Source organism: Polaribacter sp., assembly GCF_051251875.1.
Taxonomy (GTDB): Bacteria; Bacteroidota; Bacteroidia; order Flavobacteriales; family Flavobacteriaceae; genus Polaribacter.
This window is the reverse complement of the sequence record NZ_JBPOGL010000007.1, coordinates 1-57,671: the sequence shown is the minus strand read 5'-3', so window position 1 is coordinate 57,671 and position 57,671 is coordinate 1. Positions and strand designations below refer to the sequence as shown.

Sequence of the window (57,671 nt, the reverse complement as noted above, 5' to 3'; positions counted from 1 at the left end):
GTAATCGGGTTTTATAATATCTAAAATAGTGTTTGTGTTATTTATAGGAACCAACAAGCCACCAGCGCCTTCAATTACCAAATGGTTGCTGGTTTCTGGTGTGTTTATTTTTGATAAATGAATAGTAACATTATCAATATCTGCTGCTGCATGCGGACTCATAGGAGTTAATAATGCATACGAGTTTTTATGAAATTTAGATTTCTTATTAGAAATGAATCGTTCAACTTTATGGGTGTCAGAATTGTCTAATTCTCCGGCTTGTATTGGTTTCCAGTAATCTGCTTCTAAAGCTTCCGTTACAATGGCTGCTGCCACTGTTTTACCAACTTCTGTAGAAATTCCGGTGATAAAGTATTTTTTTGTCATAGTATTGTTAAACTAAACTTTTTTCAGCATTGTTTTTTATTGGTCATTTAATGTTTTTTAAATTGCATTATGGGCACCAATTTTTTATTTGTTTTGCTCTAATTTTTCAGGCTATATAGTAATAGGTTTTTCGTTTACAAAAATACTTAACAAACGCAACACTTCATACATTTCTTCACTTGAATTGTAACTATGCAAACAAAAACGCAAACGCTCTTGGTTTTCCTTTACAGTAGGAGATAAAATTGCTTTTACATCGAACCCTTTTTCTAGTAGTTTATGTGATATTTCTTTTACGTTATCATTTCCAGAAATAACACAACAATGAATAGCCGATTTACTGGAGATAAATATCTTTTCTAAGCCTAATTTTTCTATTGTTGATTTAAAAAATTGTATATTTTCTTCTAACTTTTGTTTATGAAGAACTTGAAAATTCATTTCTTCATAGACACTTTTAATAGTTGCCACAGAATGTGGAGACAAACCTGTTGTGTAAATAAAACTACGGGCAAAATTTACTAAAAAATCTTGTAGTTTTTTACTTCCTAAAATAGCAGCGCCGTGGCAACCTATTGCTTTTCCGAAGGTTATAATTCTTGCAAAAACATCATTTTCAAGTTGCAATGCTTGCACAAGACCGCAGCCATTTTTACCAAAAACACCTAGTGCGTGTGCTTCATCAACAATAAAAAAAGCGTTGTTTCTATTAATGATTTGTGACATTGTTGCTAAATCTGGCGAATCCCCATCCATAGAAAAAACCGATTCTGTAACCACATAAACTTCTATATGTTTAGTCTTACAACTGTGATTATTTTTAGTTAGTTTAAGAAGTTTTTCTTCTAAATCTTCCAAATTATTATGTTTAAATTTAAAGGCTTTTGCGTTCGATAATTGAATGCCATCTCTTATGGAAGCATGAATGGCTTCATCATACAAAATAATATCTCCACGTTGCGGAACGCAAGAAAAGAACCCCAAATTAGCATCGTAACCAGAGTTAAAAATGGTGGCAGTTTGCGATTGATGAAACTGGCTAAGCATTGTCTCTACCTTATTATATAACGCATGATTTCCAGACAATAATCTACTTCCTGTAGCACCATTTATTTTAATTTTTTTATCAACCAAAAACTGATGCGTTTTATCAAAAATAACTTCAGATTTTGCAAAACCAAGATAATCATTCGAAGAAAAATCGATAAACGTAGACGGTTGCTTTAGCACTCTAAACTCGTTTTTTGAAATTCGAATATTGAGTTTCTCTAAATTTTTTTTTGAAAGTTGTTTCATCTATACAAAAATACAAAAACAGTTTCCTAAATTTACAGATAATAGTTGTTGTTCTGCTTAGGTACATAAATCTATTGGTTTTCAGTTACTTAAGAATAATACTTCCAATAATTAACTTTGGGAAATAATTATTCTAAAAATCTAGCTTTAAAAAGCATTTTTTGGTATTTTTATAGCTGTACTGTTTTTATCTTACAGTAAAATAATGATTTTCAATATAAAAAAATAAATGACTTTAGATACACTCACTTTTTACACACCAAAAGCTCCCTCAGGAAATGGTGCTATTTTTGTTGATTCTGGTATTTCTGCCGGATTTCCATCACCTGCCGATGACTTTGGTGAAACTAGAATTTCTTTAGATGATGAATTAATTAAAAATAAAGACACCACTTTTTATGCAAAAGTAAGAGGGCAATCTATGATAGGTGCAGGTTTAGATGATAATGATTTATTGGTAATTGATAGAAGTTTAGAACCTGCCAACAACAAAATTGCGGTTTGTTTTTTAGACGGAGAATTTACTGTAAAGAGATTACGTGTTGGAAAAAATGAAATTTGGCTGCAACCAGAAAATCCAAATTATCCTATTATAAAAATTACCAAAGAAAATAATTTTATCATTTGGGGCATTGTTACTAATGTGATTAAAAAGGTATAAAAGGGATGATTTTCTAGCATCAAAATGAATATATTTGCGGTCTAATTTTACGTTATTATGGAGAACACTTTTCAAAACAAAATATTACTTTCAGAAACTACAGATCAAGTACGAGTAGATTTTTACAAAAAAACCTATGCCCATGTTGCTGGTGGAGTTTTACTTTTTGTTTTATTTGAATATTTATTGCTGCAAAGCTCTGCTATTGTTGAGTTTATGTTGTCTATGACACAAGGTTACAAATGGCTAATTATGCTAGGTGGCTTTATGTTTATAACCAATTATGCAGAAAGTATTGCTTTAAAATCTGCAGATAAAAACATGCAATATTTGGCTTATGTAATTTATATTTTGGCAGAGGCTATTATTTTTGTTCCACTTTTATATATGGCAATTGTGTATACAGAAAGTTATGCTTTAATACAGCAAGCTGCTATTGTAACACTCGGACTTTTTGTGGGTATTTCTTCGGTAGTTTTTATCACAAAAAAGGATTTTTCATTTTTAAAATCTGGTTTAACCGTTGGTTTTTTTATTGCAATGGGGTTAATTGTTGCAGGTGCTTTGTTTGGTTTTAATTTAGGTTTGTGGTTTTCTGTAGGAATGTGTTTATTAGCTGGAGGTGCAATTTTATACCAAACATCTAATCTTGTAAATAAGTACGGAACAGAAGATTATATTCCGGCTGCATTGGGTTTATTTGCCTCTTTAATGTTGTTGTTTTGGTATGTATTACAAATATTTATGTCTAGAGATTAATTAGCACACTATAAAATGAAAGAAGAAGAAAATAAAAAGAAGAAAGGAAAAACTTTTGGCATTATAGTAGGTATTATTGCTTTTGCGGTTTCTTATTTAGTAGTGCAATACTTTTTTAAAAATGAAGTGGCTTCGGAATTAAAAAATGCGGTTATTGAATTAAATAAACAAGCACCTATTCAAATAGATGACTTCACAAGATTAGACAGTGCCGCTTCTGTAGGAAAAACTAAATTTATATATTATTATACCCTTGTAAATTCTTTAAAGGCAGAAGTAGATTTAGATACCGTAAATAAATATACAACACCAGCAATTATTAAATCTGTAAAAGAAAATGATGATTTAAAACCCTTTCGTAAAAATAATATTACCTTAGATTATAGTTATTTTGATAAAAATGGTGAGTTTGTAATGAATATTGCTGTAACGCCAGATTTGTACAAAAAGTAATTGTTCTTAATTCAAATTTCTTTTTTCGATAAAAAAACGCTTTAAAAGATTCGCACATTCATTTTCTAAAACTCCCCCTACAATTTTTGTCTTTGGATGTATGGTTGTTTTTAGGTTGATAAAACCTCTTTCGGGTTCAGATGCTCCGTAAACAATTTTACCAATTTGTGCCCAATAACTTGCGCCAGCGCACATTTGGCAAGGTTCTAAGGTTACATATAACACACAATTTTTTAAGTATTTTCCTCCTAAAAAATCGGCTGCAGCCGTAAAAGCTTGCATTTCTGCATGTGCGGTTACATCATTTAAGGTTTCTGTTAAATTGTGCGCTCTTGCAATAATTTGGTCTTTAAAAACAATAACAGCGCCAACAGGAACTTCTCCTTTATCAAAAGCAGTCGTTGCTTCTTGTAGAGCTTTGTTCATAAAATAAGTATCGTCAAAAGGTTGTATCATCTAATCTATTTTTAATCGAGTAAAATTAAGTAATTTATTTACAATAGATTTGTATTTCTTTACAGGTTGTTTTTATGAACACAATATTTGAAATTGTATTTTTGCAAAAAGATGAAAAATTTGTTAGATAGCATATCAAATCCACAAGATTTAAGAAAATTAAATCCAACGCAGTTGCCGCAGTTGGCAAAAGAATTGCGTGCGTTTATTATTGATGTGGTAGCAACAAAAGAAGGTCATTTGGGCGCAAGTTTAGGTGTTGTTGAACTTACCATTGCGCTTCATTATTTGTTTGATACGCCAAATGATTTATTAGTTTGGGATGTTGGACATCAAGCATACGGACATAAAATTTTAACAGGCAGAAAACATATTTTTCATACCAACAGACAATTTAAAGGTATTGCTGGTTTTCCATCAAGAAATGAAAGTGATTTTGATGCATTTGGTGTTGGGCATTCATCAACTTCTATTTCTGCCGCTTTAGGAATGGCAATTGCATCTAACTTAAAAGGAGAAACGGAAAAACATCATATTGCTGTTATTGGCGATGCTTCTATTGCAAGCGGAATGGCTTTTGAAGCGTTGAATCATGCAGGTGTTTCAAAAGCAAATTTACTTATTATTTTAAATGACAATGCTATAGGAATAGATCCTTCTGTAGGAGCATTAAAAGAGTATTTAACCAAAGTTAAAACAGATAGAAAATTAGCGGCACAAAATAATATTATAAAAGCGTTAAATTTTAATTATTCTGGACCAATAGACGGACATAATTTGCCTAAAGTTCTATCAGAATTAGAGCGATTAAAAAAAATAAAAGGACCTAAATTTTTACATATAATTACCACAAAAGGCAAAGGTTTACAGCAAGCTGAAGAAGACCAAGTAACATATCACGCTCCTGGAAAATTTGATAAAATTTCTGGAATTAGAGAAAAAAAACCAGCTAGTTTGTACACAAAATTCCAAGATGTTTTTGGGAAAACAATGGTAGAATTAGCAGCACAAAATAATAAAATTGTAGGAATTACACCCGCAATGTTAACAGGAAGTTCGTTAAAATTTATGATGGAGAAATTTCCTCAAAGAACTTTTGATGTTGGTATAGCAGAACAACATGCGGTAACATTGGCAGCTGGTATGGCAACACAAGGTTTAATTCCTTTTTGTAACATTTATTCTACCTTTTTACAGAGAGCATACGATCAGGTAATTCATGATGTTGCAATACAGAAATTACCAGTAGTTTTTTGTTTAGATAGGGCAGGCTTAGTAGGTGAAGACGGTGCAACGCATCATGGTGTTTTTGATATTGCGTATTTAAGATGTATTCCTAATATTATTATTTTTGCACCAAGCAATGAAATTGAATTGCGAAATATTTTATATACGGCTCAATTAGGCTTAAAAAGCCCCATTGCTATTCGGTATCCAAGAGGAACAGGAACTATTATTGATTGGCATAAACCTTTCGAAGAAATTGAAATTGGAAAAGGAACTTGCCTTAAAACAGGGAATAAAACAGCTATTTTATCAATAGGAACAATTGCTAAAAATGTTACGGAAGCCATTTTTTTATCAACAAAAAGTGATGAAATTGGCCATTATGATATGCGTTTTATAAAACCTTTGGATGAAAAATTGTTACATCAAATTTTTAAGAAGTATACGACCATAATTAGTGTTGAAGATGGAACCATAAAAGGTGGATTTGGTTCTGCAATTTTAGAATTTTCCGCAGAAAACAATTATCAAAATAAAATTAAAGTTTTAGGAATTCCTGATGAATTTGTAACTCATGGAAATGTTACAAGACTCCAACACCAAATTGGTTTAGACTCAAAAAGTTTGGCTTTTTATCTTTCTAATTTATAAAAAAAAAGACTGCCTTTTCAGACAGTCTTTCAACATACATTATAAAATGTTACATTGGAAACTCAGAAACTTGTTTTTTAATGAGAACAATTTTAACATATTTCTGTTTTTCTTCTACATTGTATTTAATAACAGCTTCATTTTCTTCTAATTTAAAAGGAATTTCTTCTGTTATAACTTTATTTTTACTGTTTTCTGAAGTTTTATGTTCAAAATCATCTACTTCTAAGAAACCTTTAAATCCAATAAAACCTTGGTATTTATTAGAACCTTGATTTTTAAGTTTACAATATTTGTCTTTAAAATAAATACCTTCTATTAGTACGTTTTTTGTTTCTGGGTCTATAATGTTATCCATAAGTAGATAAATATTAAAACCAGATTCCCCTCCTTTTATAGGTGAAGCATACTCAGTATAATAAGATTTGTTAAAATTTAAAATAGATTTTTTTTCTAAATTATATTTGGTGCTACAACTCATTATTAGTACTAACAAAAAGACTCCTATTGTGTGTTTTCTATTCATGAAAATAGATTTTATAAATTAATTTTTAACAAATTTCGCGGTTTGTTTCTTTCCGTCGGCATGTAAATTAATAATATAAACTCCAGATTTTAAGTTTTCTACATTTACTTTGCTGCCGTTTGTAAGGCCTTGTTTTACAGTTTTTCCGTTAATATCAGCAATGCTATAATTAACATTTTTTGATACATCTACTAAACTACTTTTTAAATTTAATACAGATTGTGTAGGGTTAGGATATAGAGAAACGGCTAAAGAATTTTTTTCATAATTATTAGCAGCTAAAGTTCCTTCTACTGTTGTTTCAAACATTCCGTTACCATGTGTACCAATTAAAAGTTTTTTGTCTGAAGTTCTGTAAACCATAGAACTAACAATTGAAAGACCAATGCTATTAGCACCTTCCATATCCCAATCTGTACTGGTTGGATCTGTAGAGCTGTATAAGCCTCTAGCTGTACCTACAAAATATACAATTTCTTCACCTACAGTTGCAATTGCCGCAGAACGAATAGAGTGGGCAGATAAATTTCTTTCTACCATAGTCCATGTTGGTGTAGCCGAGGTTAAGTTTGTAGTTATAAAAATGTTATCAATTCCATAATTTGCATACACTGCTAATGCAATATCAGGATTTGTTGGATGAATTGCAATACCACTTACTACAGTACCATCGGTTGTACTAGCTCCTGTTGGTGTAATGTTAATTGCAGTGCTAATGTCAGCTGTTCCTGCTGGGTTTGATTTTTTAAAAATCCCACCGCTTTCACCTCCAATTAATAATAAACTTGTAAAAGGATCGTAAGTACCTCTAGTAGTAGCAAATGTTCTTAGATTTTCTCCTGTACTTAAACTTCCGGCGTTTACCCAAGTTGCAGCAGTTATGGCTGCGGCGGTAGCTGTTGTATATAAAGTGTTTTTTCCTGCATAATATAAATTATCATTATTATCTGGATCTAGGTAATAATAGGTAATAAATTGTGCCGCGGCTCCAGAAGGAGCTCCTGTTGGTGTAATTTCGGTATATCCGGCAGGATAATTAGACCAAATTCTACCTTGTTGTACACCTACAAATAGTTGTAAATTTGCATCTGCATCTCTTCTAGCAATACCTACAGCTACACCATCTCCACTAAAAATATTGTTCATAGTTGTGTTGTCTGGTAAACCTGCATCTGTACCACCCATAGTAGTACCATTATCTTGTGCACCACCAATAACAAAATTACTACCTGTTAATGGGTCTATTGCAACGTGGTAATATTGATAGGTGATGTAATTATTATTTAAACTTTCCCAAGGAATACTAGCTGCATTAATATCTGCTGTTTTATGAATACCACCATCAGTACCACTATAAAGTAAATTATTGTTATTTGGGTCAAATTCTAAAGAATGAATATCTGAGTGATGTGTAACACCACCCACATTATATTGTGCATAACCAGTATTGTTTAAATAACCTCCTATTCTTGTAAAAGTAGGATCTACAGTAATATCTGCAATTTTATAAACGTTTGTACCACCAATAACAAGAAAATTTGGATTGTCTGGTTTTACAGTGATTACTAAATCATACCCTCCTTGAATTGCAAAAGGATCGTTCCCTGAAGTATCTCCTCCTGGTTCATCTGGTAGTTTAGCAGAGTAATTTACCCAAGTACCTAAAAATGGCTCATATTTCCATAAATCTGCTTCTATACCTGTGTTACCATTGGCATACAAAGCATAAATAGTTCCATCACTAGAAGGAGCTTCTGCTAATACAATTCTACCAGTTGCTGCCCAATCTGTTGGCGTACCGTTTTTGGCAATCTGAGTCCAAGAACCATTTCCTGTAGGAGAATACCAAACACCTTCTAAAGTTGAACCACCATCAAAAGCGGCATATACTTTACCTGAAGTTGTTACTATTACGTCTGTCCAATCTACATTCCCACCAGTTAATGATAATTCAATATTCATGTTGGTACCATCATATCTATAAATTCTACCAGAAGTAGCAATGATTAAATCTCCTGTAATTGGGTTCACTTTCATAGCATTTATGTAATCGAAATAGCTATCAAATGAAGTAAAACTAGAATCTGTTGCAGGCAATTTGGTCCAAGTTAATCCGCTATTTGTAGATTTGTATACACCGTGTCCACGGTAAGATGATCCTAATGAGGCAGAATTACCAGAGAATTCACCAGTACCATAATACCAAATGTTTTCAAAACCTGTTCTTGTGTCTTGCGCTATACAGCTAACATTGTGTACTTCTGTTGGGTTAGAAACTTTGGTCCAATCTGCACCACCGTTAGTAGATCTAAACAAACCACTGCTGATACCACCAGAAAGCATTGTGTTGCTAGTTGGGTCTGAAACATCTACCGCAAAGGCTCTTGTTCTACCTCCTAAGTTAGAAGGGCCTCTAGATACATAAGTACTTGTAGTTTCTCTTTGTAAACCTGCTTTTTGTTTTATATTTAAAGCAACTTCATATTCTTTTTTCTTTTCTTCAATAGGAATTATTCCTGTAACAGGATTTTTTTGCATGTTAAACTCATACAATTCTCTTTCAATAGAATACAACTGTCTTTTATTTTTAGTCTTATCTATTGGTTTTATAACCCCTTCAGGAGTAACAATGTAAGATTTCTCTTTGGTTTGGGTACTATCTTGTTTGGTAACAAAATAGACTCCAACTACAGCTACTAGTAATAGTGTTGATAGTATTTTTTTCTTCATAATGTTAAATTTTTAAGGTAATGATCAAATTTAGTTAATATTTTTAAGAATTATATGGTATTTCCAGTTATTTTTTTATGTACTCGAATAGCGTAACTGTCTGACATTCTAGAGATGTAACTGCATATTTGCATTATTCTGATGTACAGTTTGTCTGTTTCTGTTTGATATTCTTCTGGTAATAAATTTAATACCAGCGTATCAAAATTAGATGGATTTCCATCAAACTTATTGTTTAAAGCGTTTACAAAAACATCTAATAAATCTGCAATAATTCTATATCCGGCAACCTCTTTTTCTACAACTTCTGTACTTTTATAAATTTTATCGACACTTATTTTTATGATGTCGTTAATTTGTGCTTCGTACTTACATTTTTCTAATAAAGATTTTTCGAAAGTACCCTTTAAAATAGCTTCTTCATTAGCCAAAAATATAGATACCGCTTCGTTGATTAATACACCAATTGCCAAAGCTCTTAAATAACTAACGCGGTCTGTTTTATGTTTTAACGAATGGTATTTTCTACTATCAATAGTATCTTTTACCAGCTTTATCATGTATTCTAAGGCAAACTCTTCTTCAATTAAACCTAAATTAATTCCGTCTTCAAAATCGATGATAGTATAACAAATATCATCTGCTGCTTCAACTAAATAGGCCAATGGATGTCTGTAAAAAGAAACCGCAGAATCTGATTTTTGTTTCATCCCTAAATCTTGAACAAGATCTAAAAATGCGGTTTTATCAGATTGAAAAAAACCATACTTTTTATCAGCTATATGATGGGTTGGTTTTTTAGGCAGACTTTCTTTTGGGTATTTTAAAAAGGCTCCTAAAGTAGCATAACTTAAACGCAAACCACCCGGAATTGCCACTCTAGATTCTGTTAAAATTTTAAATCCGTTGGCGTTTCCTTCAAAATCTATTAAATCTTGATATTCTTTTTCTGTTAATTTGTCTTTGTATTTTGCACCTTTTCCTGTTTTAAAATATTCACCAATAGCTTTTTCTCCAGAATGACCAAAAGGTGGATTTCCTATATCATGAGAAATAGAAGCTGCAGCAACAATTGCCCCAAAATCGTTAAAAGTGTAGCCTAAATTTACCAAGTTAGGATGACGTTCTAATAACACTTTTCCTACTCTTCTCCCTAAAGTTCTACCCACCACAGAAACTTCTAAACTATGGGTTAATCGTGTGTGTACAAAGTCTGTATGAGATAACGGAATTACCTGTGTTTTGTCTTGTAAACTTCTAAATGCAGTTGAAAATATAATTCTATCAAAATCGACATCAAAACCCAAACGAGTTTCGTCTTGTGCTATTCTCTCGCGTTTTTGTGTATCCCCAAAGCGTTTTAAAGAAAGGAGTTGTTCCCAGTTCATTATATATGAATTATAAAATTTGATGTGTAAAAGTACAAACTATTATTTTGGGTTGATAAAACGAAAGCAAAACAATACAAACCAATTTTTGTTCTCAAAATTTTATAAAGATTTTAATAATTTTTAGTTTATTATGTTGTCAAGTAAGCCTATTTTTATTTTTTAACAAAAAAAATATTTATGAAAGTTAAATTAATCGCAATCAACTTAATACTAATAACTATAATGAGTTGTAGTTCTGTAAAAAAACAACAAGAAGATTCTTTTGATACTGCTATCACCGGAAAATATTGGAAACTAAAAACACTACAGGGTAAAGTAGTTAAAATGGATAAAAATCAAGAACGTGATATTTTTATCTCTTTAAAAAAACATGATAATAGTATCAAAGGTTTTACAGGTTGTAATTCTATTGCTGGCCAATTTACTTTAAAAGAAGGAAACAGCATTACAATTGGTAAGTTGGCGGTAACGCAAAGGTTTTGCCCTAATATAGATGAATCTACTTTTTTAAAGGTTTTAAATTTAGCAGATAATTATACTGTAAAAGATGATGTATTACAACTAAATGTGGGCAGAAGAGCTCCTTTAGCGGTTTTTGAAGCTGTTTATTTTAATTAGTCTTCTTAAAATAAGTTACTTATCATTTTCTAAAATTGAATCTTTTTCTGAATACAACAATTCGGCAACCTGAATTAATTTCATAATTAAATCGTTCACATTTACATTATCGTTTACTATAGAAGATGCCATATTTGTTGTAATCAGGTTTCTCCTTATGAGTTTATTTATAGATTTATTATCTGCTTGTAAGGCAGTTTTTGCAGCTTTTTTTAGTTTTATTAATTGCTTATAATATTCGTCTTTGTCTTCATTTTTTCTAAACAAATAAATCACCCTTAATACTTTTACAACTTTTTTTCTAAATTTATCGTACTCTTTTTTAATGTGCTCATTATCAGAATTTAAATACATTGTTACATTCTTCTCTAACTCTATTGTATCTCTAATAATTTCAACCATTTTTCGGTTGGCTAATTTTAGTTCAGACAATCTTTTATTTTGATCTTTTGTGAGCTTAAGATCTTGTTGGCCTCTTGTAGCAAAACTGATAATTTGTCCATAAATATTTTTTACTTTATTGTAGTACAATTGATTTACATCAACCTGTAGTTTTTCTGTAGAATTCTGTACTACTTTTTTAATTTTTTCATCAGATTTTATAGCACCTCTATGTACATTTAGGGCATGAGCTACAATTTCATAAATTGCATTTTTGTATAAATATTTAGATTCATTTAAAAGAGAAGAAACTAAAGTTCCTGGAAATTTTAATACAGCTTCATTTAAATATTTAGGATCGTCTACTTCTTTATTATTTTGTTCTTTAAATACTTTTAATAAGTAATTCTCAAGCGTTTTAATAAATGGTACCATTAAAATAACACCAATAATATTGAATATGGTATGAAATAATGCCAATTTTAACGTGTAGTCTGTGTTGCCAATATGTACCAAAACCGCTATAGTATTCACCAATTTTGCCAAAGGATAAATTAAAACTAACGCTGTAATACCAGTAACAATATTAAATATTAAATGAGCGCCTGCCAATCTTTTACCAGCAATATTAGAATTTAATGAACCCAAAACAGCGGTAATAGTTGTGCCAACATTTGCGCCAATGGCCAGGGCCAACGCATTTTCATACTCTATTTGACCAGCTGCTAAAGCAGTTAAAACCAATACCAATGAAGCTGCGCTAGATTGCAAAACAACGGTAATTACAATACCAATTACGGTATATATTAGTACTCCTTTAAAACCAGAAACGGCATATTCTGTTAAGTTTATATGAGAACTAAAAACATCAAACCCTTCTTTCATAAAATAGATTCCTAAGAAGAAGAAGCCCAGACCTGCTAAAACATTTCCGGTTCCTTTTAAAGTTTCTTTTTTTTGAAAATTAAAAACGAGTCCAAAAATGATCATTGGCATTGCTAAGGCAGCAATGTTTATTTTTAGTCCAAAACCAGCCACCAACCAAGCGGTTGCTGTGCTACCAATATTGGCGCCAAAAATTAAACCTAAACCACCAGAAAGTGTTATTAAACCTGCACTTATAAAAGAAATTGTGATAACAGAAACTAAAGAACTAGATTGTAGTAAAGCGGTTACTATTGCACCTGCGGTGATACTTTTATATAATTTATCTGTGGTTTTTTTTAATATATTTTGAAGAGGTCCTTTGGTAAACACTTTAAACCCTTCTTCTAACATACCCATACCAAATAATAAAATGGCAACACCCGCAGCGATGGTTTTAAAATTAGGGTTGAAGTATAATATTACTGCAACGATAACTAAAAATGCAGCAAATAAGAGTTTTTTAATCATCTAAAAAAAGTTCGAGTTTCTAAAAAGTTTATGTAAACATAAGATTTATAATTTGAAAAACAAAAAAGAGATTTTCTAGCCCAGATTGAAGCATTTGTTTGAGCCCTTTTTTGCCTTTCGACTGCGCTCAAGATAAACTCCAAACTGGAAATAGCTTCAAAAAAAAAGAGAAGCCTTTCGACTTCTCTTTCTGTTTATTTAATTATGCAACCTTCCATAGTGATTTAATTTCTTCACAAATAAGCTCTATTTCTTTTATAGATTTATAATAATCTTTTGGTGCAGAAATTGTACTACTTCCAAATATATCAATCGATAAGCACAATTCAGGTAAAACCTCGGCGTTGTATTTATGTGATAATTCTAAAAGGTATTTATTCAATATTGTAGCAATAAATCTTGATTGTTTATTGTCAAATATATTGCTACTTGAAAGATGTAGCTTAACAGCTCCAATATATTTAGTTTCATTATGATGAATAATAAAAATAATATCAGGGGAAACCTTTACTTCAACCTTATTAATAAAAGTTGATTTCACATTTTTCTCTTTAATTATTTCTAAATTATGATTTTTAAAAAAACCGGGTATTTTAAAACTTAGAAAGCGTTTCATTGCTTCGATTGAAACTTGCCTATTTGCAATTTGTTGGGGTTTATTTACAATTTTGGTTTTTAATCGCTCTATTCCTTCAATTAAGAAATCTCTTTCACCTTTATTTATTAGAGATTTTTTTATACCCGCTCTAGAGGTTTGATACCATCCAACCCTTAAAACTGATGGATCTTTTTGATCTCTAATTATTCTTCTTTTTTTTGATTCTGTACCTTTAAAAAAATCTACTAAAGGATTTATTGAAATTTGATATTCCATTATTTTCTGTATTATAGAGTCAAACACTATTTGTTTTTATGTTAATAACTCTGTTATCAAGTCTAAAACATGGACATTACCCATATATAACTTGTTAAAAATTTAGAAAAATAACTTGGTGAAGAGAATCGTATTTTGTAATTTTGAAGAACAAAACGGAGATTGAGTATTCTCAAAATCCTTTTCAATTAACTAATTTTTGCTTCCGACGGCTAAAGATTTAGATAAATTACCAAGAAGCGATATGTCTAGTATCGCTTTTTTTATGCTTATTGTTTTTATCTCAAATAAAATATTTTAATTATTTCATATTAAAGAGAAGCCTTTCGACTTCTCTTATCTTTATTTAGCATACTAATTACCCTTCGCAACTAGCACATTCTTTCTTTTGCTTAAATTTCTGTGCAGCATTCATACTGTGTTGGTAATACATCGATTTTACACCTAATTTCCATGCATTAATATATACGGCATTTACCTCTTTAATTGGCATGTCTGGATGCACCATAATGTTTATAGATTGTCCTTGATCTATATGATTTTGCCTGTTTGCAGCTTGATATACAATTACATTTTGATCTATTTCTGAATAGGTTTTAAAAACGTCTTTTTCTGCTTCTGTTAAAATGCTTAAATGTTGTACAGAACCATCGTTATCTCTAATACTTTTCCAAACATCAGATGTGTTTTGTCCTTTTTCTATTAAAAGTTGTTCTAAAATAGGATTCTTAATGGTTGTTTTAATTTTTGCAATATCTTTTACATAAATATTAGACCAAATTGGCTCAATTCCTTGAGATACTTGTCCTAAAATAAATGCTGAAGATGTAGTTGGTGCAATTGCATTTAAAGTGGTGTTACGTCTTCCGTATCCTTTTAACACAGCAGGTTCTCCATACAATTTGGCCATTTCTTTAGATGCTTTGTAAGATTTTTCTTTAATCAATTTAAAGATTTCACTATTTAAAGCATAGGCTTCTGCACTATCAAAAGCATGCATTTTAGATTGTAATAAAGAATGCCAACCTAATGCACCTAAACCTAAAGCTCTATTTTCTTTTGCAAAATTATAGGCTTTTTCCATAAAGCGAAACGTAAACTGATCATCTCTATCTGGTGAGTCTTTAAAAACTTCTAACTTGGTAATAAACTCTTGCATTACTGCATCTAAAAAGTAGGTAAGTGTTTCTACTGCATCTGTATCTTTCCATTTATCGTAGTGTAATAAGTTTACAGATGATAAACAACAAACAAAAGACCAATCTTCATTAGAAGGTAACATGATTTCTGTACACAAATTGCTTGCATAAATTTCATGCTTTTTGTCTTTGTAAACATCTACTGTACCGTTATTTGCATTGTCTCTAAAAAGAATATATGGATATCCTATTTCTCCTCTTCTTTGTAATATTTTTGCCCAGATATTTCTTTTTTCTACATCACCATCTATCATTGCTTGCATCCAATCATTACCAACGGTAACACCATGGGTTAATTCTTGAATAGGATTACCTTCTGTACCAATCTCTAAAAATTCTTTTATATCTTCATGATCTACAGGTAAATATGGAGAAAAACGCCCACGTCTTACAGAACCTTGACTTACAACATCAACCATTTTTTCAAACAATTGCATAATATGAACAGAACCAGATGATGAACCATTATTTTTAACATCTGCTCCTCTTTCACGTAATTTACCAAAGTATCCAGAAGTACCACCTCCTAGTTTAGACATCATACCAACTTCTGATTGCGAGAACAAAATATCTCCCATATCATCTGCAACATGACTACCAAAACAACTAATAGGCAAACCTCTTTTTTTACCAAAATTAGACCAAATTGGCGAAGCTAAAGAGTAATATCCTGCTGCCATATATTTATAAAACTTTTCAGAAAAGCCATCAATTTTTAAAATAGTTTCTGCATTGTCTGCTATTTCACGTATTCTTTCTTCTGGTGTAGTTTTACCTGTTAAATAACCAGACTCTAAAAACTTACGGCTGTTTTTTGTTAGCCATTTAATTTCAGGGTCATTGGTGTTTTTAAGAATTTCTTTTCTGGTAGCGTTTCTTACTTGAATTAATCTTTCGTGTTCGGTAAGTTCAGTGGTTTTTTTGGTGTCGTTTAGGTTCATCATTTAAAATAGGTCGTCGCTTGTTATACTTTTTGTTCTTTTACTGTAATTAATAGATCTCTTTACAAAGAAATCGCCATGTTTGGTTCCAATAATTTCATCATCAAACCAATCTGTTTCTGCCAATAATTTTTGGTCTACATCAAATATTTTTGAGATACCAATACTTTCTAAAGAGTTATTAAACCTGTTTTTAATAAATTCTTTAATGATATTTTTTGGTAAAAAATCTAATTCTCCTTTTTCAAAAATCCAATCAATTAGTTTGCTTTCGGAATGAAAAGCTTCTTTACAAGTTTCTTGAACCAATAAATTATGCTCTTCACTAAACCAATCTGGATTTTCTTCTTTTATAATTTGAATAAGATCAATACCAAAATCTCCATGAATTTGCTCTTCTTTAGAAGTAGCTTCTACCACATTAGAAATACCTTTTAAAACATTTTTATGTTTGTTAAAAGCCATAATAATTAGAAACTGAGAAAACAATGATACGTGCTCTATAAATAGAGAAAATAGAATGATAGATTCAGAAAATTCTTGATTATCTTCACTATTTACATTTTTTAACGCGCCTTCTAAATAATTTACACGTTTCATAATTACAGGATTCTTCTTTAAGTTTTTAAACTCATTATTTAATCCTAAAATTTCTAATAAATGAGAATAAGCATCATGATGACGCACTTCACTCTCAGAAAAAGTGGCTCCTACAGAACCAATTTCTGGTTTTGGCATTTTTTTATAAATGTCTCCCCAAAAAGTTTTTACTGCAACCTCTATTTGAGAAATTGCCAACATGGTATTTTTAATTGCATTTTTTTCTACCTCTGTTAGAGATGTTTTAAAATCTTGTATATCACTGGTGTAATTAAACTCTGTATGAATCCAATAAGAATGTCTAATGGCGTCTACATATTCTCCTAATGCAGGATAATCATACGGTTTTAAATTTATTCTTTTTTCAAAAATATTAGGTTTTCTACTTCTTGCTTGTTCATCTCTATATAAAATGTACGCCTTTGCAACATCATGAAAAGGGCTGTCCATTAATTTATATTCAACAATATCTTGTACCTGTTCTACTGTTGGCGTATAATTAGGTTCATTTAATTTAGTTTCTAATAAAGTACCATGTACAATATTAGAAATAGCAATTGCATCTTTTCTACTACCGTGATTTACAGTAAGCATTGCTTTTTCTATGGCATTTGTAATTTTCTCTAACTCAAAAATGGTGGTATCTGAGTCTCTTTTTATGATGTGCGTAATTTCCACGGTAGAATAAGGTTATTTAATTGTTAATTAATCGGTAGGGGGCAACTCATACAAAGATGCCTTTTTTTGCTTCGAAATGAAAGTCATACTTATTCACAAATCCCTTGAAGTTTTTAACAAATTGATTTTTTTTTTCAATTATCATCAAAATAAATAGAAATATAATGTTTTGATATACAGTATTTAAAAAAAACAAATAGACCTTAGCACTTGATTCTGTTGACATTCCTAAAAAGGAATTTTTATCATAGAAAAATCCCTTTTTAGAATTGATAAAAACACCTAATTTTAGAATGAAATAAAAACAGTTACGTTAAAAAAATTAAAATCAGTTTAAAAATGAGTATATTTGTAACTTATTAACATAATATATTATTACAGTGAAAAACGGTACAGTAAAATTTTTTAACGAATCTAAGGGATTTGGGTTCGTAATTGAAGATGGTTCAAATGATGAATATTTTGTCCATGTTTCAGGATTGATTGACGAAATTAGAGAAGGAGATGCAGTTGAGTTCGACTTAAAAGAAGGTAGAAAAGGTTTAAACGCGGTTGACGTTAAAGTTATCTAATATTTATTTTTTCTTACATTACAAAAGGTTGGCTATTTTTATAGTCAGCCTTTCTTTTTGCCTTATTTTTGTACAAATATTTATTTCTGATGAAAAATAGATTTCCAAAAATTGTACAAATTGCTATTATTTCTGTTTATTTAATTTTTTTAGCGGGTTCTGTTGTAAGAATGACAGGTTCTGGAATGGGTTGCCCAGATTGGCCAAAATGTTTTGGTTATTACATTCCGCCAACTTCAGAAGAACAAATTACTTGGAAACCAAATTCAGAATTTAAAAAAGGGTTTATCATTATTAAAGACGAAGCTTTGTTTGTTGCTGAAAAAAACATTAAAACAGCTTCTGAATTTAATAAAGATAATTGGGCAAATTACACAAAACATAATTACGCAACGTTTAATAAATACCATTCTTGGACAGAATATATTAATAGATTGTCATCTGTTTTAGCAGGTTTTGTTTTCTTATTTTTAATTTATAGTGCAACAAAATTCTGGAAAACAGACAAACGGATTCCGCTTTTAGCTTATACAGCTTTCTTTTTAATGTTGGTAGAGGCTTGGTTAGGAAAAACTGTGGTAGATACCAATTTAAAACCCACCATAATTACCATTCACATGGTTATTGGCTTAATTATAATTGCACTATTATTACAATTAAAATTTATAAATTCTGATAGAAAAAGGATTTATAGATACAATGCTGTCTTTAATAAACTACTAATTGTTTCTGTTATTTTTTCTTTAATTCAAATTGCATTAGGTACACAAGTAAGGCAATTTATAGATGAACAAGTAAAACTTTTTGGTTTCGAAAACAAAGATTATAGTTTAATGAATCCTAGTTTAAAGTTTTATTTTCATAGATCGTTTACCATTGCCATTGTGTTGGTAAATTTAGGAATGTTTTATATGAATCAAGTAAAAAAACTGGGTTACAAACTAGTAAATTGGATTGTGTTTTTAATCTTTTTAGAAACCGTTACTGGTGTTTTAATGTATTATGCAGAGTTTCCTTTAGGTACACAAGCAACACATTTGTTGTCTGGCGCTATTTTATTTGGATTGCAGTTTTATTTATGGCTTCAGAGTAGAAAAACAGTTGCTTTTAATTAATACAACTTTATTTTTTGCTTCTTACACTTTCTATAATTACAGTTAATAAGATTAAGCTTCCGCCAATTATTGTATTAATGTTAGGTATTTCATTTACAAAAATGTAGGCTAAAATAATACCAAAAACAGGCTGAATGCTACTAATAATACTTGCGGTTGCAACAGAAAAGTGTTGTAAAGAATGTACCATCATTGAGTGGCCAATGGCTGTTGTTAATAAGGATATTAACAATAATAAAGGAAATTGACTTTCAAAGTTAGAGATATCACTAAAAAATAAAACAGGCAGTAATAAAGCAGTTACAATTACTAATTGGTAAAACATAATGGTGCTTCCGTTATAGTTTGTTACATGTTTTTTTGTAGTTAAATTTCTTAACGCATAACATAAAGCAGAAAGCACACCTAATAAAATACCTTTGGCTTCATTATTTTCTAGAGAAAAATCTGGTATTAAAATAAAGACACCTATTAAAACAAGAGCCCCAAATAAAACATGGATTTTATTTAGTTTTTGTTTAGAGAAAAATGGTTCTAAAAGTGCAGCCATTACCGGAAAAGTATATAAAGATAACATTCCTAAGGCAACATTAGAAAGTTTTAATGCGTAAAAATAAGTAACCCAATGTGCTGCCAAAAAAAAGCCGTTTACCGCAAAAGAAAAATAATCTTTTTTAAATTTTATTTTTAAATCTATTTTTTTTATTCTGCAAAAAATATAAATAAAAAAGGAAGCAATAATAGCTCTGAAGAAAATTATTACCTCCGCTGGCATGGCAATATATTTTCCTAAAACACCAGAAGTACTTATAAAAAGAGTGGCTAATAATAAAACCGATAGGTTTTTAGTATGTGTGTTTTCCATTAATTGTTTTTTCTAAATTTTCTTATTGTGAAAATTATTGTCATATAAATTAAACCCGGAATTCCAATCCAAATTAATTCGCTTAGAATTACTTTTACACCTCGTTCGCTAAAAAATCTTGAGATTCCAATGGGTGAAACTTTTATAGGTCTCCAAGGAAAAAAATAACGAGCATTATTAAAAGGAGAGAAAAAAGCGACTCCTTTTCCGCCAGAAGTCATTGCGTCTAAAATTGAATGAGAAGCTGTGCATAAAAAGAAAAACAACAATAAAATAAGTCCTTTTGTTGTAAAAAGTTGTTTTCTATAGAAAATAAAAGTTACTATTATACCAAGTAATAATGCAAAAAGTATGGAATGAGAAAAGCCTCTATGACCCCAGAAACTTCCATAAGAAATACCAAATTGAAGGCCTATAACATCTGCATCTGGAAGCACAGCGCAAATGATTGCAATTAAAAACAGCTTAAAAGTTTGATGTTTTTTAGGAAAACTTTTTCCTAGTGCAACGGAAACAAATGCATGCCCAAATATTGAAGCCATTCTATATTTTTTCTAATTGTCTCCTCAAATGCCGTAGAGAAGTTTTAAATTCTGATTAATAGTTTTCTAAAAACAAGACCTAATAGTTAATTATATTCTTTGTAAAATTCCTAAAGCGGTTTTTACGGTATCAATTCTAATAAAAGTAATTAATAAGCGCAATCCGTTTTTAGACTCTTTTTCTTTCATTACGCAACTTTTAGGGTTCTGCTGTACATATTTTAGCATTCTTGTAAAGGCTTCTGTATGGTAAAAATCACTTTGTTGATTGGCTACAAAATAGCCCATCATCCTTTTTTGTTTTAGAATAATTTTTTCTAAACCTAATTCTTTGGCCAACCATTTTATTCTAACAGAATCTAGAAGGTCTTCTACTGTTGTAGGAATTTCACCAAATCTATCTATAATTTCAGTCTCAAAAACTTGCAATTCTTTTTCAGTTTTTAGAGTTCCTAACTTGTTATACAAACTCAATCTTTCTGTAACGGAGTTAATATAATCGTCCGGAAAAAGAATCTCAAAATCAGTGTCTATGGTAACTTCTTTTACAAATTCTTTGGGTTTTGAAGTATCTGTTGGATACAAATCTTTAAATTCATTTTCTTTTAGTTCTTCAATAGCTTCTTGTAATATTTTCTGATAGGTGTCAAACCCAATATCATTGATAAAACCACTTTGTTCTCCACCTAATAAATCTCCAGCTCCACGAATTTCTAAATCCTTCATGGCAATATTAATTCCGCTACCTAAATCAGAAAACAACACCAATGCTTCTATCCGTTTTCTGGCGTCATCTGTCATCATGTGATAGGCCGGAGTTATAAAATAGCAGAACGCTTTTTTATTAGAACGCCCAACTCTACCACGCATTTGATGTAAATCTGACAAACCAAAGTTGTTGGCATTGTTAATAAAAATGGTGTTTGCATTTGGTACATCTAAACCACTCTCTACGATAGTTGTGGAAACCAATACATCAAATTCATTGTCCATAAAGCCGAGCATTAATGTTTCTAGTTTTTTGCCTTCCATTTGTCCATGTCCAATACCAACTCTAGCAGAAGGAACCAATCTTTGTATTAAACCCGCAACTTCTTTAATGTTTTCTATTCTATTGTGAATGAAAAAAACTTGTCCTCCTCTAGAGATCTCATAAGAGATTGCGTCTCTAATTACATCTTCAGAAAAACGAATTACGTTACTTTCTATGGGATGTCTGTTTGGTGGTGGAGTTTTTATGACTGATAAATCTCTTGCCGCCATTAAACTAAACTGCAAAGTTCTAGGGATTGGCGTAGCTGTTAGCGTTAGGGTATCAACATTTTCTTTTAACGTTTTTAATTTGTCTTTTACAGCAACACCAAATTTTTGCTCTTCATCAATAATTAAAAGTCCTAAGTCCTTAAATTGTAAACGTTTGTTTGTAAGTTGATGTGTGCCAATAATAATATCTACAGAACCATCATTTACGCCATCTATTGCGTTATTTTTTTGTTTTGCAGTTCTAAAACGATTTAAATAATCAATTTTGATAGGAAAGTCTTTTAATCTTTCAGAAAACGTTTTATAATGTTGAAAAGCCAATATAGTTGTAGGAACTAAAATAGCCACTTGTTTGCCATTGTCTACAGCTTTAAAAGCGGCCCTTACTGCCACTTCTGTTTTACCAAAACCAACATCACCACAAACCAACCTATCCATGGGTTGTTCTTTTTCCATATCGTTTTTTACATCCTGCGTAGCAGTAAATTGATCTGGCGTATCTTCATACATAAAGCTTCCTTCTAACTCGTGCTGTATATGAGTATCTGGACCATAAGCAAAGCCTTTTTGTAGTTTTCTTTTTGCGTACAATTGAATTAAATTAAACGCAATATGTTTAACTCTAGCTTTGGTTTTTTGTTTAATTTTTTTCCAAGCACCAGAACCTAATTTATAAATTTTGGGTGCTTTTCCATCTTTTCCGTTGAATTTTGAAATCTTATGAAGTGAGTGAATGCTTACATATAAAATGTCTCTTTCTCCGTAAATAAGTTTTATAGCTTCTTGTTTTTTTCCTTGAACATCAATTTTTTGTAAACCACCAAATTTTCCAATTCCATGGTCCATGTGTGTTACATAATCTCCAATTTCAAGTTTGTTTAATTCTTGAAGTGTGATGGCTTGTTTTTTAGCATAACCATTTTTGAGTCGGAATTTATGATACCGTTCAAAAATTTCATGATCTGTATAACAAACTAATTTATTGTCTATATCTACAAAACCTTGGTATAATGGAAAAACCACAGTTTCATAATGTACTTTGCTTGGGTTAAGTTCAGTTGCACCTTGTTCTGCATCATCAAAAATATCATGAAAACGTTTTGCTTGTTGCTCATTTGCACAGAAAATATAATTCGTAAATTTTGCTGTATGATGTTCGTTTAAATCTTCAATTAATAAGTCGAATTTTTTGTTAAATGAAGGTTGAGGTTTTGTGTTGAAATTGATCACCTCATTTTTATATACAGCATTTCTTTTTTCATCAAAGTTAACTACTGTAAAATCTTTTAATTGATTTGTAATAAAAGCGCCATCACAAAACAATTCTACTGGTTTTGCGTGCTTAATTTCTTTAGATAAATCATTAAAGGCCTCTTCAGATTTTGCATAAAATTTATCTAATTTACCAGAAATCAAATCAATATTTTTTGCAAAAACAACTGTTTTTGAAGAAATATATTTTAGAAAACTCTCTCTGTTTTCTTGCAAGGTTTTATTTTCAACATTTGGCATGATAGAAACTTTTTTCAGTTTCTCTTTAGAAAGTTGAGTTTCTACATCAAAAGTTCTAATACTATCAATTTCATCACCAAAAAATTCTATTCTATAAGGCTCATCATTAGAAAAAGAAAAAACATCTATAATACCACCTCTCACAGAGAAATCTCCGGGTTCAGTAATAAAATCTACACGTTTAAATTTGTATTCAAATAAAACTTCGTTTACAAAATCAAGAGATAAACTTTCTCCTACTGCAACTTTTAGGGTGTTTTTTTCAAGTTCTTTTTTGGTAACAACTTTTTCAAATAACGCTGTTGGATAGGTAACAATTACAGCAGGTTTTTTACGAGAATTAATTCTGTTTAAAACTTCTGAACGCAATAAAACATTTGCATTGTCCGTTTCTTCTATCTGATAAGGTCTTCTATAGGAACCAGGATAAAAAAGTACATTTTTATCGCCCAACAGTTGTTCTAAATCATTTAAATAATAGGCAGCTTCTTCCTTATCATTAAAAATTAAAAGATATGGTTTGTCTGCTTTTTTAAAAGTTTCAGAAATAACAAAAGACAATGAAGATCCGACCAAATTCGTAAGTTGAAAATGGTTTTTTTCTTGCTGAAGTGCTAAAAGTATCTGCGAAACATTGGCAGATTTTTGATACTGATTTACAATGTGCTGCTTGCTCAACGAACTGTTTTTTGCAAATGTAAGATGTTCATATCGAATAAACCATTTTCAATTTTGATTTCTTGTATAAAAAGATACCTTTGTAGAAATGTTTTTAAATATAAATTGTTTATAAATTATATTAAAATGAGAAAAAAAATTGCTTTTTTACCTATAGTTTTCCTGTTTTTTATAGCCACTTTGCAGGGACAAAATTTTGAACAAAAGTGGACCGCGGGTATTCATGCTGCAATGGGGATTTATTCAGAAGCTGATAAAGATTTTGTTGGTGGAAAATATGTTTTTCAAACCCCAAGAATAACGCTGTCTAGATATATGTTTTCTAACATAACTTTTAATGCTGGTTTTGCAACAGCTCTTGGAGATAGTCAAAAATATACAAGTATTGATGGTGCAATTAGGTATGATTTTGGAATGTCTATGGACAATATTGTTCCCTATTTTATGCTTGGTGGTAGTATTATTAATGCGCTAAGACCAACGCCAACAATTGACATTGGTGCTGGTATAACATTATGGTTTTCTGAACAATATGGCTTAACTGTTCAGTCTAGATACAAGATCTCTTTGAATACTTATGAAAGTCAAAGATCTCATGCTTATTTTTCGGGTGGGTTGGTGTATAGTTTTAAAGCGAGATCTATGCGACCAAGACTTTGGAATGATAAGCACTAATTTCCGAATTTTAAACCAATAAACATAGTTCTTGGTGTTGCAGGGCCGTAAATAAAATTACTATCCCTTTCTTTTCCTATGTCAAAATGAGATTGATAGGCATCAAAAAGGTTCTTGGCGCCTGCAAATACTTCTAAATTGGTATCTAATTTTTGTAAACTAAAGGTGTAGCTAGTTTTAAAACCAACTTCTGTAAAAGTAGGAGAAGTAAAGTATTCATCTGTAATTAGGTTTTGTGGTGAAGCTACATGAAGAATATCCATTTTACCGGTGTACACAAGGTTTATAGATGTTTTAAATTTTTGATTTGGCGTGTACGTTGCTGTTGCGTACCCATAATTATTAGGAGTTCTTAAAAACTCTTTTTTAGAAGGTAATACATCAGAATTTTTTACAGCTGTATCAAATTTGCTAGATTGAAAAGTAAAACCTGCATCTAGTTGAAAATTACCATCGTAATTTAACCGGGTTTCTAAAGTAATTCCTTTTACCGTTGCGCCATCTCCATTTTGTTTTTCGAACAATTCGCCAAATGCATCGTTTCCTATATTTACCTGTGTAAAAGCATCGTTTAAATGCGTGTAAAAACTTTCAACAGTAAAACCATAAATATAATGTTCTGTAGGTTTGTCATAATTAAAAGAGATGTTATAACTTTTAGAACGTTCTTCTTTTAAATTGTCTGCCAATGAAATTCTAGAGATACCACCACCTGCAAAAGCTATATGTAAATCAGTGTCAAAAGCCTGTGGAGCTCTAAAACCTGTTCCGTAAGTTGCTCTAATTTGGGCATTTTCAAACGGTTTTGCTAAAAATGAAATTCTAGGACTTGCAATAATTCCGTCTACAAAATTGTGCTTGTCTAATCTAACGCCAGTTAAAATATTTATTTTCTCGGTGATTTCCCAATCACTCTGAAAAAAGAATCCGTAATTTTTTGTTAATTGATCTACTTTGTAAGAATAGGCTGTAATCTCATCATAAACATCATCTTGTACAAATTCAGATCCAATGGTAAAAACATTGTTTCCGTTTAAAAATTGGTCAAATTTATGATTGTATTGAATTCCTCCTTGTAAGGTTGTGGTTTCAGAAGTTCCGTAAGGAGGGTTTGCTAAATGAGCGCTGTCTTCTGCAGAATCAATATCCGGACGAATACCCGTATAATGATCTCTGCCTGTGTATTGCGTAGCAAAATAAGTAATTAATGAACTTTTATCATCATTAAAATTAATTTGATAATCTACATTACCAACATACACATCATGCGTGCGTTCTTCAGATTGCATGGCAAAATGCGGAGCCGTTTTAATCATTTCTCCACCGTAACGGTATTCGTTCATTTTACTAAAATTGATTTCTAATTTTTGAGTATCAGTTGGTAAAAAGAAAATGTTAGTTCCGAAAGAATTATTTTTTAATTGCGGTAATTCCGAGAAATTATCGCCATTGGCATCATACAAATCTCTTGTTCTGTTGTTGATAAAAAAAGATGCTCCGGCATTTTGGTCTTCGTTAACTACCGTTGCGTTTCCGGTGATAATATGATCATTTATTCCTTTTATATTTTGATAAGTATAACCAATTGAATAGTTGTTTTTAGTAGGAATTTTGGTAATTACATTTACGGTTCCGCCAACGGCGCTAGATCCGTACAAAGCAGAGCCTCCACCGCGTACAACTTCAATTCTATCAATCATGTTTGTTGGTATTTGTTCTAAGCCATACAAACCTGTTAAAGGGCTAAAAATTGGGCGTCCGTTAATTAATATTTGAGAATATCCTCCTGCTAATCCGTTCATTCTTAATTGTGTATAATTACAGGTTTGGCAGTCGGTTTCTACGCGCAATCCTGTTTGAAATTTTAATCCTTCAGATAAATTACACGCTTGTACATTGTCTAATGTTGCGCTATTAATTACGTTTACAATTACGGCACTATTGGTTCTTCTTTTGTTGGTTCTAGTACCTGTTACTGTAATTTGATCTAATATTTCAGCTTGTTCTTTTAATTCAAAATTAATAGTATTTTCTTCGGATGCTAGTACTGAAGTAATTTTTCTTTCGGATACAAACCCCGTAAATGATGCAATTAAAATAACGTTACTTTCCTTACTGTTTAATTGGTAAAAGCCATTTTCATCAGCGGTTGTTCCTATTTGTGTTCCTTTAATTAAAATGGAAGCAAAAGGTAGTACTTCTCCTTTAGTTGATGTTATTTTTCCTGTAATAGTTTGACTATTTAATGTGACAGAAAATAATAAAATTACAAAAGTAATAGTTAATTTCAATGTTTGTTTTTTTAATGTTGTTAAATTTTATTTTTGACAAATGTAATTTAATTTTTAGACTTGTCTAAAAATATATTTATTAAAATTAAAAAGTATATCTTTGTAGTATAAAATTTGTAAATGTTTACACTTTCTGAAGAAAATTATTTAAAGGCAATTTATCATTTAGAGTTAGATGCTGATAAAGGTATTAGTACAAATGCAATTGCGAAAAAATTAGAAACAAAAGCTTCTTCTGTTACAGATATGATTAAGAAATTATCTGAAAAAGAAGTTGTTGTGTATAAAAAGTATAAAGGAGTTAAATTAACCAATTTAGGAAAGAAAATAGCCGCAAACATTGTAAGGAAACATAGGTTGTGGGAGGTTTTTTTAGTAGAGAAGTTAAATTTTTCTTGGGATGAAGTACATGATGTTGCTGAACAATTAGAGCACATAAAATCGTCAAAATTAGTAGATCAAATAGATGCTTTTTTGGGTTTTCCAACCCATGATCCTCATGGAGATCCTATTCCAGATAAAGAAGGAAATTTAAAAACAATTGAAAAAAACTTATTATCAACCTTATCAAAAAATGAAGGTGGAATTTGCGTAGGTGTAGAGGATTCTTCGTCAGATTTTTTAAAATTCTTGGATAAAAAAGGCATCACGCTGGGTAAAAAAGTTACGGTTTTAGAAAAAGAAGATTTTGATAATTCCTTATCAATTTTAATTGAAGATCGGAAGCTGTCAATTTCAAATAAAATAGCGAATAATTTATACATTCAAAAAAGATGAACACTTACAATCCTATAGTAGCACTTTTGGTATTTATTGGTGTGGTTATATTGCTGTTTTTTATTTTTAATCCTAAAAAAGGACTTTTTTTTAAATATATTAAAGCCCGAAAAGAAACAGAAAAAACAGCTATAGAAGATATTTTAAAATTGCTGTATCACGACCCTAAGACATCAATAAACACCATTTTTAATGAGCTAGATTTTAGTCATAGTTTATTAAAAGAAAGTATTGATACAATGTTAGAAACTAGGTTGATAAAGAAACAGAATGAGCTTTTTTCATTAACCAAAGATGGCGATGAATATGCGTTAAGAATTGTGAGGGCACATCGTTTATGGGAAAAATATTTATCAGAAAAAACAGGTTTTCACAAAACAGAATGGCACAGCAGAGCAGAACGAAAAGAACATGAACTTTCTAGTGTAGAAGTAGAAGATTTATCTACGCTTTTAGGAAACCCAAGGTATGATCCGCATGGAGATCCAATTCCTACAAAGACTGGTAAAATTCCAGAAAAGAAAGGAGTATTGCTTTCAGATTTACCTATTTTAAATTTCGGAAAAATTATTCATATAGAAGATGAGCCTACAAGTATTTATAAGCAAATTTTAGAGAAACATATTCATCTACATTCTCAAGTGTATATGAAAGAGATTAGTGAAAATCGAATTGTTTTTGAATCGGAAGGAGAGCAATTTGTATTGTCTCCAATAGTGGCAAAAAATATTACTGTTATTTCTTTGGATAAAGCCGATGTCATAGAAAAAGACACCCTTCGTTTATCTAATTTAGAAAATAAACAAAAGGCCCTCATTATTGGTGTTTCTAAAGAGTGCAGGGGAGAAAATAGAAGAAGATTATTAGATTTAGGTTTTGTAAAAGGAGCAACGGTTAGTATCGATTTGTTAAATCCGTTAGGTGATCCAAAAGCATTTTTAATTAAAGGAACAGCCATTGCTTTGAGAAAAGATCAGGCGGTTAAAATTTTAATTACCAAAGTATAAAAAAAATGAAAACAGCAACAAAATCTGCTTGTGATACGTGTGCACATCATACTTTAGAAGGAGTTAAAAAATTAGGGGTAGATACTGAAAATGTAGACTTTGTAATTGCATTAGCCGGAAATCCAAATACTGGAAAAAGTACTGTTTTTAATGCGTTAACAGGTTTAAGACAACATACAGGTAATTGGCCGGGAAAAACGGTAACAAGAGCAGAAGGAGCATTTGAATATCAACAACAAAAATTTAAATTAATAGATTTACCAGGTACGTATTCTTTAATGTCTAGGTCTGAAGATGAGGAGGTTGCTAGAAATTTTATTCTTTTTGGGAAACCAACATTAACGGTAATAGTTGTTGATGCCAGTAGGTTAGAACGTAATTTAAATTTGGTATTGCAAATTTTAGAAATTTCTTCCAATGCCATTTTGTGTTTAAATTTAATGGATGAGGCAAAAAAAAATAATATAACCATAGATTATAGAAGTTTGTCTAGAGAATTGGGGATTCCTGTAGTGCCAACAAGTGCAAGGTCTAAAGAAGGAATTCCAGAATTAATAGCCACCATTAGTGATTTGGCAAACGGGAAAATTGTTTGCAAACCCTATAAAATAAAAAGCATTCCAAAACATGTAGAAGATGCAGTGCATAAATTAAGTATTGCTATAAGGGAAGAGTATCCGAATGTTTCCAATAGCAGGTGGTTGGCATTTAGAGTATTGGAAGGAGATGCGCATATTTTAGAAGCTTTAAAAACGGGTGATTTTATATAATTTTTAACAAATGAAAACAAAAAATATTGATAAAATTATAGAATTATCTAACGAATTACGTTGGCAAATTGGTGATGATTTTCATGATAATTTAACGGAAGCAATTTATGCTGATGCATCTAAAATTGTTGAAAAAACGGTTGTAAAAAACAATAAAAAAGGAGCTTTTTATTTAAATGCAAAAATAGATCAAGTAGTAACAAGTAAAATTTGGGGTTTTCCAATTATGCTTTTACTATTAGGTTTGGTGCTTTGGTTAACTATTATTGGAGCAAATTATCCGTCATCAATGTTGGCTAGTTTATTGTTAGATACTATTCACCCATTATTAAAAGAAGGAGCATCACTACTCAGTTTTCCGTGGTGGTTGGCTGGGTTTTTAATAGATGGTGTGTATTTGGCTGTTGCTTGGGTAATTGCGGTAATGTTGCCGCCAATGGCAATCTTTTTTCCGTTATTTACATTGTTAGAAGATTTTGGTTATTTACCTAGAGTGGCTTTTAATATGGATGCGCTTTTTAAAAAATCTGGCGCGCATGGTAAACAGGCTTTAACCATGACTATGGGTTTTGGTTGCAATGCCGCAGGTGTGGTGGCTACTAGAATAATAGACAGTCCAAGGGAACGTTTAATTGCAATTATTACTAATAATTTTTCGCTGTGTAATGGTCGTTGGCCAACACAAATTTTATTGGCAACAATTTTTATTGGAGCCGTGGTGCCTTCAACATACTCAAGTTTAATTTCATTGGTTGCCGTGGTAGGAATTGCAGTCTTAGGAATATTTTTTATGTTTTTCTTTTCTTGGGCATTGTCTAAAACGGTATTAAAAGGAGAAGTTTCTACTTTTAATTTAGAACTTCCTCCTTATAGAACACCCTTGTTTTGGAAAACTATTTATACATCTTTAATAGATAGAACCTTAATTGTTTTATGGAGAGCCATTGTTTTTGCTGCCCCAGCAGGAGCTGTAATATGGTTAATTTCTAATATTTTTATAGGAGATGAAAGCATTGCTGTGTTTTTAATTCATTCTTTAGATGGATTTGGATTCTTATTAGGTTTAAATGGCGTTATTTTGTTAGCGTATATTGTGGCAATTCCTGCAAATGAAATTGTAATTCCGTCTATATTGATGCTTACTGTAATGGTAACTGGTGCGGCTGGTGGTGCAGGAGCGGGAGTTATGTTTGAATTGGATTCCGTAACGGCAACCGGAGATATATTAAAAGGTGGTGGCTGGACGCTCTTAACGGCTGTTAATGTAATGTTGTTTAGTTTGTTACACAATCCTTGTAGCACAACAATCTATACAATTTATAAAGAAACAAAAAGCAGCAAATGGACGGTAATAGCAACTATGTTGCCTGTAATTGCTGGTTTTATAATTACGTTTTTAGTAGCGCAAATCTGGAGAATTTTAAGTTAATTGTTAAAAAATAAACTAAATTTTAAATCAAATTTAAATACTGAATTTTGTATTTTGCAGTAAAATAAATTGTGCAACAACCATCACTAGTACCTTTTCAGGTTTACAATGCTTCTGCCGGAAGCGGAAAAACGTTTACTCTTGTAAAAGAATACCTAAAAGTTTTATTACTTTCTGAAGATATTTTTACGTTTCAGAAAATATTGGCAATTACGTTTACCAACAAAGCCGCTGGTGAAATGAAAGAGCGTGTATTGTCTAATTTAGAAGATTTCTCTGAAGGAAAAGAAAATGATTTATTCAAAATAATTATCAATGAAATTAAAGTTGATAAAGCGGTAATTCAGGAGAGAAGTAAGAAAATTTTTGATGCTATTTTGCAAAACTATTCTGCTTTTTCAATTACTACTATAGATAGTTTTACTCATAAAATTATTAAAAGTTTTGCGTTCGATTTGGGCTTGTCTCTTAATTTTGAGGTAGAAATGGATGCTGTTTCCTTGTTGAATGAAGCTGTAGATGTATTAATTTCTAAAATAGGAACAGATAAAAAACTAACCAATCTTCTTATTGACTATTCCTTAGATAAAACTGATGATGATAAATCTTGGGATATTTCTAGAGATTTAAATGATTTTGCAAAAATTTTATTGAATGAAGATGATGTACAACATTTTAGAAGTCTAGCCGATAAAAAACTAGATGATTTTTTTGAGTTAAAAAACAAACTTCAAAAAATAAATATTCAAATAGAAAAAGATTACGAGGAATTTGGAACAGAAGTTTTAGACTTTATTGAAAACAATGGACTTTCTGTAACTGATTTTAGCTTTGGAGACTATCCGAAGCACTTTCAAAAACATAAGAATTTAAGACATTTAAAGAGTGATGATTTAAAATTTGAAGGACGATTAAATAACAATATCGAGGGCGGAAAAAACTTGTATTCTGCAAAAACTCCAGCTACATCCAAAGGAATAATAGACGGTTTGTCAGAAGAATTTCATGCCTTTTATTATCAATCTAAAGAATTGTACAATACGTCATATTCCTTGTATTTGTTAAATAAAATTGCCCTTAAAAGTATTATTCCATTAGCAGTTTTAAATAATATTAATTCTGAATTAGAATCTATAAAAGAAGAGAATAATATACGATTAAATGCAGAATTTAATCAACTTATTTCTGACAATATAAAAGACCAGCCGGCACCCTTTATTTATGAAAAAATAGGACAACGTTTTCAGCATTATTTTATAGATGAAATGCAGGATACTTCTGTGTTGCAGTGGCAAAATTTAATTCCGTTAATAGACAATGCATTAGCACAAGAAAACGGTAATTTGTTATTGGTTGGCGATGGAAAACAAGCTATTTATAGATGGAGAGGAGGAAAAGCAGAACAGTTTATAGATTTAGGTGCTGCTCAGAAAAATCCGTTTCATGTAAAAAAGGAAATTAAAGATTTAGACACTAATTACAGAAGTTATTCTGAGATTATAAATTTCAATAATTTATTTTTTCAACATGCATCAAATTTTCTTCAAAATGAAGCTTATAAAAAGTTATTTTTAGAGGGAAATAAACAATTAGAAAATTCAAAAAAAGGCGGTTTAGTTTCACTAAGTTTTCTTGATAAAAATGAAGATAAAGAACTTGAGAAAGTGAAATTTCCACAGAAAGTTTTGGAGAAAATTCTAGCATTAAATAATAGTTTTTCTTTAAGCGAAATTTGTGTGTTAACCAGAAAAAGAAAAGATGGAATTGCGCTTGCAAATTTTCTTTCAGAAAATGGAATAGCTATTATTTCATCTGAAACATTGCTGTTGCAAAATAGTGCAAAGGTTACCTTTATTGTTGATGTTTTAAGGGTTTTACAAAATCCAAGTGATGAGGAAACTAGATTTGAAATGTTGTATTTTTTACATCAACATTTACAAATAGAAGATGCAAAACATATTTTTTTACATCAGTTTGCAAAGGCAGACAATGCAAGTATTTTTGAGGCTTTAAAGGTGTATGGAGTTTTGTTTGAAACTTCCACATTTCATCAATTACCTTTTTATGAAAAAATAGAAGAAATTATAAGAGGATTTAGCTTGGTAAATTCTTCTGATGCGTATGTTCAGTTTTTCTTAGACGTTGTCTTAGAGCAGCAAAGAAAAGGGACAGATATTGGAGCGTTTTTAGAATTTTGGGAGCTTAAAAAAGATAAATTAAGTATTGTTGCTCCAGAAAGTGCAAATGCTGTTCAGATTATGACCATTCATAAATCAAAAGGATTGGAATTTCCGGTTGTTATTTTTCCGTATGATGTAGAAATTTATAGACAAATAAAACCAAAATCTTGGTTGAATGAATTACCAGTAGCTTACGAAGGTTTTAAAGAGTTGTTAGTAGATTATAGTAAAAGTTTAAGTCTTGTAAGTGATAAAGGATTAGAGATTTATAATCAACAAAGAGAAGAGTTGGAGTTGGATAATTTTAATTTATTATATGTTACTTTAACTAGAGCTGTTGAGCAATTGCATATTATTACAGAATATAAAATTTCCTCTAAAGGAGAAGAAAATACTAATTTTTACTCGGGTGTTTTTATCAATTTTTTAAAAGAACAAAATTTGTGGAATGACGAACAATTAGAATATGTTTTTGGTAATGAACAGAGAATAAGTACTAAAAAAGAAGAAGAGAATTTAGCTGAAATTCATGATAAATTTATTTCTACCTATTTACAAGAACACAATATCGTTTTTTTGGCAAGTGCATCAAAGCTTTGGAATACTTCACAAGGCGAGGCTATCGATTACGGGAATTTATTGCATGAAATTTTTGCAAAAATCATTACATCAAAAGACGTAAAAAATGTGGTTTCAGTTTATCATCAACAAGGAATTTTAGATGATATACAAGCTACTTTTTTAATGAAAAGTATCTTAGAGGTTGTAAATCACCCGAGATTAAAAAAATATTACACAGATAATGTTGTTGTTTTTAATGAAAGGGAAATTATTTCGGTTGATAATCAAATTATAATACCAGATAGGCTTGTATTTCATAATAAAAATGAAGTTGTAATTATCGATTATAAGACAGGAAACCCTTCTAAAAGTCATAAAAAACAGCTTTTAAAATATGAACAAGTATTAAATACAATGAATTTAAAAGCAAATAAAAAAATATTGATATATATTAATGACTCAATTTTAGTTGAAGAATTTTAAACAAATAAGCTTACAAAAGGAGTTATAATAATTGTATTTATTATTTAGATTTAAAAAAAACTTGTAATTATTGTAAGATTTTGTAGATTTGTCTTTGTAAATAAGTTTTAACAACTTACTTTTGCCTTTAATAATAACGAACTTTTAATTTAAAAATTTGATAATGAAACGATTAAAATTAGCTGTGATAGCTTTGTTTACGTTGGTAACAGTTAGTAACGTAAGCGCACAAGATGAAAATAACCCTTGGGTAGTAGGTTTTGGTGTTAACGTTGTTGACGTAAGAACTCCTTTAGGCTTTGGGGATATTCTTAAGGATTATAGTAATGGAAGTAATTGGGAAGACTTAAACTTTATTCCTTCTATTTCTCGAATATCCGTAGATAAATATTTGAACAAAGGTTTTTCTTTACAGTTGGCTGGGTCTTTAAATAAAATAGAAAGAGGTTTTAATTATCAAAATGGAGATCCTAAAACAGATTTCTTATATTGGGCAGCGGATGCTTCTGTAAAATATGATTTAAATCATTTGTTTGGAGAAACAGGATGGTTTGATCCTTATGTTTTATTAGGTGGAGCTTTGCAGTCAATTGATGAGACTATGGATGGTGTTATCGTAGGAGGTTACGGATTTAATACTTGGTTCAATGACAACTTAGGTTTAAATTTCCAATCTACTTATAAATACGGTATTGATCATACTGCTAGAGATGTATTTCAACATTCTCTTGGTTTAGTAGTTAAATTTGGTGGAACTGATTCAGACGGAGATGGTATTTTTGATAAAGAAGATAAATGTCCTCAAGTACCAGGTGTAAAAGAATTTGACGGATGTCCAGATTCTGATGGTGATGGAATTAAAGATTCTGACGATGCTTGTCCTAATGTTGCTGGTTTAGCTGCTTTAAACGGTTGTCCTGATGCAGACGCAGACGGTGTTGCTGATAAAGATGATATGTGTCCTAATATTAAAGGAACAAAAGCAAATAAAGGTTGTCCTGATACTGATGGAGACGGTGTAGTTGATAAAGATGATAATTGTCCTGAAGTTGCAGGAGCAGTTGGAAATAAAGGTTGTCCTTGGCCAGATATAGACGGAGACGGTGTATTAGACAAAGATGATAATTGTAAAACAGAAGCAGGTCCAGCATCAAATAATGGTTGTCCTGATAATGCTCAAGATACTTTAGATATTTTTGCAGAAGCAATTTACTTTAATACTAACAAAAGTTCATTTAAACCAGGAGTTACAAAAATCTTAAACTATATGGTTCAATTAATGAATAAACATTCAGCTACTGATTTCGTAATTAATGGTCATACTGATAGTGATGGAACCAATGCTTATAACTTAGGTTTATCTAACAGAAGAGCTGCAGCAGTTATGAAATATTTTGTTTCTAACGGAATAGATGCTTCAAGATTGTCTACTAAAGGTTTCGGAGAAGATTCTCCTGCTGATACTAACGCAACTAGAGCGGGTAAAGCGAACAATAGAAGAGTAGAAGTAAAGAATGTTAAATAATAATTTTCTTTAACTATAAATATAAGCCTCATCATTTATTTGATGAGGCTTTTTTTATTTCTTGTATTTTAAAGGAAAAAAGTTTTTATTTAAATACAAAAGAATTACATTTGCAATCTGAAAAATGGAGTTAAGCTCTTAAATACATAAATCACTTTAATTAGATACAACATGTCTACAACAAAAGGTAAAGTTTCTCAAATCATTGGTCCAGTAATTGATGTGGAATTCAATACTGAAAATGAACTTCCTAAAATTTACGATTCTTTAGAAATTAAGAAAGCGGATGGTTCAATTTTAGTATTAGAAGTACAACAACATATTGGTGAAGATACTGTAAGAACCATTTCAATGGATGCTACAGATGGATTAAGTAGAGGTACAGAAGTTATTGCTACAGGAAATCCAATTCAAATGCCAATAGGTAATGACATTTACGGACGTTTATTTAACGTAACAGGAGATGCCATTGATGGTTTAGGGAATTTGAAAAAAGAAGGAAAAGATGGTTTACCTATTCACCGTTCTGCTCCTAAATTTGAGGATTTATCTGTTTCAACAGAAGTGTTATTCACAGGTATTAAAGTAATTGATTTAATTGAACCTTATGCAAAAGGTGGTAAAATTGGATTATTTGGTGGTGCAGGAGTTGGTAAAACAGTATTAATTCAAGAATTAATTAACAATATTGCTAAAGGACACGGAGGTTTATCTGTTTTTGCAGGAGTTGGAGAAAGAACTCGTGAAGGAAATGATTTATTGCGTGAAATGTTAGAATCTGGTATTATTAAATACGGTGATGATTTTATGCATTCTATGGAAGCAGGAGGATGGGATTTATCGAAAGTAGATAAACCTGGAATGAAAGATTCAAAAGCAACTTTTGTATTTGGTCAAATGAATGAGCCACCTGGAGCACGTGCACGTGTTGCATTATCTGGTTTAACTATTGCAGAATACTTTAGAGATGGAGCAGGAGAAGCACAAGGTAAAGATGTACTTTTCTTTGTAGATAATATTTTCCGTTTTACACAAGCAGGTTCTGAAGTGTCAGCACTTTTAGGACGTATGCCATCAGCGGTAGGTTATCAACCAACTTTGGCTACTGAAATGGGAGCAATGCAAGAACGTATTACTTCAACTAAAAAAGGTTCTATTACATCTGTACAAGCGGTTTATGTACCTGCGGATGATTTAACGGATCCAGCGCCAGCAACAACGTTTGCGCATTTAGATGCAACAACAGTATTGTCTCGTAAAATTGCAGAATTAGGTATTTACCCTGCGGTAGATCCTTTAGATTCTACTTCAAGAATTTTATCTGCAGAAGTTTTAGGAGAAGAGCATTATAATACAGCTACAGCGGTAAAAGAAATTTTACAACGTTATAAGGAATTACAAGATATCATCGCCATTTTAGGAATGGAAGAACTTTCAGAAGAAGATAAATTAGTAGTTCATAGAGCTAGACGTGTACAACGTTTCTTATCACAACCTTTCCATGTTGCTGAACAATTTACAGGTATACCTGGAGTTTTAGTAGATATTAAAGACACTATTAAAGGATTTAATATGATTATGGATGGTGAATTAGATAAATATCCAGAAGCTGCTTTTAACTTAAGAGGATCTATACAAGATGCTATTGATGCAGGTGAAAAAATGTTAGTAGAAGCTTAAACAGTTGCTAGCTATAAGTTGTAAGTGTTTACGATCAACTTTAACTAACAACTAAAAACTAAAATATATGTTTTTAGAAATTGTAACACCAGAAGCTATATTATTTTCATCGGAAGTAGATGCTATAACTGTACCTGGTATTAATGGGGATTTTCAAATGTTGAATAATCACGCACCCATTGTTTCTGTTTTAAGAGAGGGAACAATTAAAATTCATGTGCACAGTCAAGAGCATTTAAAGTTTAATGATTTACATGGTAAATTAGTAAAAGCAATAGATGATGATAAAATATTAACTTTAGCAATTAATTCAGGTACACTTGAATTAAATGATAATAAAGTTATTGTATTAGCTGATTAAGTACAAGATAAATTTATAAAAAAAAACCTCAAAATGAATCATTTTGAGGTTTTTTTATTTTATGATTGATACACTTTTATCAAGTTGTTAGCTTCTTTTTCTGCACTCCAATTTTTAAGTATTTCTTTTCTTCCCATAATGCCTAAGTTTTTAATTTCATTATTCAGAGATTTAGAGATAAGGGTTTCTAGTTCTTTTATATTACCAGGTTCAAAAAGATAACCATTTTTATTATCATCAATTAAAGAAGAATGCACACCTACATTTTTTGTAGCAATTACAGAACAACCGCAAGACATGGCTTCTGCAGTAACTAGAGAAAAACCTTCTGAGAAACTAGGTACAATAGCAATTTTTGAAGCTTGATAATAAGATATTATATCTAAGGTTTCATCTACAAAATACACTTGTTTTTCTATTTGATGCTTTTTGGCAATTGCTTTTAACTCATCTAAAAATGCAGGCTTATCAACTTTACCAACAATTACTATTGCCCAGTTTTTATGTTTTTTTAGGGTTTTGGCCGCTTCTAATAATACAATCTGACCTTTGGCTTTTCTTACTCTACCAGCACAAAGAATAATGTTTTCTTGTAGTACGTTAGAGAGTTTTTTATTTTCATTTGGTTTAAATAATTGTACATCAACTCCATGACCAACAATTGTATTTTTAATTCCTAAATTGCTACTCATACTTTTAATAAGTGTAACTACTTTATCTGCCTTTTTAAGCAAATACAAGGTTAATTTAGAAGGTACTGTTTCTGCATGACGTGTTGCAATCAATGTAAATTTTGCGCCTAATAGACGGTAGAAGAGCATCTTTAAAAGTTCATTATTTCTATGGCAATGTACCACCACTTTCTTATCAGAAAAAATATAAGATTTTAATTTAGAAGTAGAAATTAAATTACCCTGAATTCCATATCCGTAAATATAAGTTTCATAAGTATCAGAAAAAAAGGGCAAAACATTTTCTATACTTCTGGTTACACCAGTTCTGCGTTTATGAAAATGAGTATGAATTAAAATAGGTTTCAATAGTAGTTGGTTGTTATAGGTTGATTTGTTTAATTGTGCACCTATTTTAATGAATGTGATTGATTACATGGTGTGTAAATACACAATTCTATGTATAAATAATGAGATGTTTTTAAGAAAATCTACGTTCTATTATTTCTATAAAACGATTTTCTAATTCTTCATAGGCAGACCAATTATAATCTGGCTTTACCATTTTATTGATAAAATATTTAGCTTCTTGTTCATTTTTGAAGGTATTTAATTGAGAAACCACTCTGTTATAATCTTCTTGGCTTCCATTAAATAAGTTTTTTACAAATACTATTCTATCATTTAAACCTATTTGAATGTTTGTAAGCAGTTGATCATTCAAAGATTTTGGTTTGGCATTTTCAAATAAATTAGCAATAACATCTACAGATACCGTATCTTTTAGTTCATCTTCTAGCGTTGCAACTTTTTCTTTTTCCACCACTTTTACTTCAGTATTCACAAGTGGTTCTTCTACTTTTTGGGCTACAAAAACTTCTTGCAAATCATTAATTTGTGGTTCTGGTACCTCTTTTTTATCAACTTGAACAATTTCTTCTGTTATTTGAGGAAGTATCGTCGTTATTTTATTCGTTTCTAATACTTTTTCTAGTTCCTCTTCCTTCAATTCAAAAGCATTTTCAACCTTATTTACCAATTCTTCTTTTGTTTCTACTGTAGTTGGTGTTGTACGAATATATTCGTCAACAAATGCTAAAACTGCTAGTTTTTCGTGTATTTCTTTTGATTTTTCTAATAAAGCCAACACATCTTCTTTATTTTTCATCTGTAAAATACTATGTGCCAAGCTCATTAAATCGGATGCTAATTTTTTGTGCATAAGTTGTTAATTGAAGTTATTTTTAAATGGTAAATATTCCTAAATTTGTTACAATTCTGAGTAGCGCAAATTAAAATACATTTAACGCCTAAAATTACAAAATGTTTCTTGAAAATACGGTAAATCATACAGAACAATTTGGCTGGATAGAAGTTATTTGTGGATCTATGTTTTCTGGTAAAACAGAAGAGTTAATTAGAAGATTAAAACGTGCTCAGTTTGCCAAACAACGTGTAGAAATTTTTAAACCTGCGGTTGATACGCGCTACGCGGAAGAAGAAGTAGTTTCTCATAATGATAGTAGAATTCGTTCTACACCAGTGCCTGTTGCTTCAAATATTCGTTTAATGGTGAATGATGTGGATGTAGTAGGTATTGATGAAGCACAGTTTTTTGACGATGAAATTGTAGCGGTTTGTAACGATTTGGCTAACCAAGGCATACGTGTTATTGTTGCAGGTTTAGATATGGACTTTAAAGGAAATCCTTTTGGACCAATGCCTGCGCTTATGGCAACGGCAGAATATGTAACAAAAGTACACGCAGTCTGCACACATACAGGAAATTTAGCTCATTTTAGCTTTCGTAAAAAAGGAAATGAAAAATTAGTGATGTTAGGTGAGACTCAAGAATATGAACCGCTTAGTAGAGCCGCTTATTATAGGGCTGTTAAAAAACAGAAAGAAGAAATTTTAGCCTCTAAAAATTCTGAAGCTAATTCTGTAAACACCCAAGCTACCAAAAAGGATTCTGAATCTAAATTATGAGGTTTTTAAACAAGTTCAGCATAAAAAATTATGAACAATCACGTTACAGTTTTAGAAATTGATGGAAATGCTTTATTGCATAACCTTCATCATTTTAAACAAAAATTACAACCAGAGACTAAAATTTTAGCCGTTGTAAAAGCGTTTGGATATGGAAGTGATGGTGTTCAAGTGGCTAAGTTTTTAGAAGACAAAGTGGCTTATTTTGCTGTAGCATTTGCGCATGAAGGCATTGCGTTAAGAGAAGCAAATATAAAAACTCCTATTTTAGTTTTGCACCCTCAAGTTTCTGGTTTACAGTCTCTTGTTGATTATAGTTTAGAGCCAAATTTGTATAATTTTACTGTTTTTAATGCGTTTTTAGAATTGGCAGATCAAATTCCGTTAATGAATTATCCAATTCATATAAAATTTAATACAGGCCTTAATAGGTTAGGTTTTTGGCATACTGATATTCCTTTATTAATAAGTAGATTAAAGGAAGAAAATCATGTTAAAGTGAAATCTATTTTTTCACATTTGGCAGCAAGTGAAGATTTAGAGGAACAAGATTTTAGTGTAAATCAAATAAATAATTTTGCTTATATAGCCCAAGAATTCTATAAATATTTAGGATATGAACCTTGGCTACATATATTAAATACATCTGGAGTTATAAATTATCCAAAGGCACAATTTAATATGGTGAGAATAGGTATTGGTTTATACGGATTTGGAAATGTTGATAAAGAAACTGCACAATTAAAAAACACACACAATTTAAAATCTATAATTTCTCAAATTCATTTAATAAAATTAGGAGAATCTGTGGGATACAATAGGGCTTTTGTGGCAAAAAGACCTACTAAGACGGCTACCATTCCTATTGGTCATGCAGATGGTTTATCTAGAAGATTGGGAAATAATAAAGGTTTTGTTCTTATTAATAATCAAAAAGCACCCATAATTGGCAATGTTTGTATGGATATGATTATGGTAAATGTTACAAAAATTGATTGTAAAGAAGGTGATGAAGTTATTATTTTTAATAGTCAAGAAATGATACAACATATTGCGAATATCTCAGAAACTATTGTTTATGAAACTTTAACAGCAATATCTCAACGCGTTAAAAAAGTGTTAAAAGAATAATTTTACGTATTTTTGTATTCTAATAATCAATTAAAATCATATAAAATGTTAAAAGAATTTAAAGAATTTATTACCGGTGGTAATGTAATTGAGTTTGCTGTAGCCGTAATTATGGCAGGTGCCATTGGCGCAGTTGTAAAGGGTTTTGTAAGTAATATTATAATGCCAATTGTTGGTGTTTTTACTGGAGGAGCAAGTTTGGCTGATAAAAAGTATGTATTATCAGAAGCGGTAAGTGATGCGGCTGGTAAAGTTACAACTCCAGAAAATGCCATCTTGTACGGTGCTTGGATTGATACAATTATCAATTTAATTATTGTTGGTTTGGTTATGTTTTTGATGATTAAGGCATACAACAACATGAAAAAGAAAGAGGCGGAAGCTGCTCCAGCACCTCCTGCAGGTCCAAGTCAAGAAGATTTATTAGCTGAAATTAGAGATTTATTAGCTAAAAAATAGATCAATAATTTTATTTTTCTAATTCGAAGTTTTAGATACTTTTTAATTTAAGAATAAATTTATTTTTTAAAGCTGAACAATGTTTACATTGTTCAGCTTTTTTTTTGTAATACAGGTAATTTTACTTACACAACTTCTTCTGTTTTTTGTTTTGTAATTCTGTTAAAACATTGTAAACTAAATAAACCTTAAAAGGTATAATGGAATTTCTGTAAGTTTATTTTTAGTAGTAGGTGGTTTCGGAATTTAAGAGAAGAGATATGCTTCGTTTTTACTTGTTATATGTACTGTTATTTAGTAGTTTTAGTTTACTAAATTTTGAGTGTACTTTTAATGCATAAGGAGAGCTCTTATAAACCAAAAAAGCTGTTTGAGAAATTACTTCTCAAACAGCTTTTTTAAAGTTTAAATATACTATTTAATCTACTTGTTTTGTACTTAAATAAAACTCTTCATAGGTTTGTAATAAGTTCATTAAGGCGGTAATTAAATCTTTAGTTTCTAACAACACACTAAAATACAATGTTGTGTTTTTAGGACTGGTTTCGTCAGTTCTAATTCTTGCAACTTGTTTTTCAATAGAGATAGAAACATTGTTAAGTAATTCTCTTTTTTCTGTTAAAATAGTATCTAAATCATCTAAATTTCGTTTATCAAAGATGATTGCTTCTTTAGTAAGTAATTCAGATAATTGAATATCAATTTCTTTTAAATCTTTTATTTGACCCTTTTTTAAATTTTTATGGTTGTTGTTTACGTGCTTAAAACTTGCTCTAGAGATATAACTAATTGATTGTGCTACATCTTGTAAATAACCTAAAACCAATATATAAAACCTACTTGCTTGTACAGAGGTTTCGTCTAAAGATTTAATAAAATAGAAAACACCATCTTTTAAATCATCAATTTCATCATTTAATTTATTTACGTGTTTATCAGTTTTACGTAATTTATTTAAATCATGATTGGCTAAATCGTTTACAACATTGGTGTATAATTTGCTTACACGATTTATTACTTCAGAAATATTATCTGCACTTTCTTCAATTACACCATTAATTGTAATTAATTCAGACCTTTCTATATAGACTTGTTTTTTAACTTCTTTAGATTTTTTTCTGTGAATTAATGTATTTCTTCCAATCAATAATGCAACAACTGCTAATAAAACAGGAACCATAACCATATCCCAACTAATTAAGTAAGCAACTAAAGCTGCAGCTAAAAATGCAGTAATAGCCGTTAAAAACCAACCACCTATAACGTTTAGTACACCGGCAACTCTATAGACAGCACTTTCTCTTCCCCAGGCTCTATCTGCTAAAGACGTACCCATTGCCACCATAAAGGTTACGTAGGTAGTAGATAAAGGTAATTTCATTGATGTTGCTATTGAAATTAAAATACCCGCAACAATTAGGTTTACGGAAGCTCTTACTAAATCAAAAGCAGGTAACTCATAGGTTTTGTCTTTTGGTAACTCTATAACTGGTTTCTGAAATTTAGAATCTATAAAATCTAATGTTGGTTTTGGCACTATATAACTAATTCCTTTATTTAAGCCCATTGCAATTCTTACCACAATTCTTGATAATGGATTAGGTTGAAATTTCTCATGTCCATCTCCTTGACGAGATAAATCAATACCAGTTTTTATAACATTTTGTGCTTTGCTAGAAGTCCATAAAGTAATAACCATAACTGCACCAGCTATTAGCAATAACCAAATGTTAGAAGGTACTTTTTTTGCTAATACTCCCATAGAAAAAGCATCTGCTGCAACACCGGATATTTCCCAAGCTTGGTAAGAATTCCAAGCTGCAATTGGTACACCAACAAAGTTTACCAAGTCGTTACCAGAGAAAGCCATTGCTAAAGAAAAAGTACCTACTCCAATAATTAATTTTAAAATATTAATTTTAAAAGTTTTTATCAAAATTTGAGAAATAATAGACCAAACAACAAAACTACCTGCTATAATCATTAAGGTATTTCCTTCAATTAAATGCTTAATATCATTATAAAAAGGAGTTCCTTTCATTCCTTTTATAATAATAAAGTAGGTAATTGCTGTAATTGCAAATCCGCCAAATAAGGCACTAATATAAGTAGCCCTTTTATCAAAATTAAAAGAATAGATTAATCTGGAAGCAAATTGTACAACGGCACCAACTGAGAAAGCCACAACAACGGAAAGTAGAATTCCGAAAATAATTTTAGTAGCAGTTTCATGATTGATATAACTCCAAAGATCTGATAAGGACTGATCATCATTTGCCCCTATTTTAATTAAAGAAATACAAACGGCAGCTCCTAACAATTCAAATACAATAGAAACTGTAGTAGATGTTGGCATTCCTAAGGAATTAAAGATATCTAACAACAGAATATCTGTAATCATTACGGCCATAAAAATGAACATAATATCCTGAAACATAAACATGCTTGGATTAAAAATACCTTTACGTGCAACTTCCATCATTCCACTAGAGGTAACGGCTCCGAAGAACACACCTAGGCTAGCTATAATCATGATGTTTTTTACTGATATTGCTTTTGAGCCAATTGCTGAGTTTAAAAAATTTACAGCATCATTACTAACTCCAACAACTAAATCTACAATAGCTAAAACAGCTAAGGCTACTAACATTAAAATATATGGATCTCCCATTTTGTTTGATTAAATTAAGTTTGGCAAATTTACAAACACAAAAAGTTATGAATGTTATGTTTATGTTATTTTAATATATATTAAAAGTGAATATCTACTTGTAATCTATATAATAGTTGATTTGTATTAAAACCAATGTCAGTATAGCTTACATCTGTTTGAACTTTTAAACTATGACCAGCAATATATTTAGATAAACCTAAGGTATATTGGTTTTCAGCTCCTTTACCAGTGATATTTTTATCATAAGATATATTTGTATAACGCCCAGAAAGTTCAACAGTTTTAGAAAGTAAATAACCAGTTTGTAAGTTTAAACCATTACCAACTTGTACTTCGTCTCCTGTTAAACTTCCATCAGAGTTTTTAGCAAAAGGATGCTTAGCATCTCTATTTGCATATTCTGCCATAAAAGAAAAACCTTTGTGTTTATACATAGCATCTATAAAAACAGTAGAAATGTTTGTTTGGTAAAATTCTGCACTTGAACCTTCTGAAGTACCATTAATATACATATAAGATCCTTGGTTACTTCTATTTTTTACAGCATCATTATTAAAGTCATAGGCAAAACCTAAAGATAACTTTGGTTTTTGTTCAAACTTTAAATCACTTCCTTTATAATCTCCTTTACTTGTAAATTCTCCAAAAGGAAACAGTTCAACTCTTGTTGTGTATTGATGACCACCAACATTTCCTCTAGTAACATTTCTTCCTTCACCTTGGGCAATTGAAAAAATTTCTTTAACAACAAAGTTTTCAGAAAGATTAAATTTATGTCTTAATTGAATTCCCATATCTCTATCAATAGTAAATCTACTATTTAATAAAGAACGATTTACTTGTTGTAAGTTGGCAGAAGAAATTACACGTTCTCTATTTCCTGGTAATTTGGTTTGTCCGAACCATAAAACAAAATTTCCAGAGAAGTTCCATTTTAATACGGCATCTAAAATATATCTAGGAGAATCATGTGTATAATAGGATCCTCCAGATTGATCTCTGTTAGATAAACCTAATTCTACTTTATATTTTAATTTTGGTGAAAAAGCAAAACCATCAAATTTTAATCGAGACCTTCTTATTAACATAGAAGTAGATTGGTTAGATAAACCATTATCTGCATCCCATTGAGAGGTAGCTAAAGTTTGAAACCTTAAACCTACTTTCATAGTAAAAGTACTGTCTTTACCTACTAAGTTAAAAAGACCTTTTCCGAATTTTGGAGCATTGGTTTCTTGTGCATTTAAGTTTAAAAAGCTTAAATAAATGCACAAACATGCGCATAGTACTACTTTAGGTAGTATTGGGGATTTCATAATTATTAGTTTTTGTCGTTGCAAATAACCAATAGTTATGTTAAATTAATGTTAAGGAAGTATTATTAAAATAATACTGCCTTGGCCAAAGGCAGTATGTCATAAATAAAAGTCGACAAAAACTAATATAATTTATGATTTTTTTAATCTCTTAAGATTACTTCAAATATCTCATGATTGTTTTAATTTAATGTATGTTCTAAATTAACAAACTGTTAATTATTTTTTCAATTTAACCTTTAGTTAATGTTTCTGTAATACAAGCATAATTTAGAACTAACATAGATTTTACAAAACAAGTAGAATTTTGCAGTTGTAAATATTACACTAAGATACATTAAAATGAAGAAATTTTTATTTATTACTTTTTTAGCTTTAAGCCAATTTATAATTGCGCAAGATACAGGTACCTTAAAGGGGTTGTTGTCAGATAAAGAAACAAATAATGAGCCTTTGCCTTTTGCGAATGTTATTATTAAAGGAACTAGTATAGGTACAACCACAGATTTTGATGGATACTATGTTTTAAAAGTACCAGCCGGAAATCATACCATAGTTTTTAGTTTTTTAGGGTATAAAACAATACAAAAGCCTTTTACTATTAGTGCCGGCCAAACTGTTACCATTAATGAAACCCTTTCTGCAGAAGAAGGTGTTGCATTAGAAGATGTAGTTATAAGAAGTTCTGCAAGTAAAGAGTCAGTTTCTGCACTTTTGTTAGACCAAAAGAAAGCAACTGTTATTAAAGAAAGTATTGGTGCACAAACATTAGCAAAAACAGGGGTTTCAAATGCTGCTAATGCAACTACCAAAATTTCTGGAGTTACCAAAAGTGAAGGTTCTGGTAATATATACATTAGAGGTTTAGGAGATAGATATTTATCTACCACCATGAACGGTTTGCCAATACCTTCGGATGATGTAGAAAATAAAAACGTAAACTTAGGTTTGTTTTCTACAAACATTATTAAAAATGTAGGAATCAGCAAAACGTATGCTACAAATAGTTATGCAGACCAAGGTTCTGGTAATGTAGATGTAAGTACAAAAGAATACTCTAAACAAGAATATTCTGTTTCTGTTTCTGGAGGTACAAATACAAACGTATTAAACTTGTCAGATGATTTTAGAACATCCATTATACATAAGGATGTTACTTTAGGTTTTCATAAAAAAACCTATGCACTGCAAGATGCCATTACATTTCAAGGTTGGGATACAGAAACTACAGGAACTCCAATAAACTTTAGTGGCTCTTTTTCTGCAGGAAAAAAGTTTGATGTTTTAGGAAAAGAAGTGGCTGTTTTCTTAACAGGTTCTCATTCTAAATCTTTTGAATATAAAGAAGGCCTTTTTAAACGTTATAGATCTAATGTTTTAGACAATAGTTTTAGTGATGTTGAGCAATATAATATTACTTCTAACACTACAGGATATGTACATGTTAAATTAAAACTTAACGGTAATAATATAATTAAATACAATACTTTATTTGTTAATAAAGGTTTAGATAGATTGTATGAGCAAGGAAGAAATGGTTTAGGGTATGTTTTTGATCAAGATCCGCAAGAAGAAGGCGCTTTTGTTAGAGATCAAAACTTTAAACAAACTACCATGTTTGTAAACCAACTTTTAGGAGAACATAAATGGAATGATAACAACACCTTAAACTGGGCTGGTGGTTATAACTTTGTGTTAGCTGAAGAACCAAACAGAATTAGAAATGAAGTAAATATTTTAGACATTACAACTTCACCAGAAATTCAGTTTTCTCATGTTGGAGATTATCAACAAAGAAAATCTAGTCAAAAAATTCAAGACACAGAATATGCCGCTCTTATAGAAAATAAATGGGCTTTAGGAATCAAAGATGAAGATGATAATAAACCATTTTCTTTAAACTATGGAGCAAATTTAAGACACAAAGAAAGAACTTTTAAATCTTTATTTGTGGGTGTAAGAGCTAAAGGTTTTACAGCTCCTTCTATAGATGATATTTCTTCTGTAATTACAGCAAGTGGTTTTAATAATGGATTAAGACTAAGAATTGGTGAAACAGATAGATACAATGCAGATTTAGATATTATGGCTGGTTTTGTAAACTTCGATTTTGCATTAGCAAATAAATTATCTGGTAACTTAGGTTTGCGTTACGAAAGAGATGAGTTAGATGTAACTTGGGATATTACAAATTATGTTGGTAGAATAGGAACATTAAACAGAGTCTATGAAAGCTTATATCCTAGTGTAAACTTAAAATTAGAGTTGTCAGAAAATAAATACTTACGTTTTGCATCTAGTGTTACACAAACTTTACCAGAGTTTAAAGAATTAGCACCTTTTGAGTATGTTTCACCAACAGGTCGTGTTATTAAAGGGAATCCAGCATTAGAAAAATCAGATATCTATAACTTTGATGTAAAATATGAAATGTTTCCACAAAGAGGGCAACTTTTTTCTGCAACAGCATTTTATAAGTTAATTAATAACCCAATAAACTTAGCGCAAGCTAGAGGTTCTTCTGGTAATTTTCAGTATTCAAATACAGGAGATGAAGCAACTGTTTATGGTTTTGAATTAGAAGTAAAAACAGATTTGTTAAAAAATGCTGATGATGAAGGTATTTTAAATTTAACAGGAAATATTACAAAAATGTGGTTACAGCAAGATTTGCTAGAAAACTTCCAATACAATAATATTACAGAATCTAGCTTACAAGGTGCTTCTGATTTTATAGCAAATGGTTCTTTAAGTTTTAGTGATAAAAAAGAAAATGAATTTATTGCAACGTTAACCGGTAATTATTCTTCGGATAAAATATTTTCATTAGGATCTCCGGAAGACTTTGCCAACAGTGCTCAATTGTATAATGATGAAATTGTTGAAAAAGGATTTGTAGGATTAGACTTGGTGTTAAGCAAAAAATTAAGTAATAATATACTTTTAAAACTAGTTGGAAGAAATTTATTGAATCCAGAAATTAATCAAACTCAAAAAGTTAAAAGCTTAATTACAGGTATCGAAACCAATGAAACAGTATTGTCTTATAAAAAAGGTAGTCAGTTAACTTTAAGCGTAAAGTATACTTTTTAAGTAAGTTAACGAATGGTTAAGAAACCAAAGGTTTTCTAAATAAACCCTAACACACTATTAATATTTAGGTAAAGAAAAATAAAGAAATGGGTAGTTTCTTTGTGGAAAATTAAAATTAAAAATAAAATAAATTAAAATAAAATAAAATGAAAAAATCAATTTTTAGAATTTTTAATATTGTAGCTTTTTCTTTAGTTACATTAACGTTAACCAACTGTGGTAGCGATGAGCCACTAGTAATTGTACCAGGTGCAGAATCTGGTGTAATTGAAAATTTAAAAGTAGGTATCATGGACGGTAATCTTGAAGAAGATTATACATTAGATGCAGGAATGTCTTATAACTTAAATGCTTCTTTTACTATTGATTCAGGTGCTAAATTAACAATACCTGCAGGAACAAGAATTCAGGCTGTAAATGGTGGAACTAGTGTTTTTATTGCAGTTTTACAAGGTGGTAAAATAGATATTCAAGGTACTATTTCTTCTCCTGTTATTATGTCTTCAGCTTCTGGTAATCCTGGAGATTGGGGAGGTTTAACAATTTGTGGTAATGCAACTACTACTGCTGGTGTAGGTGCAGAAGCAGAAGTTGGTGGTTTTATTTATGGAGGTTCAGATGATACTGATAACTCTGGTTCTATCAACTATTTAGTAATTAAAGGAACTGGTGCTCAAATTAGTTTAGATTCTCAATATAATGGAGTTTCTTTCTATGCGGTTGGTTCTGGTACTTCTGTTAGCAATGTTGCTGTAATTAATGGTTCTGATGATGGTGTAGAATTTTTTGGAGGTACAGTTTCTGTTTCTAACTTATATCTAGAAAATAACGAAGATGATGCAATCGACTGGACAGAAGGATGGAATGGAACCGTAAATACGGCTTACATTTCTCATACAAATGCTGGTTTTTCTACTGTTTTTGAAGGAGATAAAGATAATGGAAACCCTAAATTTAATAACATTACTGCAATTTCTACAGTGGGTGGTACTGCTTTACAATTTAAAAAAGAATCTGGTGGTACAATCACTGGATTGTCTTTAAGTGGTTATGATGTAGATTTAGATATGAAAGATGGTGGTGCAACTTCTAATATTGTATTTTCAGATGGTTACGCTCCAGTAGCATTGGCTACAGAAGATGAAATGACTGCTTCAGGAAATTACTTTTATACATTAAATACTTCTGTTGTACCAACAGTTAGTGTTGTAGATTTTGATTGGGTTCCTACAGATTTATCATTCGAAAGTAGTTCTTTACAAGGAGCGGTAACTACAAATGTTACTCTAGATGCTTCTATTAGTTATACATTAAATTCTTCTTACATTGTACAATCAGGTGCTACTTTAACAATTCCTGCTGGAACAAAAATTACAGCTAGAGATGGTGGAACTGGAGTATACATTGCAGTTTTAAAAGGTGGTAAAATAGATATTCAAGGTACAGCAGCAAATCCGGTAGTAATGGCTTCTGCATCAGGTGCTCCTGGAGATTGGGGAGGTTTAACAATTTGTGGTAGCGCTACAACAACTGCTGGTGTAGATGCAGAAGCAGAAGTTGGTGGTTTTATTTACGGAGGTACTAATGATGCAGACAATTCTGGTTCTATAAAATATTTAGTAATCAAAGGAACTGGTGCTCAAATTAACTCAGAATCTCAGTACAATGGAGTTTCTTTTTATGCGGTTGGTTCTGGAACTACAATTGAAAACATTTCTGTAATTGATGGTGCAGATGATGGTGTTGAATTTTTTGGAGGAACAGTTTCTGCAACAAATTTATACTTAGAAAATAATGAAGATGATGCTGTAGATTGGACAGAAGGATGGAATGGTACTGTAGAAAATGCTTACATTTCTCATACAATTGAAGATTTCTCTACAGTTTTTGAAGGAGATAAAGACAATGGAAATCCTAAGTTTAATAACATTACAGCTATTTCTACTACTGGTGGAACAGCTTTACAGTTTAAGAAAACTTCTGGAGGAACAATTACAAACCTTTATTTAGAAGGATACGATACAAACATTGATATGAAGGATAATGGTCCTTTGGCAAATGTAATTATAGACGGAGCAGCTGCAACTACTACTGCAGATTACAACACTGGTACAAAAGTAGATGTTAGTACTTGGTCTTGGAAAAATGCAGGATTATAATAAAAACTCAGTAATTGTAAAAATTACTTAATTATATTTCTTAAAACCTCTTGAAACATATTGTTTCAAGAGGTTTTTTTTGTATCAAGAACTAAAAAAAAGGCGAGCATTTCTGCGCGCCAATCACTACTTGAATTAAGAAAACTATTCTACTGTTAGCGTATATTGTGGTGTTGGATTTAAAGGACAGAAATACACATATTCTCCTTTTGTAAGCGTAACTTCTTTAGAAGTTTCTTTGGTGTTGTTTTTTACTTGTGCAATAACATACGCGTTTTTAATGTGTGCTTTTACATCTGCTTTTGGAGCTAAAACAAAACCTACATTATGGCCTACGTTGTTGTTGGCTACTTCAAAAACATACGTTCCTTCAGATAATGTAAGTTGTTTCTGAGTAAACTCACCTTTTGTTTGTTCTAAAGAAACTGTTTTTACATCTTGTGCATTTGTATTAAATGCGAAACCTAATATGATTACTAAAATTGCGATTACTTTTTTCATGATTGTTGTGTATTACTAATTATTATTAAAATTGATTATTTATTAAATTGATGCTACTTCTAAGGTTTGTGCTACTGGGAAATCTACGGCAACATCTGTTGTTTTATGAAAGTAGTTGGTAATGGTAATTTCTCCTATTAAGATAATTGCATCTGCCAAGTTTCCTTTTGTATATCCTGCTGCGTATAAGTTTTCTATTGCTTCTGTTGTTGCCGCGCCTCTATTAATAGCTACACTTCTTGCAAATTTTGCTAAGGCATCTAATTTTGAATCAAAAGAAGCATTACCTGTTCTTAATTCTAAAATTTGAGGTTCTGTAAAACCATTCATTTTACCAATTGCTGTGTGTGCAGATAAACAATACACGCATTCGTTTACTTGACTTACTGCTAAGTTTATTACTTCTTTTTCTTTGGCAGAAAAACTAGTTTTACCTTGTCCTATTGCTAAAAAGTTACCCAATGCAGTTTCGCTGTGTGCAAATGCTGCGTATAAGTTGGGTACAAAACCCAATCCTTTTTCTAATTGATTAAAAATTGCTTGGTTATTTTCTGATACTTCGTTTTTTGTTGGTATGTTAAATGTGCTCATAATTTTATTTTAAATTGTTTTAGTATTAATTTTTTATTTACTTAATATTTGCTTTCACAAACTTGTTGATTTCCCGTTCGCTCGTCGTAAGTTTGGTAACCCCAGCAGTTTGGACATTGTGTGTTTTCTATTGTTTTCATAATTGTTGTTTTTTGTTTTTTCGAAAATGCTTTCGAAAAGCGTTCTTCATGTTTGACTCTGCAAAGATGCAACTGATAGTAACCTCAAAAATTGGACAAAAGTTCCTTTGCTTTGGACTTGTTAAAAAGTTGCTCTTTTTTGTTGATGATTGCAGTGTTTATTTTAAGCGGTCTATTTTACTTCTTAAATTTCTTTCTGTAATTAAACCTGTATGTCTGTCGGCAGGCGCTCCGTTTTTAAAGAAAATTAACGTTGGTATATTCCTTACATTAAACTTTGCAGCCAATTCTGGGTAATCATCTACATTTATTTTTTTGATGGTTACATCGTCCTTTAACTCGTCTGCTAATTTGTTGATGGTTGGTAGTAAAGTTTGACAAGGTCCACACCAATCTGCATAAAAATCGAACAATACAGCGTTGTTATTTTCTAAGATATTTTTTACGTCTATTTGATCTAATTGAATTTCCATTTTTTTTATTTTTAGTTGCTGCTAACGCAGGATTAATTACTTGTTGTTGTGTTGTTATTGTTACACACTGCAAAGATGCAACGGAGATAGAGGTTTAAAAATGGACAAAAGTTCCTACTGTTTGGACAAGGGAAAAAAGTTGACAAAAATGCACGCGTGAAGGATAGAGCAAGTTGTTTGAGCTCTTTTAAAGTTTGATAAAACTTTAAAAAGCGAGTTGCGAAAGCCTGACCTGATAAGGGCACGCCCAAGAAAATTAAAAAAATGTTGAGTTAAACCACAAACTTGTCATTTCGACGATAGGAGAAATCTCATGACAGTGATAACACAACACCAATCAAAATTTATGAGATTTCTCTCAAAAGTTCGAAATGACAAACTGAGCGAAAAAGAAATACAAACCTTACCACTTCGTATTTTAGGAGAATTTCCATATCGTTGATACCACAACATAAACCACAAATTTGTCATTTCGACGATAGGAGAAATCTCATGACAGTGATAACGCAACACCAACCAAACTTTATGAGATTTCTCTCAAAAGTTCGAAATGACAAAACTGGACGAAAAAAAACACAAACCTTGTTACTTTGTGTTTTAGGAGAAGTTTTATAACGTTGCTGCCACAATAATAAACCACAAACTTGTCATTTCGACGATAGGAGAAATCCCATAATAGTGATACCACAACACCAACCAAACTTTATGAGATTTCTCTCAAAAGTTCGAAATGACAAACTGAGCGAAAAAAAAATACAAACCTTATCGGTTCGTATTTTAGAAGAATTTCCATATCGTTGATACCACAACATAAACCACAAATTTGTCATTTCGACGATAGGAGAAATCTCATGACAGTGATACCACAACACCAATCAAACTTGATGAGATTTCTCTCAAAAGTTCGAAATGACAAACTGAGCGAAAAAAAAATACAAACCTTACCACTTCGTATTTTAGGAGAATTTCCATATCGTTGATACCACAACATAAACCACAAACTTGTCATTTCGACAATAGGAGAAATCTCATGATAGTGATACCACAACACCAATCAAAATTTATGAGATTTCTCTCAAAAGTTAGAAAGGACAAAACAGGACGAAAAAAAACACAAACCTTGTTACTTTGTGTTTTAGGAGAAGTTTTATAACGTTGCTGCCACAATAATAAACCACAAACTTGTCATTTCGACGATAGGAGAAATCCCATAATAGTGATACCACAACACCAACCAAACTTTATGAGATTTCTCTCAAAAGTTCGAAATGACAAACTGAGCGAAAAAAAAATACAAACCTTATCGGTTCGTATTTTAGAAGAATTTCCATATCGTTGATACCACAACATAAACCACAAATTTGTCATTTCGACGATAGGAGAAATCTCATGACAGTGATACCACAACACCAATCAAACTTGATGAGATTTCTCTCAAAAGTTCGAAATGACAAACTGAGCGAAAAAAAAATACAAACCTTACCACTTCGTATTTTAGGAGAATTTCCATATCGTTGATACCACAACATAAACCACAAACTTGTCATTTCGACAATAGGAGAAATCTCATGATAGTGATACCACAACACCAATCAAAATTTATGAGATTTCTCTCAAAAGTTAGAAAGGACAAAACAGGACGAAAAAAAACACAAACCTTGTTACTTTGTGTTTTAGGAGAAGTTTTATAACGTTGATACCACAACATAATCCACAAACTTGTCATTTCGACAATAGGAGAAATCCCATAATAGTGATAACACAACACAATCAAACTTGATGAGATTTCTCTCAAAAGGTCGAAATGACAAACTGAGCGAAAAAAAATACAAGCCTTACCACTTCGTATTTTAGAAGAATTTCCATATCGTTGATACCACAATATAAACCACAAATTTGTCATTTCGACGATAGGAGAAATCTCATAACACTGATAACACAACACCAATCAAACTTTATGAGATTTCTCTCAAAAGTTCGAAATGACAAAACTGAACGAAAAAAAATACAAACCCTACCACTTCGTATTTTAGAAGAATTTCCATATCGTTGATACCACAATATAAACCACAAACTTGTCATTTCGACGATAGGAGAAATCTCATGACAGTGATAACGCAACACAACCAAACTTTATAAGATTTCTCTCAAAAGTTCGAAATACCAAACTGAGTGAAAAAAACTAAATGAACTCTGTTAATCAGTCTTTAAGAGGAGTTTTATAGTGAAGCTGAGGTAAAATATAAACAGTTAGTATTCCTTTTTAAATTGTAAAGGAGACTTTAAAATTGCTTTGGTAAAAAAGCGCGTAAAATAGGCAGGATCATTAAAGCCGAGCTCGAAAGCAATTTCTTTTACCGTTTTATCTGTATAAATAAGCTGACGCTTTGCTTCTAATAAAATTCGGTTTTTAATAAAGTCTGATGGGGTTTTTGCGCCCAATTTCTGAAAATGTTTGCTAATAGATTTTGGCGAAAGTCCCAATCTGTTTGCGTAGTCTGTTACAGCATGCATGGTTCTAAAATTCTGTTCTACCAATAAACTAAAATCTTTAAAAAGACGGGTTTCGGTGTCTTCTTTAATTACATGGTTTTCTTTTTTTACACGAACAGAAGAAATGATAAATTGCTTTAAATAAGATTGCAACATATCGTATTGTGCGGTTTCGTTTTGCTGAAATTCTTCGATTAAATTTTCTAAAATAAAGTTGAGTTTTGCCGTGTCTTTTTTACAGGGTTTTACAAACGGAGTTTCATAAATATTGTTGAATAGAATTCCGTTACAGGCCACTTCTGTATTGTGGGTTTGTATGCAGTAAAAATCTCTTACAAAGGTAAGTTTATAGGCAGTTTTTATTTGCTCGGAATCTACGGTAAATACTTGTCCGGGTGATAAAAAGAACAACACATTGTCATTAAACGTATAGCTTTCAAAATCGATATTGTAGGTACCGCTACCTTCTTGAATCCAATAAATAGAATAGGCGTTTTGTTGTACAGAATGATCTATAGTACACGCTTTTTCAAACTGTACAGTGCTTACGGAAAAGGTTTCTTTAAAGGAATATTTTACAATGTCTTGAACTGCCATATTTTGTTGTTGTGCTGTGTTGGTCGTAAAAGTTGTGGGAAACTTAAAGGTTGATTTATCTTCATAATTTTAACTGATGATCAATAAAAATAAAATGATTGTTATAAGAAGTATTGATAATATTTAAAACTACAAGAGTATTTTTGTTTGATGGAATACTTTATAGTTGTTACTATAAATAACTAACTTATTTATTCTTAGTTGTTTATTGTTTGATAATTAATAATAAAAACTAGTTAAAGTTTGATTTTTTACAAAATTAAATAAATTGTATCTTTGAGTTGTGGAAAAAATAGGAGACATAGAAATTCGTGTTGTTGGAAAATCAGGAAATCAAGATTTAAAACCTGAAAATTATGACATTAAACATATTGCAGCAATATTGCAAAATGTAGATGCTTTATTGTATCCTACCAATAAAAAAGATAGACCATTAATTACTTATGATATTAAGGAAGGTTCTGTTAGACATTTATTTAAAACGACTATTCAAACAGTTATTGGTTTTAGTGCTATTTTAACTCAAATTCAAGCAAATGAATCTATCGATTTTTTAGAGGTAAAAACAGCTAGAGCTATTGAAAATATTCAAAACTTATCGCTTCAAAAAGATTATGAATTTCAAATCAAAACATCTTTAAAAGATAGTTATGAGTTAACTATTAATCCTTCTACTAAATTTTTTAGAACACAAAATATTTGGACTGATGCAGAATTTTATTTTTATGGAATTTTGAAAGATGCAGGAGGCAAGAATAAGATTAATATTCACTTAGATACTGAAGATTATGGTTATTTAACAATTGAAACTGGTGAAGAGTTTTTAAAAGAAAAAGAAGAAAACCTACTTTTTAAGAGGTTTGGTGTTAGGGCAAAAGGAAAACAGAATATAGAAACGGGTGAAATTGATACAAAATCACTTTCTTTATTAGAGTTAATTGATTATCAACCTAAATTTGACAGTGATTATTTAAATTCATTAATCAAAAAAGCTAAAAAAAGTTGGAGTGATATAAATCCAGATGAATGGTTATTTAATTTAAGAGGAGGTTATGAAGCATAGTGTATTACTTGATACAAGTTTCTTTATTCGTTTATTAAATGACGAAGACCCTCTTCATCTAAATGCTGTTGGATATTACAAATATTTTTTAGAAAATGATATTATTTTAAAAGTATCCACAATTACAATTGCAGAATACTGTGTTCTAGGAAAATTAGACGATTTACCTTTAAAAAATATTCAAATTCTTGTTTTTAATTTAAAAGAGGCTGAAAAAACAGGAGAATTCGCAAAAATACTTTTTAGAGAAAAGAAAATTAGTGAAGAATCTCTATCTCCAAGAGCAATAATACCCAATGATTCAAAACTATTCGCTCAAGCTGATTTTGATAAAACAATTACACATTTTGTAACTTCTGATGTTCGTTCTAAAAAAACATTAGCCTTATTAAAAAAAGGAATTAATCCTAAGTTTGAAATTATAAGTATCGACATTCCATTTAATGAAACTTTTGGGATTTTAGATTTATAAAATTATTCTTATTTCTTCCTCAAATTTAGCCCAACAAACGCCAACAAAGCAGGTAAAACCCAACCCAAACTATGTTCTGCAAGCGGAATCATACTTTTTATTCCGGTTAAGTTTTCTCTAGGAATAATAAATCCTAAAAAATCTGGAATACTAAAGATAAAAGTCACAATTACAACAGCTCTAAAAACCAATATAGAAGTGTATTTTTCTGGTACAACGTTTAATAAAATCAACACAATGGTAATTGGGTAAACAAACATTAACGCAGGCACGGCAACATCAATAACGTGAGTTCGATGTAAGAAATTTTAATTAAACCTATAAAAAAAGCAGAATATTTAGTATATTAAAGTACTGA

Annotated in this window: 44 protein-coding genes and 1 pseudogene (1 of these 45 running past the window's edge); 22 read left to right on the top strand and 23 right to left on the bottom strand. The window is 30.7% G+C overall.

Translation table 11 applies throughout. The annotated features are described in order from the left end of the window. Together bioD and ACSHW5_RS05215 are read right to left on the bottom strand one after the other, a co-directional pair. Window positions 1–369, bottom strand: partial view of a dethiobiotin synthase gene (bioD, locus tag ACSHW5_RS05220; RefSeq protein ID WP_435675051.1) — the 5' portion only. It extends 249 nt beyond the left edge of the window; the window shows 369 of its 618 coding nt (coding positions 1–369); it begins with the start codon at window positions 367–369; its stop codon lies beyond the left edge, outside the window. 111 nt (window positions 370–480) lie between these two features. Continuing rightward, window positions 481–1,599, bottom strand: a complete 1,119-nt coding sequence (locus ACSHW5_RS05215) for an aminotransferase class I/II-fold pyridoxal phosphate-dependent enzyme (RefSeq protein WP_435675050.1) — start codon at window positions 1,597–1,599, stop codon at window positions 481–483. Between the two features lie 295 nt (window positions 1,600–1,894). Between ACSHW5_RS05215 and ACSHW5_RS05210 the strand changes: the two genes are divergently transcribed. Genes ACSHW5_RS05210 through ACSHW5_RS05200 form a run of 3 tightly spaced genes read left to right on the top strand, consistent with a single transcriptional unit; the run spans window position 1,895 to window position 3,538 of the window. After that, window positions 1,895–2,326 (top strand): LexA family protein, encoded by a 432-nt coding sequence (locus ACSHW5_RS05210; RefSeq protein WP_435675049.1) that lies wholly within the window; start codon window positions 1,895–1,897, stop codon window positions 2,324–2,326. Window positions 2,327–2,383: 57 nt separating this feature from the next. Beyond that, window positions 2,384–3,085 carry a Bax inhibitor-1/YccA family protein gene (locus ACSHW5_RS05205; protein ID WP_435675048.1) on the top strand — a complete coding sequence of 234 codons (702 nt, stop codon included), beginning with the start codon at window positions 2,384–2,386 and terminating at the stop codon, window positions 3,083–3,085. Window positions 3,086–3,100: 15 nt separating this feature from the next. After that, window positions 3,101–3,538 (top strand): hypothetical protein, encoded by a 438-nt coding sequence (locus ACSHW5_RS05200; protein ID WP_435675047.1) that lies wholly within the window; start codon window positions 3,101–3,103, stop codon window positions 3,536–3,538. Window positions 3,539–3,544: 6 nt separating this feature from the next. Here ACSHW5_RS05200 and ACSHW5_RS05195 read toward each other — a convergent pair whose 3' ends face one another. Further along, on the bottom strand, window positions 3,545–3,994 hold the full coding sequence (locus tag ACSHW5_RS05195; protein WP_435675046.1) for a nucleoside deaminase: 450 nt from the start codon (window positions 3,992–3,994) through the stop codon (window positions 3,545–3,547). A 111-nt stretch (window positions 3,995–4,105) separates the two neighbouring features. Between ACSHW5_RS05195 and dxs the strand changes: the two genes are divergently transcribed. After that, entirely contained in the window at window positions 4,106–5,872 is a 1,767-nt protein-coding gene (gene dxs, locus ACSHW5_RS05190; RefSeq protein WP_435675045.1) for a 1-deoxy-D-xylulose-5-phosphate synthase, read from the top strand. Window positions 5,873–5,921: 49 nt separating this feature from the next. On the opposite strand, the gene ACSHW5_RS05185 is transcribed toward dxs, so the two are convergent. From ACSHW5_RS05185 to ACSHW5_RS05175, 3 genes are read right to left on the bottom strand one after another with little or no spacing between them, the layout of a single operon-like run. After that, window positions 5,922–6,398, bottom strand: coding sequence for a hypothetical protein (locus tag ACSHW5_RS05185; RefSeq protein ID WP_435675044.1), 477 nt, complete (start codon window positions 6,396–6,398; stop codon window positions 5,922–5,924). 18 nt (window positions 6,399–6,416) lie between these two features. Next, entirely contained in the window at window positions 6,417–9,128 is a 2,712-nt protein-coding gene (locus ACSHW5_RS05180) for a T9SS type A sorting domain-containing protein (protein ID WP_435675043.1), read from the bottom strand. A 50-nt stretch (window positions 9,129–9,178) separates the two neighbouring features. Beyond that, on the bottom strand, window positions 9,179–10,516 hold the full coding sequence (locus ACSHW5_RS05175) for a deoxyguanosinetriphosphate triphosphohydrolase (RefSeq protein ID WP_435675042.1): 1,338 nt from the start codon (window positions 10,514–10,516) through the stop codon (window positions 9,179–9,181). A 180-nt stretch (window positions 10,517–10,696) separates the two neighbouring features. On the opposite strand from ACSHW5_RS05175, the gene ACSHW5_RS05170 reads away from it, so the two are divergent. Further along, the gene (locus ACSHW5_RS05170) at window positions 10,697–11,137 is read left to right on the top strand and encodes an META domain-containing protein (RefSeq protein WP_435675041.1); all 441 of its coding nucleotides are present in this window, start codon (window positions 10,697–10,699) and stop codon (window positions 11,135–11,137) included. Between the two features lie 15 nt (window positions 11,138–11,152). On the opposite strand, the gene ACSHW5_RS05165 is transcribed toward ACSHW5_RS05170, so the two are convergent. The 4 genes from ACSHW5_RS05165 to ACSHW5_RS05150 all read right to left on the bottom strand — a co-directional run bounded on the left by ACSHW5_RS05165 (window position 11,153) and on the right by ACSHW5_RS05150 (window position 17,205). Next, window positions 11,153–12,913: a Na/Pi cotransporter family protein gene (locus ACSHW5_RS05165; RefSeq protein WP_435675040.1), complete on the bottom strand. Its 1,761-nt coding sequence runs from the start codon at window positions 12,911–12,913 to the stop codon at window positions 11,153–11,155. A 202-nt stretch (window positions 12,914–13,115) separates the two neighbouring features. After that, a complete protein-coding gene (locus ACSHW5_RS05160) occupies window positions 13,116–13,787 on the bottom strand; it encodes a hypothetical protein (protein WP_435675039.1) in 672 nt (223 codons plus the stop codon). Between the two features lie 358 nt (window positions 13,788–14,145). Further along, window positions 14,146–15,927, bottom strand: a complete 1,782-nt coding sequence (locus tag ACSHW5_RS05155) for a ribonucleoside-diphosphate reductase subunit alpha (RefSeq protein WP_435675121.1) — start codon at window positions 15,925–15,927, stop codon at window positions 14,146–14,148. Window positions 15,928–15,930: 3 nt separating this feature from the next. Continuing rightward, window positions 15,931–17,205 carry a ribonucleotide-diphosphate reductase subunit beta gene (locus ACSHW5_RS05150; protein WP_435675038.1) on the bottom strand — a complete coding sequence of 425 codons (1,275 nt, stop codon included), beginning with the start codon at window positions 17,203–17,205 and terminating at the stop codon, window positions 15,931–15,933. A 380-nt stretch (window positions 17,206–17,585) separates the two neighbouring features. On the opposite strand from ACSHW5_RS05150, the gene ACSHW5_RS05145 reads away from it, so the two are divergent. Beyond that, window positions 17,586–17,777: a cold-shock protein gene (locus ACSHW5_RS05145; protein WP_435675037.1), complete on the top strand. Its 192-nt coding sequence runs from the start codon at window positions 17,586–17,588 to the stop codon at window positions 17,775–17,777. Between the two features lie 89 nt (window positions 17,778–17,866). Next, a complete protein-coding gene (locus ACSHW5_RS05140) occupies window positions 17,867–18,892 on the top strand; it encodes a COX15/CtaA family protein (RefSeq protein WP_435675036.1) in 1,026 nt (341 codons plus the stop codon). Window positions 18,893–18,899: 7 nt separating this feature from the next. Here the strand turns inward: ACSHW5_RS05140 and ACSHW5_RS05135 are convergent, their stop codons facing one another. From ACSHW5_RS05135 to mfd, 3 genes are all read right to left on the bottom strand, one after another. Then, a complete protein-coding gene (locus tag ACSHW5_RS05135) occupies window positions 18,900–19,757 on the bottom strand; it encodes a DMT family transporter (protein ID WP_435675035.1) in 858 nt (285 codons plus the stop codon). Beyond that, entirely contained in the window at window positions 19,757–20,299 is a 543-nt protein-coding gene (locus ACSHW5_RS05130) for a metal-dependent hydrolase (protein WP_435675034.1), read from the bottom strand. Before ACSHW5_RS05130 ends, ACSHW5_RS05135 begins: the two co-directional genes overlap by 1 nt. Window positions 20,300–20,389: 90 nt before the next feature. After that, a complete protein-coding gene (gene mfd, locus ACSHW5_RS05125) occupies window positions 20,390–23,752 on the bottom strand; it encodes a transcription-repair coupling factor (protein WP_435675033.1) in 3,363 nt (1,120 codons plus the stop codon). A gap of 126 nt (window positions 23,753–23,878) precedes the next feature. Between mfd and ACSHW5_RS05120 the strand changes: the two genes are divergently transcribed. Further along, on the top strand, window positions 23,879–24,427 hold the full coding sequence (locus ACSHW5_RS05120) for a hypothetical protein (protein WP_435675032.1): 549 nt from the start codon (window positions 23,879–23,881) through the stop codon (window positions 24,425–24,427). On the opposite strand, the gene ACSHW5_RS05115 is transcribed toward ACSHW5_RS05120, so the two are convergent. Continuing rightward, on the bottom strand, window positions 24,424–26,718 hold the full coding sequence (locus tag ACSHW5_RS05115; protein ID WP_435675031.1) for a TonB-dependent receptor: 2,295 nt from the start codon (window positions 26,716–26,718) through the stop codon (window positions 24,424–24,426). The two genes, ACSHW5_RS05120 and ACSHW5_RS05115, sit on opposite strands and share 4 nt — an antisense overlap. Before the next feature lie 120 nt (window positions 26,719–26,838). Here ACSHW5_RS05115 and ACSHW5_RS05110 point away from each other — a divergent pair, with 120 nt between their 5' ends. The 7 genes and pseudogenes from ACSHW5_RS05110 to ACSHW5_RS05080 all read left to right on the top strand — a co-directional run bounded on the left by ACSHW5_RS05110 (window position 26,839) and on the right by ACSHW5_RS05080 (window position 37,491). Next, window positions 26,839–27,495: a metal-dependent transcriptional regulator gene (locus tag ACSHW5_RS05110; RefSeq protein ID WP_435675030.1), complete on the top strand. Its 657-nt coding sequence runs from the start codon at window positions 26,839–26,841 to the stop codon at window positions 27,493–27,495. Further along, window positions 27,492–28,502, top strand: coding sequence for a metal-dependent transcriptional regulator (locus ACSHW5_RS05105; protein ID WP_435675029.1), 1,011 nt, complete (start codon window positions 27,492–27,494; stop codon window positions 28,500–28,502). The genes ACSHW5_RS05110 and ACSHW5_RS05105 overlap by 4 nt, the downstream gene beginning before the upstream one ends. A gap of 5 nt (window positions 28,503–28,507) precedes the next feature. Further along, window positions 28,508–30,701, top strand: a pseudogene (gene feoB / locus ACSHW5_RS05100) (ferrous iron transport protein B). Window positions 30,702–30,772: 71 nt separating this feature from the next. Beyond that, complete coding sequence (locus tag ACSHW5_RS05095) at window positions 30,773–33,925, top strand: UvrD-helicase domain-containing protein (protein WP_435675028.1); 3,153 nt, start codon at window positions 30,773–30,775, stop codon at window positions 33,923–33,925. 163 nt (window positions 33,926–34,088) lie between these two features. Then, a complete protein-coding gene (locus ACSHW5_RS05090; RefSeq protein ID WP_435675027.1) occupies window positions 34,089–35,450 on the top strand; it encodes an OmpA family protein in 1,362 nt (453 codons plus the stop codon). Window positions 35,451–35,621: 171 nt separating this feature from the next. Then, window positions 35,622–37,130 carry a F0F1 ATP synthase subunit beta gene (atpD, locus tag ACSHW5_RS05085; protein ID WP_435675026.1) on the top strand — a complete coding sequence of 503 codons (1,509 nt, stop codon included), beginning with the start codon at window positions 35,622–35,624 and terminating at the stop codon, window positions 37,128–37,130. 67 nt (window positions 37,131–37,197) lie between these two features. Beyond that, window positions 37,198–37,491 (top strand): FoF1 ATP synthase subunit delta/epsilon, encoded by a 294-nt coding sequence (locus ACSHW5_RS05080; RefSeq protein ID WP_435675025.1) that lies wholly within the window; start codon window positions 37,198–37,200, stop codon window positions 37,489–37,491. Between the two features lie 59 nt (window positions 37,492–37,550). On the opposite strand, the gene ACSHW5_RS05075 is transcribed toward ACSHW5_RS05080, so the two are convergent. Together ACSHW5_RS05075 and ACSHW5_RS05070 are read right to left on the bottom strand one after the other, a co-directional pair. Then, window positions 37,551–38,531 carry a glycosyltransferase family 4 protein gene (locus ACSHW5_RS05075; protein ID WP_435675024.1) on the bottom strand — a complete coding sequence of 327 codons (981 nt, stop codon included), beginning with the start codon at window positions 38,529–38,531 and terminating at the stop codon, window positions 37,551–37,553. 112 nt (window positions 38,532–38,643) lie between these two features. Next, window positions 38,644–39,384 (bottom strand): hypothetical protein, encoded by a 741-nt coding sequence (locus ACSHW5_RS05070; protein WP_435675023.1) that lies wholly within the window; start codon window positions 39,382–39,384, stop codon window positions 38,644–38,646. Between the two features lie 101 nt (window positions 39,385–39,485). Here ACSHW5_RS05070 and ACSHW5_RS05065 point away from each other — a divergent pair, with 101 nt between their 5' ends. Genes ACSHW5_RS05065 through mscL form a run of 3 tightly spaced genes read left to right on the top strand, consistent with a single transcriptional unit; the run spans window position 39,486 to window position 41,741 of the window. Further along, a complete protein-coding gene (locus tag ACSHW5_RS05065; protein ID WP_435675022.1) occupies window positions 39,486–40,151 on the top strand; it encodes a thymidine kinase in 666 nt (221 codons plus the stop codon). Between the two features lie 30 nt (window positions 40,152–40,181). After that, window positions 40,182–41,282: an alanine racemase gene (alr, locus tag ACSHW5_RS05060; protein ID WP_435675021.1), complete on the top strand. Its 1,101-nt coding sequence runs from the start codon at window positions 40,182–40,184 to the stop codon at window positions 41,280–41,282. 45 nt (window positions 41,283–41,327) lie between these two features. Continuing rightward, window positions 41,328–41,741, top strand: a complete 414-nt coding sequence (gene mscL / locus ACSHW5_RS05055) for a large conductance mechanosensitive channel protein MscL (protein WP_435675020.1) — start codon at window positions 41,328–41,330, stop codon at window positions 41,739–41,741. A 418-nt stretch (window positions 41,742–42,159) separates the two neighbouring features. Here the strand turns inward: mscL and ACSHW5_RS05050 are convergent, their stop codons facing one another. Together ACSHW5_RS05050 and ACSHW5_RS05045 are read right to left on the bottom strand one after the other, a co-directional pair. Then, window positions 42,160–44,412 (bottom strand): inorganic phosphate transporter, encoded by a 2,253-nt coding sequence (locus ACSHW5_RS05050; RefSeq protein WP_435675019.1) that lies wholly within the window; start codon window positions 44,410–44,412, stop codon window positions 42,160–42,162. Window positions 44,413–44,492: 80 nt separating this feature from the next. After that, window positions 44,493–45,731, bottom strand: a complete 1,239-nt coding sequence (locus ACSHW5_RS05045) for a porin (RefSeq protein WP_435675018.1) — start codon at window positions 45,729–45,731, stop codon at window positions 44,493–44,495. 342 nt (window positions 45,732–46,073) lie between these two features. Here ACSHW5_RS05045 and ACSHW5_RS05040 point away from each other — a divergent pair, with 342 nt between their 5' ends. Then, the gene (locus tag ACSHW5_RS05040) at window positions 46,074–48,824 is read left to right on the top strand and encodes a carboxypeptidase-like regulatory domain-containing protein (RefSeq protein ID WP_435675017.1); all 2,751 of its coding nucleotides are present in this window, start codon (window positions 46,074–46,076) and stop codon (window positions 48,822–48,824) included. A 146-nt stretch (window positions 48,825–48,970) separates the two neighbouring features. Further along, window positions 48,971–50,983, top strand: a complete 2,013-nt coding sequence (locus ACSHW5_RS05035) for a hypothetical protein (RefSeq protein ID WP_435675016.1) — start codon at window positions 48,971–48,973, stop codon at window positions 50,981–50,983. Window positions 50,984–51,127: 144 nt separating this feature from the next. On the opposite strand, the gene ACSHW5_RS05030 is transcribed toward ACSHW5_RS05035, so the two are convergent. The 4 genes from ACSHW5_RS05030 to ACSHW5_RS05015 form a co-directional block, all read right to left on the bottom strand. Further along, window positions 51,128–51,484, bottom strand: coding sequence for a cupredoxin domain-containing protein (locus ACSHW5_RS05030; RefSeq protein WP_435675015.1), 357 nt, complete (start codon window positions 51,482–51,484; stop codon window positions 51,128–51,130). 42 nt (window positions 51,485–51,526) lie between these two features. Next, complete coding sequence (locus ACSHW5_RS05025; RefSeq protein WP_435675014.1) at window positions 51,527–52,075, bottom strand: carboxymuconolactone decarboxylase family protein; 549 nt, start codon at window positions 52,073–52,075, stop codon at window positions 51,527–51,529. A 298-nt stretch (window positions 52,076–52,373) separates the two neighbouring features. Beyond that, window positions 52,374–52,688 (bottom strand): thioredoxin, encoded by a 315-nt coding sequence (trxA, locus tag ACSHW5_RS05020; RefSeq protein ID WP_435675013.1) that lies wholly within the window; start codon window positions 52,686–52,688, stop codon window positions 52,374–52,376. A 2,250-nt stretch (window positions 52,689–54,938) separates the two neighbouring features. Beyond that, window positions 54,939–55,778, bottom strand: coding sequence for a helix-turn-helix domain-containing protein (locus ACSHW5_RS05015; RefSeq protein WP_435675012.1), 840 nt, complete (start codon window positions 55,776–55,778; stop codon window positions 54,939–54,941). Window positions 55,779–56,061: 283 nt separating this feature from the next. On the opposite strand from ACSHW5_RS05015, the gene ACSHW5_RS05010 reads away from it, so the two are divergent. Continuing rightward, a complete protein-coding gene (locus tag ACSHW5_RS05010) occupies window positions 56,062–56,841 on the top strand; it encodes a hypothetical protein (protein ID WP_435675011.1) in 780 nt (259 codons plus the stop codon). Next, on the top strand, window positions 56,831–57,313 hold the full coding sequence (locus ACSHW5_RS05005; protein ID WP_435675010.1) for a hypothetical protein: 483 nt from the start codon (window positions 56,831–56,833) through the stop codon (window positions 57,311–57,313). The genes ACSHW5_RS05010 and ACSHW5_RS05005 overlap by 11 nt, the downstream gene beginning before the upstream one ends. An 8-nt stretch (window positions 57,314–57,321) precedes the next feature. Here the strand turns inward: ACSHW5_RS05005 and ACSHW5_RS05000 are convergent, their stop codons facing one another. Further along, complete coding sequence (locus ACSHW5_RS05000; protein WP_435675120.1) at window positions 57,322–57,597, bottom strand: branched-chain amino acid transport system II carrier protein; 276 nt, start codon at window positions 57,595–57,597, stop codon at window positions 57,322–57,324. Window positions 57,598–57,671: the final 74 nt, after the last annotated feature.

Bases quoted from the DNA above. Each gene is read 5' to 3' on its own strand.
- ACSHW5_RS05090 (WP_435675027.1), top strand. From the start codon at position 34,089: ATGAAACGATTAAAATTAGCTGTGATAGCTTTGTTTACGTTGGTAACA.
- ACSHW5_RS05140 (WP_435675036.1), top strand. From the start codon at position 17,867: ATGAAAAATAGATTTCCAAAAATTGTACAAATTGCTATTATTTCTGTT.
- ACSHW5_RS05070 (WP_435675023.1), bottom strand. From the start codon at position 39,384: ATGCACAAAAAATTAGCATCCGATTTAATGAGCTTGGCACATAGTATT.
- ACSHW5_RS05030 (WP_435675015.1), bottom strand. From the start codon at position 51,484: ATGAAAAAAGTAATCGCAATTTTAGTAATCATATTAGGTTTCGCATTT.
- ACSHW5_RS05025 (WP_435675014.1), bottom strand. From the start codon at position 52,075: ATGAGCACATTTAACATACCAACAAAAAACGAAGTATCAGAAAATAAC.
- ACSHW5_RS05160 (WP_435675039.1), bottom strand. From the start codon at position 13,787: ATGGAATATCAAATTTCAATAAATCCTTTAGTAGATTTTTTTAAAGGT.
- alr (WP_435675021.1), top strand. From the start codon at position 40,182: ATGAACAATCACGTTACAGTTTTAGAAATTGATGGAAATGCTTTATTG.
- ACSHW5_RS05170 (WP_435675041.1), top strand. From the start codon at position 10,697: ATGAAAGTTAAATTAATCGCAATCAACTTAATACTAATAACTATAATG.
- ACSHW5_RS05015 (WP_435675012.1), bottom strand. From the start codon at position 55,778: ATGGCAGTTCAAGACATTGTAAAATATTCCTTTAAAGAAACCTTTTCC.
- trxA (WP_435675013.1), bottom strand. From the start codon at position 52,688: ATGGAAATTCAATTAGATCAAATAGACGTAAAAAATATCTTAGAAAAT.
- ACSHW5_RS05195 (WP_435675046.1), bottom strand. From the start codon at position 3,994: ATGATACAACCTTTTGACGATACTTATTTTATGAACAAAGCTCTACAA.
- ACSHW5_RS05155 (WP_435675121.1), bottom strand. From the start codon at position 15,927: ATGAACCTAAACGACACCAAAAAAACCACTGAACTTACCGAACACGAA.
- ACSHW5_RS05175 (WP_435675042.1), bottom strand. From the start codon at position 10,516: ATGAACTGGGAACAACTCCTTTCTTTAAAACGCTTTGGGGATACACAA.
- ACSHW5_RS05200 (WP_435675047.1), top strand. From the start codon at position 3,101: ATGAAAGAAGAAGAAAATAAAAAGAAGAAAGGAAAAACTTTTGGCATT.
- ACSHW5_RS05035 (WP_435675016.1), top strand. From the start codon at position 48,971: ATGAAAAAATCAATTTTTAGAATTTTTAATATTGTAGCTTTTTCTTTA.
- ACSHW5_RS05135 (WP_435675035.1), bottom strand. From the start codon at position 19,757: ATGGAAAACACACATACTAAAAACCTATCGGTTTTATTATTAGCCACT.
- mscL (WP_435675020.1), top strand. From the start codon at position 41,328: ATGTTAAAAGAATTTAAAGAATTTATTACCGGTGGTAATGTAATTGAG.
- ACSHW5_RS05105 (WP_435675029.1), top strand. From the start codon at position 27,492: ATGAACACTTACAATCCTATAGTAGCACTTTTGGTATTTATTGGTGTG.
- ACSHW5_RS05050 (WP_435675019.1), bottom strand. From the start codon at position 44,412: ATGGGAGATCCATATATTTTAATGTTAGTAGCCTTAGCTGTTTTAGCT.
- ACSHW5_RS05040 (WP_435675017.1), top strand. From the start codon at position 46,074: ATGAAGAAATTTTTATTTATTACTTTTTTAGCTTTAAGCCAATTTATA.
- ACSHW5_RS05110 (WP_435675030.1), top strand. From the start codon at position 26,839: ATGTTTACACTTTCTGAAGAAAATTATTTAAAGGCAATTTATCATTTA.
- ACSHW5_RS05210 (WP_435675049.1), top strand. From the start codon at position 1,895: ATGACTTTAGATACACTCACTTTTTACACACCAAAAGCTCCCTCAGGA.
- ACSHW5_RS05045 (WP_435675018.1), bottom strand. From the start codon at position 45,731: ATGAAATCCCCAATACTACCTAAAGTAGTACTATGCGCATGTTTGTGC.
- ACSHW5_RS05065 (WP_435675022.1), top strand. From the start codon at position 39,486: ATGTTTCTTGAAAATACGGTAAATCATACAGAACAATTTGGCTGGATA.
- ACSHW5_RS05080 (WP_435675025.1), top strand. From the start codon at position 37,198: ATGTTTTTAGAAATTGTAACACCAGAAGCTATATTATTTTCATCGGAA.
- ACSHW5_RS05005 (WP_435675010.1), top strand. From the start codon at position 56,831: ATGAAGCATAGTGTATTACTTGATACAAGTTTCTTTATTCGTTTATTA.
- ACSHW5_RS05120 (WP_435675032.1), top strand. From the start codon at position 23,879: ATGAGAAAAAAAATTGCTTTTTTACCTATAGTTTTCCTGTTTTTTATA.
- ACSHW5_RS05130 (WP_435675034.1), bottom strand. From the start codon at position 20,299: ATGGCTTCAATATTTGGGCATGCATTTGTTTCCGTTGCACTAGGAAAA.
- ACSHW5_RS05165 (WP_435675040.1), bottom strand. From the start codon at position 12,913: ATGATTAAAAAACTCTTATTTGCTGCATTTTTAGTTATCGTTGCAGTA.
- ACSHW5_RS05180 (WP_435675043.1), bottom strand. From the start codon at position 9,128: ATGAAGAAAAAAATACTATCAACACTATTACTAGTAGCTGTAGTTGGA.
- ACSHW5_RS05185 (WP_435675044.1), bottom strand. From the start codon at position 6,398: ATGAATAGAAAACACACAATAGGAGTCTTTTTGTTAGTACTAATAATG.
- dxs (WP_435675045.1), top strand. From the start codon at position 4,106: ATGAAAAATTTGTTAGATAGCATATCAAATCCACAAGATTTAAGAAAA.
- atpD (WP_435675026.1), top strand. From the start codon at position 35,622: ATGTCTACAACAAAAGGTAAAGTTTCTCAAATCATTGGTCCAGTAATT.
- ACSHW5_RS05205 (WP_435675048.1), top strand. From the start codon at position 2,384: ATGGAGAACACTTTTCAAAACAAAATATTACTTTCAGAAACTACAGAT.